This window comes from Alphaproteobacteria bacterium (genome assembly GCA_037146715.1).
Classification (GTDB): domain Bacteria; phylum Pseudomonadota; class Alphaproteobacteria; order UBA7879; family UBA5542; genus JBAWWO01.
In genome coordinates this window covers 1-53,412 of record JBAWWO010000007.1, presented here as the reverse complement: position 1 = coordinate 53,412, position 53,412 = coordinate 1, and the positions used below count along the sequence as shown (strand labels likewise).

Here is a 53,412-nt window from a genome sequence, read left to right as displayed (position 1 = left end):
TCCACCGCTTGTGCGGGCCCCCGTCAATTCCTTTGAGTTTCACTCTTGCGAGCATACTTCCCAGGCGGGATACTTAACGCGTTAGCTACAGCACTGCTTCAAACAGCACTTAGTATCCATCGTTTACGGCTGGGACTACAAGGGTATCTAATCCTTTTCGCTCCCCCAGCTATCGTCTCTCAGTGTCAGTCATGGCCCAGTAGAGCGCCTTCGCCACTGGTGTTCTTCCTTATCTCTGTGCATTTCACCGCTCCACAAGGAATTCCCTCTACCCCTACCATACTCTAGCTTTTAAGTTCTCGACTGCCGGTCCAAAGTTGAGCTCTGGGATTTGACAGTCGACTTTAAAAACCACCTACAGACGCTTTACGCCCAATCATTCCGGACAATGCTTGCACCCTCTGTATTACCGCGGCTGCTGGCACAGAGTTAGCCGGTGCTTATTCCTCAAGTACCGTCATTTTTTCTTCCTTGAGAAAAGAAGTTTACGATCCACGGACCTTCTTCCTTCACGCGGTATTGCTCCGTCAGGCTTTCGCCCATTGCGGAAAATTCCTCACTGCTGCCTCCCGTAGGAGTCTGGGCCGTGTCTCAGTCCCAGTGTGGCTGACCATCCTCTCAGACCAGCTATAGATCATAGCCTTGGTAGGCTTTTACCCTACCAACTAGCTAATCTAACGCGGGCTCATCTATTGGCGATAAATCTTTCCCCCGAAGGGCTTATGCGGTATTAGCTTTCGTTTCCAAAAGTTATTCCCCACCAATAGGCAGATTCCCACGCGTTACTCACCCGTGCGCCACTCAGTCATGATAGCAAGCTACCATGCTTCGTTCGACTTGCATGTGTTAGGCGTGCCGCCAGCGTTCGTTCTGAGCCAGGATCAAACTCTCAAGTTTTATCCTGATCAAAGAAACAATTAAATTGTTCTTATAAATCGCTTACTGACGATTGCGTAATTTTTTGAATTGACTTGGTTAAGTAATTCTATTTATACACAATGTCTTGAAAATTTTATTCCAAGTCCACTGTCTATTTTTTTCCTTAATTATATACTGTTTCAAAGAACGGGCCCGCCAGTCAAACCGACGAGCCGATACTGTATATATGCAATTTAAATGGTCCCGTCAAGGGGTTATTCAAAGTATTTTCAAAAAAAGATGAAATAGTTTTGATTTTAAGAAGAACCCTATAGGTATTTCAGGAAAGATTCATAGGTTTTCTGAAAGGATTCAGGCTGCTTTTCGTAAGGACCCGTATGACAAACGCCATAAATGAACTTGCTAAAACAGGTCTGCGGCTCAGCAAACATCTGATCATACAAGATAGCTCCCTCACAAGCCTGGGGTATCTTGTTTTGGAAAATTTGGGACTCAACCCAAAGTCGAAGAGCAGAGAAATTATAAGGTCTTTTTTTAAGTTCTTTGGAAATAACATGCTCTGCGGACGCCCAATCCTGTTTTTTTAGATCATAAGCTGCCACATTTAGACACGCTTCATAAGAGAGCGGATTGTATTTACATACCCATGCACTTTTGGCCCTGTCATTCACATAGACCCTTTCAACAATCATGGTCCAGGTCTGAAAGCTAATCAGCAACACAAGCACCCCCACCAAAAGGGTTTTTAGGGCTACAGGAATAGCGAAACTCTTTGTGTTATAGTAATCAGAGAAGAAATATCCAAACAGCATGGCGCCCAGGGAAAAGGTGAAGGGCAATTCCATGGGAAACTGAAACAACATTTCGATAAGAATCACAAAAGCCAGCAAAAGAAAGAACAAGCTGTCTGTCGTGACCAACAGAAGTTTTCGGCGCACCTTCCAAAGCAACGAGCCCAGCAAAATAACCGCCACTACCACCACATGAAGCCCATCTTCAATCAAAAACCTTAAGTATTCACAATGGGGAGATTTTGCAATAGCCCCCTCACCTAGCATTTTAGTCTTAAAGGAAATTTCATACGGGATTGAGCCAAATTCAAAGCCCCCAACCCCCACACCGAAAAGATTTTTCCATAGCATCAAAAGAGCAGCCTTTAGAAGATCCCAGCGGAAAGATAGCGGTTTCTGAAAGGCCTCTAAAAGAAAAGGGTTTTGAATCGTTTCACCTATCGCACCCATATTGCCTAAAAGAGGAAGAAAAATTCGGCCACACAAAAAACCACCGATCAGAATAGCAGATAAATGAGCCCTGGAAAGCCAAAGGGGCTTTAGAAATAAATATCCCACACAAAGTGCTATGGAAATCATCATAGACTTGCACTGCAGATCTAAAATATAAGCCACAGAAAGGACGGATAAAAGACTTAGTAAAACCCGTGGCACCCTTTCTTTCATTTTTGCAAACCCATAAAGCTGTAACAAAATACTAAATCCCATAAATTGGCTTGTCATGTTTGGATTTCCAAAAACAGAGGAGAATTTTCCCATGGAAGGTCCTAACATTGTATCTGATATCAAGCTTGAAAGGTCCAACAGATCCACTTTGAAAACCCTAAAAATATAGGCTGTAACTGTTATCAAAACAGTTGTTGAAAACACGGGGAGAAAAAGAAAGTTGAAACTTTTAATATGGGAAAAAACCTGAAGGAAAAAACCGGCTAAGATGGCATAGCAAAAACGGTCTAAGGTAAAGTAAGAAACAAAGGGTAGATCATGCAGAAAATAATTTAAAAATAGAAATCCCCCTAAAATCAGAAAAACTTTTTTCTGAAAAGAATCAACTTTGAGATAAAGGGGATTTTTAAAAAAGCTTAAAAGGGCAAAAAAGCTAGCCACATAAAGAACATTCCATTGATCTTTCATGGGGTCAATTCTTAGAAAGAATGTCCCCCATATGGGCAAAGCAAAAAACAAAAAGAAAATAACAAAAAAGGAACCCCCGTCTAACAAGGGTTCCTTATAAGTTGATTTAGAGTACATACGGGTTGAGATCTAAAAATTAGTTTATAAATCATCTCCCTCTTCTTTAGTAAGGCGACGGGAATAACTAGCTTTAGCAGCAAGCTTAGCTTGTCGAGCAGCAGCGATAACCTCCCCCGAACGGATAGCAAAACTTTGTGTGCCCTTATCTATTCTAGCTTGCCGATCCACGAGCGCTTCCAATCCAGCTTCATCCAGAGCTCCTCCGTCAAAAATCAAGGACTGGCGGTCTCTGCCTGGATAGCTAGCATAAACAACCGTTTTGCCAGAAGTAGGTTGATCAACTCTGACAGCAGTATCGGCATATCCAACAAGCCTACCGGGATAGCTATGTAATCTACTTGCATAACTATGGTGCGAAAGTTCAATAACACCAACAATTCCATTCATCAGGCTGGCAAGTCGACGAGGGTAAGAAGCTGGAACTACAGGACAGTCGAGGCGTTCACCATCATACAAACAGGCAACTCCTTTACTAGCACATTTAGAAGATAGCGCCAATAAAGCAGAAACTTTGGGCTTCTCAAGATCAACCGCTATAGCCATTTTGGGATGAGTTTCTATCATTTTAGACAGATCTCCTACAGAAACAGCAACATTTTGACAATCCAAATTCCTCAAACTTCTCATTCCCATAATAAATTGAGGAAGCTTGACCTGTACTATTTCAGGTGACTTATACCCATACGCACCAGTCCACCTGAAATCGTGATTACTTATTACCAGATCCACAACAGCGCCAAATTTCCTCTTAAGGTCATCTGAAAGACCACCTTCGCCCTCACTTCTTTCCATAAGAGCATTCATGTGTGTCAAGATTTCTGACAACTGATCCCTATGAAAAGCAATGAGAGAAATTCTAGAAAAATTAGAGCCGTCCCGCGGAAGGTTCCGAAGAATAACTGTTTTTAACTCAGCTAGTTTTCTTTGCCCGATGCCGTCTGAATCATCCTGCTCAAAAATTCGAGAAAAATCCACCGGAAGATGTATCATAGGCTCTACTGGACTCGGCGCCCTAGAAGCCGCAAAAGCCTGCTGCCCTAAAAGAAACGCCAAAACAAAATATGTGAATACTAGAAATACTTTTTTCATTTTTTACCATCCTGTTATTTTTCAATCATTTTTATCATATCACCCCCCCCCCACCTGAAAACAAGTTTTTTATGGGACTTATTTTTCGCTAACCGTACAACTCTTACACGCCCCAGGAATCTTAACCGTATTATCATATTTGATCACAGTTTGGGTGGGGTAGGTTCGGGGATAGGTTGAATCCTCAGGCGCCCTTAGCCCTCCCTTTTTGCCACAAGCGGCCAGCAACACAACGCACAATAAAAAGCATATCTTCATAAACGTTACCTTAATAAATTTTCCAGTAAAACACTAGCCCAAATGATCAGGGCTATCCATTTGTTCTGCTGAAAGGCCCTAAGACATTGTTTGGGGGCTTTCAAATTCAGTCGCACGACCAAAATCAGACTTAATATAAGGGCCGCACTAATGCCCATTCCGTAAATCCAGGAAAAACCCTGTAAATATTGAATGGTGTAAAGTCCCCCGAAAAAAACACTATAAAACCCGGCAATGGCCCCTTTTCCGCGGCCACCAAAATACAAAGCTGTAGAACCAACCCCAACCTTTTGGTCGTCTTCAATATCCTGATAAGCATAAATGGTGTCATAGGCCAAGGTCCAAAAGAAACAAGATCCATATAGAACCAGGGGCACAAGTCCCAGCGCTCCCCTAATAGAGGCCCAGCCCATCAGGGCACCCCAGGTAAAAGTAAGTCCTAAAACCGCCTGGGGCCAAAAGGTCACATATTTCATCAGGGGGTACACCCCCACCAGAATCAAAGAAAACAAGCCCAACCAAATCGTAAATGGGTTAAATTGGAACAGAATCCCTGCCCCACCAAGGGCTAAGACCACCGCAAAAACAAAGGCCTGTTGACTAGAAACCGCCCCATTAGCCAAAGGTCGCCCACAAGTACGCACCACCCGCCTATCAAGGTCCCTATCCAAAAAGTCATTCCAGATACATCCAACGCCGCGCATCAGAATCGTTCCTAACAAAAAAAGCAGAATCTTGCCCCCATGAAACTCACAGTCCGCCAAAGATACACTCCACACACAGGGCGCAAATAAAAGCCACATCCCCGCCGGCCGATCCAATCTCATCAGCTGGGCATAGGGCACCCAAACCCCTGGCAAATGGGTGATCCATGATTTTTTAGGCATATCTGTTGTCATTGACGGGTAATTCTCTATAATGGGCCCATGAGTAGTTTTATTCCCCGATTATATGTAAAAACACCCCTGAAGCAAGGGGAGATCCTATTTTTATCTGACACCCAAACCCATTATTTGGTGAATGTGTTGCGCTCAGCCCCTGAAGAAACCGTTAAGGTTTTCAATGGTAAGGATGGAGAGTGGTCCGCCACGCTGAAACAAGAATCTAAAAAGAAGTTTTTTCTGGTCTGTCAGGAAATGGTCAAACCCCAAACCAAAAACCTTGATATCTGGTTAGCCTTTTGCCCCCTTAAGAAAAACCCCCTGAATATTTTGATTGAAAAGGGGACCGAGCTAGGCACCACCAAATTTATTCCCGTGAAAACCGACTATACAGATTTTAAAAGTTATAGCCTGGGCAAAATCCATCTGCACGCCATTGAGGCCGCCGAACAATCGGAACAGCTTCAGGTGCCAGAGTTCGCGCCCTTTGTCAGCTTGAAAGACCTGTTGCATAAGTGGCCCCAAGAACGGGTTTTGTATGCTTGTTTAGAACGATCAGATGAATCCCCTACTCTTTTGAAGGCTCTTGATACCACGAAAAAGTCAGCTATTTTAATAGGGCCTGAGGGAGGCTTTAGTGACGCAGAAAAAACCCTGCTTAGGAACCATCCCCAAACAAAAATTGTGACCTTAGGGGCGTCTATTCTGCGGGCCGAGACAGCTGCCATTGTAAGCCTGGGCTGCTTTGTACAGAAGTCATTAGACTAAATGACCTCCCTTAAAAAAACCATTGAGCAGAAAATTGTAGATTCTTTGGATCCCATTTTTCTTGAAATCATAGACCAATCTGATTTGCATAAAGGCCATCTGGAAAACACGGGGCACACAGAAACTCATTTTAAGGTTACTATTGTGTCTAAAGCCTTCGACGGGCTTACTCATCTAGAACGCCATCGCCTAATCCACAATCTGTTGAAAGAAGAAATTCCCCGCATCCATGCGTTGAGTTTGTGTTTGAGGGAAGCGGAGAAGTAGATTGTTTCCTACTTTTAGCGCATGTAAATTCATGCCATATAAACCTGAGAAGAGTGCGCTTGATTTTTTAATAAAAGACATTATATTATCTAATAATAGTTATTTTTGTATATAAGGGATATTATAATGTCTTTATTTATGGGAACGCCTGATGAAGTGGGTAACCAAATTAGATGCCGGGCGCAAGCCAAAAGATTAATTCTTAATCTTACTCAGAAAAGTCTATCCGATCGATCTGGAGTAAGCTTTGGCGTGATCAAAAGATTTGAACGAACAGGAAAAATTTCCTTTGAATCTCTCTTAAAACTCGCTGTCGTCCTAAATTCTTTGGAAAAGTTCAAGGAATTGTTTGGAGAGCCGTCACCAACAGAAGAGGTTTCTCTAGATAGACTCTTAAAAGATAAATCTCGGAAACGGGGGCGCCAATGACAGGTCTCAACATATCTGTGCTCCATGTTTATTTTATGCGTGGAACAGAGAAAATCCTCATGGGAAGACTGGCCCTAAAAGACCGGAAAATATTTTTTGAATATTCTTCTGAATTTCTAAAAACAGGGCTGGAGCTTTCTCCTTTCAAACTTCCATTAAAATCAGGTGTGATTGTCTGTGAAGATCATCTTTTTGATGGATTATTTGGCGTTTTTAACGATAGCTTGCCCGATGGATGGGGGAGGCTTCTTCTAGATCGCAAATTAATGAAAATGAGCCTTAATCCTGGAGATCTCTCCCCATTGGATCGCCTCCAATATGTGGGATCCCATGGCATGGGGGCCTTGGTGTATGAACCAGAGATCGCGGGCATAGGTTTTGCCTCTCATGAAGATTTAGATGAAATCTCTCATGAAGTTCTTCAATTTCAAGAAAACCAAGGAGACCAATTTGTAGAAGATCTTCTAGATATGAATGGCTCCTCTGCTGGGGCTCGTCCTAAGATCTTAAAAACTTTAGAGGGGGAAAATTGGATCATAAAATTTCGCTCTTCTCTTGATCCTCTCGATATGGGGCCTATTGAATATGCCTATCACTTAATGGCCCATGAAGCAGGCCTGGAGGTGCCTTTCGCACAAATATTTCCTTCTAAAAAAGGTCCTGGTTATTTTGGTGTAAAAAGATTCGATCGCACTCAACAGCAATCTCGCCATATGCACACCATGAGTGGACTGCTCCATTCGGACCATCGTATTCCTAATTTAGATTATGAAACAATTCTACGCGCAACCCTTTGGCTTACAAAAGATGTCAGAGAATACGAAAAGCAATTTAGAGTCGCTATTTTTAACGCTTTAAGTCATAACCGAGATGATCACGCTAAAAATTTTTCTTTTTTAATGGACGAAAAGGGGGTGTGGAAGGTCTCTCCCTCTTATGATCTCACTTTTTCTTCAGGTCCAAGTGGTGAGCACTGTACGACCATTATGGGGGAAGGTAAAAATCCCTCCCTTTCTCATTTCCTTAAACTTGCTGAAATCGGGGGGCTTAAGAAGAAAAATGCACTACAGATCATTGATGAAGTGAATCATGCTGTCTCTCAATGGAAAATCCACGCACAAAACGCAGGTGTGCAGCCTGCTTCATTAAAAAGAATTCAAAATTCTCTGAACCAAACTTTGAAAATATAGTTAAAACCCGTCCCTAAGATGGATGGATCCCGCAGTTTCGCGATGCAGTGTACCAAAAGATGGATTTTTACAGGATGGAGAGCTTCTGCCAGACGTTGGTTCTATACCTCCAATAGAACAAACCGAAATTCACCAAGGCATAGATCACACTAACGGCCCAGAACAAATAAGGGTCTGTTTGGTGATGAATGCAAACCCAATAGGTGGGAATGATGGCCGCAAAAATCATGGTGACGAGGTTCGTTTTCATCATGAATTTGGTGTCCCCTGATGCTGTTAAAATACCCCCTAACAGCCAAGTCATGCCGTCAAAAATGAAATAGACCCAGACGGCATAGAAAGAAAGCCGCACATCTTGTAACACCAAATTATACAAAGCCGTATCTTTTGTGACGAAAATTTTCAACAACAGGTGAGGATAAAATAATAAAGGAATCGCGACCAAAATTAAAATGTAGCCGAAAATTTTTAAGCCTGACTTCCAGGCCCGCCCAATCAGATGAAAGTCTTTTCGTCCGATCAAGTTAGAAACAACCGCCACCATAGCTTTTTGAAGCCCCTCAGTCAAAAAACTGAATAGAACAAAAAAATTCTGACACACCGATAAAACTGTCGCGTAGGTGGCGCTTATCAGCGATCCCTTCATAATTAGGAAACTCCAGCCAGAAAACTCAATTGTGTGGCTGGCTGCATGGGGCAACCCAATTTTCAAACAATCCCACAAAAGAATTTTGTTGATTTTGAAATGACCTGTTCCAAGGGTATCGCGATATTCTTTGCGCAGAAAAATACTAAACAAAATAATCACTGTTGAAAGTTGCGCAAGCACAGACCCACAAGCTGCCCCCACTGGACCCCAGGGCTCAATAAATCCAGGCACTCCCAAAACTAGGCAATAGGTTAAGACTCCGTTGATAATGTTAGAGCCAACTGAAGTCAGGGTCAGAATTTTGACTTGTCCTCGCCCCGCATAAAAGCCAGACAAAGCGCCAATCAAGGGCATCAAAAAGGCAAATGGCATCATCAGGCGAAAATAGGGCGCCCCATCCTCAACAAACTGGTCTGGAATATAATGCCAACCCAAAAGACCCATGGGAATATAAATAATCCCCAGCCCCAAGGCCACCCAAATCATTTGCCAAACAGGTTTTCCAATATCACTGTGGCGGTTAGATCCATTAAATTGCCCCACAAAGACCTCAGAAATACTGGTCAGCGCAATTGGGGCAAATTGAAACACGGCAATGAATGATGTAAGGGATGTCATAGCATTCATAGCTTTGATGGAATATTGGGCCACAATCAAACGGGATATAAAGAACATGACAGTCCCTGACATAATCGTCAGCATCAGGGGCAAGGCAAGACTGATGAGCTCTTTAGTGCTAGCAGGACGATAGGAGGTAAATTTTGACTGTGTTTTCATGAAAAATTCATTTTACACAAGGGTAAATGGGTTTTGCTCTTTGGTCAACAATGTTTTTTGAAATCAAACTTTCTATTGCAGATTTTTCTCAATTTTCCTATGCTAGCGCTTAGAGGAAATACATGAAAAATCGTTTTAGAAATCTACTGTTTTTGCTATGCCTATTGATAGGGGTATCAAAGCCACTTTTGGCTAGTAATAATTCAGCCAATCCTTGCCCTCAACTAACGACCTCTCAGCTGTGTCAATCTTTTCATGAAGAAACTGATTTTCAAATCGACCCAAAGGCCAAAAACATTGTCAAAGCCTTTTGTCAAAACAATTCGAATAAAATTCTTAGGGGAACATTCATCAATACCATAATTGAATGCACCTACGAACCCTCCCCTGAATGGCTGAATGATCTAAGGTCAGACTTGCGAAAAGACTTTGCAAAAATTTCTATTGGAACCAAAACTCAAAGTGTACAAGTTCAAACTTGCCCTGTTTTAAATTTTGAGGCTTTTAAACTTTTACTTATTGGAAAATCTTATTTTTCCGAACCTCACGTAGAATGGAAAATGAAAAATAAAACCTTTTTATCTCAACGTTTAGTAAAAGGTCTTCCGAAAAAAGAGAGCTCTCCGCTAAATACTCAGCATTCAAAATATACTTTGTGCTCTTATAATTTAGATGGCCCCCGCATTTCTGTGCGCATCAGAAAATAAAATCGACAAAAATTCCATATTTCGATATATGATAGATTAAATATTTAAGGAGATTAACATGCGTTCTGTTTGGGAAATTAAAGATGGTCCTGATGTCCCAAGGCGTAAAAGCCTTTCAAAACCAGCTCTTGTCCTTAGTTTGGGAATTCTGATTTTGGCAGGGCTCAGCTTTTTATGGTATCACATGAATGCCACAATAGATGAAGTGGATGAAGCCAATATTCCGGTCATCACTAATGACCAAATGCCTATCAAGGTCAAGCCAGAAAACCCAGGAGGATACATTGCACCTCATGGAGATAAATCTATTTATAATCTGATCTCTCAGAAAAATGCACCTGCAAAAAAAACCGTGTTGGTTCAAAACGAAGATGAAGAACTTTTGCCTCAAGTTATAAAAGTTGAACCTGCTGCGGAAGAAGCCATTCAGCCCATGCCTAGTGGTTTGTTTAAGATTCAACTGGCGTCCCTTTCTTCTCGAGAGTCTGCCCAAAAAGAATGGGTTAAACTTCAGAAAAAAAGTGGAGATCTTTTGAAAAATTTGGTAACAGACATCGGGGAAGCGACAGTGAATAATGCCACTGTCTTTCGCATTTATGGTGGGTCTTTTGCCACCAAGCAAGAGGCTGATAGCCTATGTGAGCAGTTAAAAACCAAAGGGCTTTCTTGTTTTTCAAAGAAAGTTTGAAAGAGTTCTTCCTTGCAACAAAATTTGAAAAAAAATATTCCCAATTTACTTTCTCTGTTCCGTTTGATTGTAACCTTTTGGTTGATTCTAAAAATCGTTCAAGGAAATTTTCAGGGGCTTCTTGTGTTATTTGTGGTGGGATGTGCTAGTGATTTTTTGGATGGATATCTGGCCAGAACTTTCAAGTGGGAAACATCTTTAGGGAAAATTCTGGACCCATTAGCCGACAAGATTTTTATGGGGGGTATGTTTGTTGCCCTTACCTTTATAAGCCCCATCTTTCCCCTATGGATGACAGGTCTTGTCATTGGTCGAGATCTGCTGATTATGTCTGGTGTTTTTGTTCTGTGGAAAATGAAACGACTTAAGAAAATAAATCCCTCTTTTGTCAGCAAATTGAATACAAATTTCCAAATGCTTTTGGTTTTTGTGGGGCTGATTTCACTCGAATACAATCTAAGCTCTATCTATGTAAAATTTTTACTGTTTCCCATTGCCTTTACAACCATTCTTTCTTTCATAGATTATGGAAAAATAGGAACAAAGATTTTATTCCATAATGAGCGCCTTTAAGGTTCTTGATTTTTTTTCTACATCACCCATAATGCAGTCTATGAAGCTATTCAGATCTCTCATTTTTTGTTTGTTTCTAGGCCTTGTCACTTTTTGTCAAGCAGCTCAACTTTTAGAGCCTAATCAATCCCCTTCTCCAGCATTGATAGAACTTTTAGAACAAACAAATATAGCGCATCCGAAAACCCTTAAAGAAATTGTAACGGCTATTCAAGACAAGAAGACGGGATGGATAAGAACAGGAGAACGTTGGGATCAACAAAGATCTTACTCTAGCCCAGATCAAATAGCCAAAACTCTTAAGACGCTAAGATTGCAAGATGAGGTGCCTTCTCACAAGAACGCATATAGCCATTTTCTGGTGTTTGGCACAAATTATTTTTCCATCAAAAATCGCCTAGATTATATGATTAGATTGTGGAACGAAGGGGTTCGAGGACACACCATTGTTTTCTTGGGAAGCACAAGGCCTTTAAATGCAGAAGAGTCTGAGGCTATAGGAATCCTTCTTTTTGAGAAAAATCTTCCAATAACAGAACTAGGTGCTATGAAATATGCTTTTGATAGAGCAAAAAAGCCTGCATCGTTAGAAATGATGCCACAAATCTGGGTTAATACTCCCCCACCGCCGGGCAAATCGCGTGCCAATACAGATGACTCTATTAATGCTTGGTTGGAAGACAGAGAAGATGTGTGTGAAAAAATAGGAATTCCTGCCCCTGTCAATCAAGATAGTTCTATCTTGGCCATTTCCAATGCCCCTTACATAGAACGTCAAGGGTTACTTCTAAAAACTATCTTGCGTCCACGTGACATTAAATCTGAAACAGTTGGAGAGAGAGACACAGACGTTATTACAAAAGATAATATTTCTCTCTATTTAGACGAAATAGCCCGCATACTTTATCAACTCCAGATATACTATGCGATAACCAATCCCATAAACACAACTAATTTATCACGCACTGCGTGATAAATTCAGCTCTCAAGACCCTCTGGTTTTCCATCTTGAAGCTTCTCTTGATCTTAGTTTCGTAGCTATAGTAAAATTTGTCCGAATTGTCTTGAGAATTTTCATGGATTTCCTTATGATGAAACGTCTTTTAAATAAGCTTTAAAGTAAGGAATACAATCATGGCTTCAAGCGTTAACAAAGTAATTATCGTAGGAAATTTAGGCAAAGACCCAGAAATCAGGCATATGGCCGATGGGGGGAAATTAGCAACTTTTTCTTTGGCCACCTCAGAAACATGGAAAGATAAAGCTTCTGGCGAACGTAAAGAAAAAACAGAATGGCATCGGGTAGTTGTATTTAATGACAGACTAGCGGATGTTGTTGAAAAATATGTCAAAAAAGGATCTAAACTTTACATAGAAGGGCAACTTCAAACCCGTAAGTGGAATGATGCAACTTCAGGAGCTGAACGCTATACTACAGAGGTTGTTTTGTCTAAATTTAAAGGGGAACTCACCATGTTAGATAGCAAAGGATCTGGCGAACCTATATCATTTGATAGAGATTCTGGTTCCATGTCTGAGTCATCCGCTCCCATAAATTTGGAAGTCCTTGATGACGATATCCCTTTTTAAGTCTTAAAAGTTTATATAGATAAAATTTATGTCAGACAAATTGCACACCGCTGTTACCGTTGTAAGTCTTGAACAAGAGATGAGGACCTCTTACCTCAATTACGCTATGAGCGTGATTGTAAGTCGTGCCTTGCCCGACGTTCGCGATGGCTTAAAACCTGTTCATCGACGCATTTTGTACTCTATGAAAGAAGGGGGGTTAGACTATAACAAGCCCTTCCGAAAATCTGCCCGTATTATCGGGGACGTTATGGGTAAATACCATCCCCACGGAGACCAGGCTATTTATTATGCCATGGTCCGTATGGCTCAATCCTTTTCCATGCGGGTTCCTTTGGTCGATGGTCATGGAAACTATGGATCCATGGATGGGGATTCCCCCGCTGCTATGCGTTATACGGAAGCCAGGTTGTCTCATCCATCCCATTACTTAATTGAAGATTTAGATAAAGATGCTGTTGATTTTCGCCCCAACTATGACGAAACAACGGTTGAACCTTGTGTATTGCCTGCCCGTTTCCCTAACCTACTTGTCAATGGTGCTGGGGGAATTGCTGTTGGTATGGCCACTAACATACCCCCTCATAATTTGGGAGAAGTTATCGATGGATGTTTCGCTTATTTAGACAACCCAGAAATTACCGTTGAAGAATTAATGGAACATATTCCTGGACCCGACTTCCCAACAGGGGCTGAAATCATTGGTCGTCATGGGATTTTTGAGGCCTATAGAACAGGTCATGCTTCCGTCACTATGCGGGCAAAAGCACACATAGAAGAATACCAAAAAGACCGGGAAGCTATCATTTTCACAGAAGTGCCTTACCAAACTAACAAAGCAAAAGTAATGGAACGCATTGCTGAGCTTGTGAATGGTAAGTTGATTGAAGGCATTTCTGATATCCGCGATGAGTCTGACAGAGATGGCGTCCGGATGGTGGTTGAGCTGAAAAAAGACGTGGATTCTAACGTCATTTTGAATCAGCTCTATAAATTAACACCCTTGCAAGATACCTTTGGTATCAACATGTTGGCCCTGGACGCAGCGGGCATGCCCTTAATGATGAATCTGCGTCAAATCATTGAAGCTTTTGTTATTTTCCGGGAAGAAGTTATTACCCGTCGGACCAAATTTGAATTACGTAAAGCGCGGGATCGGGCTCATATTTTGATTGGGCTTGCTCTGTCTGTTGCTAATATCGAAGAAGTTATCGCTTTGATCCGTAAGGCGGCCGATCCTGTTCTAGCGAAAGAAGAGTTGATGGCTCGTTCTTGGCCAGTTAAGGATATGGGACCCTTTATTCAGCTGGTTGAATCTGCGGATGAGGTAGATTTTAACTCTGGCAGTATTCGTCTTTCTGAACGGCAAGCCAGAGCGATTTTGGACTTAAGACTTCACCGCCTAACTGGCCTTGAACGGGAAAAAATTGCTGCGGATTTACAAGAAGTAACAGAAGAAATTAAGCGGTACATTCATATTTTGTCTTACCGTTCTGAAGTGCTTAGAATTCTTCGGGAAGAGCTTTTAGAAATAAAAGAAAAATTCGCAACCCCTCGCAAAACGCAACTTGTTGAGGGAGATATTACCGCCGATATGGAAGACCTGATTCAAGTAGAAGACATGGTCATTACAGTTAGCCATGCGGGCTATATCAAGCGCGTTCCCCTTTCCACTTACCGTGCACAAAAGCGCGGTGGTCGTGGTCGCAGCGGTATGCAAACCCGGGAAGAAGACTTTGTGGATCAACTGTTTGTGGCCACAACGCACACACCCATTCTATTCTTTTCATCCTTTGGAAAGGCCTATGTTCTAAAAGTTTACAAACTTCCTTTGGGCACAGCAACTTCAAAAGGAAAAGCCCTTATTAATATGCTGCCCATTGAAAAAGATGAGAAGATTTCAACCATTTTGGCCCTGTCTGATGACAAAGAAACTTGGGATAAATTGAATATTATTTTCGTAACTTCCCTTGGAAATGTACGTAAAAACTTACTTTCCGATTTCTTGAATATTCGTGCCAATGGAAAAATTGCCATGAAATTAGAAGAAGGTGAACATCTTGTGGCCGTTGCAACCTGTGACGATAACCAGGATGTTTTGTTAGCTACCCGTCATGGTCGCTGTATTCGGTTCCACTCAACGGACTTGCGTGTGTTTGCCAGCCGTAATTCAACAGGTGTTCGGGGTATTCGGTTAGCCCCCAAAGACTTCATTGTGTCCATGTCTATTTTGAAACATGGATCCTTTACCATTGAAGAACGGGATGCCTATCTGCGTCAATCTCGCTTGTTGCGTGGTATGGTGGATGAAGCTGCTGAGCCGGTGGAAGTTGTTAACACGAACCTGACCTTGTCAGAGGATCGCTTCAAAGAAATGGCTGATCAAGAAGAATTCATTTTAACTGTTACAGAAAAAGGGTACGGTAAACGTACCTCGGCCTATGAATACCGCATTACAAATCGCGGTGGTCAAGGGGTTGCCAATATGGAGCTTACCGATAAAACAGGTCTTGTAGTGGCTTCTTTCCCTGTGACCAATGACAACCACTTGATGCTTGTGACAAACGAAGGTCAATTGATTCGATCCCGTGTTATGGAAATTCGTATTGCAAGTCGTCGGACCCAGGGGGTTCGCTTATTCCGTTTGAATGACTCAGAAAAAGTGGTATCTGCAGAACGCATTTTTGAAGATGATGAAATGGATTTTGAAGAAGGTTCTCTTGAGGGTTCTGCAGAGATTTCTGCTCAAGAATGATTCCTCATGAGAGAGTGGTTTGTTGTCTATACCCATCCTCAAAAAGAATTAACTTCCTGTCAGCATTTGCAAGAACAGGGGTTTCTGGTTTATTTGCCTCGCTTCAAAAAAACCCGGCGACATGCTCGTAAAGTAGAAGAAGTTTTAAGCCCCCTTTTCCCCCGTTATTTATTTGTGAATCTTGATATCACAAAGGATCTGTGGCGTTCTATTAATGGAACCCGCGGGGTTTCCTATATTATATCTCAAGATAGCAAACCGATTCCCATTCCCGAATCTGTGATCACAGAGCTTCAGGCTGCGGAAACTCAAGAAGGTCTTGTTCCCCTGGAGCAGCTTTCTCTTTTCCAAAAAGGAGATTCTGTTTCTATACAAGAGGGTGTTTTCAAAGGACATACGGCTGTGTTTGAAAAAATGTCTGATAAAGACCGCGTAGAACTTTTGCTAAATTTTTTGGGACGTGATACAAAAATAACCGTATCCCGCCATTTTGTTGATAAGGATTAAAGAGGACAAATAATGACAACGGAAAAACGCTTTGCTTTCGGGCAGAATTGGAAAAATTTTCTAGAAACTCTCTCAGAGGAGCGCATCCAAGAGGCAGAAAAAAGTTTAAAAAAATCTCTAAATAAGACAGACCTAAAAGGTCTTAGTTTTTTGGATGTTGGCTGTGGAAGTGGCCTTTTCAGTCTAGCCGCGCATCGCTTAGGAGCCAAGGTCATTTCCTTTGACTACGATCAAAAATCTGTAGATTGTGCCGAATTTCTGAAGGATAAATTTAAAATCACTAAAGATTGGGAAATTTTTCAAGGATCCGTTCTGGATGATAAACTTATCAAAAGCCTAGGTACCCATGATATTGTTTATTCTTGGGGTGTTTTGCATCACACGGGACATATGTACAAAGCCTTTGAAAATGTGGTCGGCTTTGTCAAAAAAGAGGGAACTCTGTTTATCTCTATCTATAATGACCAGGGATTAGAATCAAAAATTTGGACCAAATTGAAAAAGACTTACGCCCATTCTGGCAAAATTATCAAAGGGATTATTATTGGGTACACGGCTGTCAGGTGTTGGACGTTGAGTTTGATTTTGGATTTTATAAGACATGGGAACCCTTTCAGATCTTTTCAAAACTATAAAAAAAGTCGAGGAATGTCAGCCTATTACGACATTATCGATTGGGCGGGCGGATACCCCTTTGAGGTAGCAAAACCCGAAGAAGTTTTTGACTTTTTCCATGAGAGAAAATTTAACCTAACCTTCTTAAAAACTTGCCAAGGAGGTTTGGGATGCAATGAATTTGTGTTTATTAAAAATTCATGAAAATAACCTTTGTCATCAATCAGCTTAGTGCCGGGGGGGCAGAACGGGTTTTGTGTGCTTTGGCTAATCAATTATCATCATTTCACGATGTCCAAATTATCACATTTTCCTGCCCAACGGATGCCCCTTTTTATCCTTTAGCGGCAACTATCCAACTTACTCAACTGGGAGCACACAAGTCATCCGCTAGATTTATTTTAAAACGCCTCTGGAGACTTTTTATCAAACTTTTTCTACTAAGAACCCAACTCAAACAAATAAAATCCGGCCCAATCATTTCTTTTATAACAGAAACGAATATCGCGGTTTTGCTCCTAAACAAAGGACTTAACCATCCCGTCATTGTATCCGAGCGCATTGACCCAGCTCATCACAAGCTCCCTTGGATTGTTGAATGGATGCGGTTTAAGAGTTACAAATGGGCCCATAAAATTGTGGTGCAAACAGGGGCAGTGGCTAGTTATTTTCCAGCATCATTTCAACCGTTGATAGAAATTATCCCTAACTCTATTAAGAAGTTTTCAGGGTTCTATAAGGTGCAAGAAAAGGTGCGTCACATTGTTTCTGTGGGTCGTTTAGTTCTTCAAAAAGACCAGGCTAGCTTGATTAAAGCTTTTTCAACTGTTGTTAAAAATAATCCAGATTTAATCCTCACCATTTATGGGGAAGGGGATCAAAGAAATGATCTTGAAAACCTGATCAGAAATCTGAATTTAACAGATAAAGTTTTCTTACCCGGGGTTACAAAAAATATTCAAGAACAGTTGGTTAAAGCAGATCTATTCGTTTTCCCATCCCGTTATGAGGGGTTTCCGAATGCCCTATGTGAAGCTATGGCCGTGGGATTGCCCGTTATTGCCTCCGCCTGTTCAGGCAATGTGGATGTGGTGCAAGATGGGGTAAACGGGCTTCTATTTCCTATTGAAGACGTGACAGTTTTGACTGAAAAAATGCTGACTTTAATTAAAGATACTAAACTGCGTTCAGCCCTATCAAAGCAGGCTAAAAAGATTTCAACTGATTTTAGTGAAGATCGTATTTTGAAATTATGGGAAAAAGTGATAAATTCCTAGGGATTATTTTTTATTAAAAGAAAGAGAGTAAAAATGACAAACACACATGAACATAAAACAAATGGAACCGGTCGGTCTATTGATCGCCCCTTGGTCAATGACACCCTTTATATTAAAGATCTTTCTTTTGAGAATCCTGGCATTTTTTCTGTCTTGGGAAATCCCGGTAAAAAGCCCGATATTCAGATTAATTTGCAGGTAGGCGTGAATCCTTTGGATAAAAATGTGTACGAGGTGGCTCTTTCTATTGATATTCAATCAAAACTGGAAGATAAACTTTCTTTCCTAATTGAACTTGTTTATGGGGGCGTTTTTACAATTACAAAAGAATTGCCTGAGGATGAAGTTAAAAAACTTCTGCTTATTGATGCCCCAGAACTTATATTCCCCTTTGCCCGCAATCTTGTTTCTAATTTGACTCAAGGGGGAGGTATGCAAGCTTTGCTACTGAACTGTGTAGATTTCCATACCTTGTACACTCAGCAGCAGGAAAAAGCCAAAGAGTCTGTAAGTAGTCAGGCTGTGAATTAATTCAAGTCTGGAAGAATACATTCTAAGATTGATGTTTATGCTTTCTTGTCGGTGATCTTTTATAAACAAATAGGTCGCTGGCAAGGGGAATATTTTCTTCCGTTCTAAGTAAGGACACCTTAATCGTTTGATCAAAGGCATCTTGGGTTGTCCACCCTTTTAGAGTACCTTCTTTATTGAATTCAAACATAATTTGACCACCGGCCTCGTTGGCTACAAATAAGAAGCTATTGCCATCTTTGATCCAACTTTTCAAAATTTTGACATCTTTTGAAAGAGATATATTTTTCTTTGTTAAAAGATCTGGTAACAAAGCTTTTGCAGGAAAAAAGGTCACCTGTTGGGTTTTATAATCCTCATAAATCAAAGATTTTTCGTCACTGACAATCAAGCAAGGAGCGGGCGCATCATACTCAAACCTTATGTTAAAGGGGCGCACCAAATAAAAAGTACCACTTAAAATCTGGTCAGATGAATCCTTTTGAATAAACCGGGCCTTTAAAGTTTCAATATGATTGAGCTTTTTTTCTATGCATTTCAGAGTATGTGCTGGCAAAAATTCTTGAGAGAAACTATCCCAAAAAACCATACAGCCGAATAGAATTATACCTTTCTTGAAAAGAAAGAAAAAGAAGCGTCCCATTAAGACTCACCAAAGGAAATCCCTAATCCCCGAGCTGTTTTAACCAAAGTTCCCTTTAAATCAACCGTGTGATAGGAATTCACAGCCTCCAAAATATCAACATCCGTCAGTTCACGTCCTTGCCAGGCAACCATGCGGCCAAACTTGCCCTGGGCCACCAAATCAACAGCATACACCCCAAACGCTGAGGCTAAAATACGATCCCTAGCAACGGGTTCACCGCCCCTTTGCACATGGCCCAAAACGGTCACACGGGTTTCAATATCCATATGCTTATCAATTTCTTTCATCAAGAAATGCCCAATGCCTCCATAGCGACTAGATCCATTTTTATAGTGGACCATATGGGGCTCTCCATCCTTCGGGTAAGCGGCTTCAGATACGGCGATAAGGGCAAAGTTACGTCCTGTTTTCATAATAGTTTTGATTTTATCAACGACTGCGGCAATACTGAAGGGAACCTCAGGAATTAATATAATATCAGCCCCCCCTGCTATGCCCGCAGATAATGTAATGTGGCCCGCATCGCGACCCATCAATTCTAAAATCATCACACGGTCATGGCTAGCCGCTGTGGGTTGCAACCGGTCCAGAGCTTCCATCGCTACATTAACCGCCGTTTCAAATCCCAGGGCTTCTGTCATGGAAATATCATTATCAATTGTCTTTGGGATACAAACAATGTTCATCTTTCCCCGGCGGGCAACCTCATTCATAATCTTCAAACTGCCATCACCGCCCGTTACAATCAAGGCATCCAACCCCAAAGCATGGTAGTTTTTTGCCATTTCCTGGGAACGATCCACAATCTGGCCATTTGCCATATGAAAGGCCAAGGGATTGCCCTTTGTAGTCGTCCCCAAAATAGTGCCTCCCATCCGCAGCAAAACGTGGCTAAAGCCATGAAAATCAACATCTAGTTCTTCATATTGGATGGGAGAGCTCATCAAACCGCTACCACCCCGATGAATGCCAACTACATCCCAGTTGTATTTGAGTTTAGCACATTGAACAATAGCCCGAATAGTGGCGTTCAACCCCGCACAATCCCCGCCACTTGTAATAATTCCGATTTTCTTTTTCATAGAACTCTTCAACGATTTCATCTTAGCCCCATCATGTTCTGCCTTGAATTTTTTGTCCAGAATTTTTTGATTAGACTTCCATTAAATGTTAAAGTATTTTTAGATTATGGAACAATATCTCAATTTAATGCAACACGTTCTGGATAAGGGCGTCAAAAAAGAAGACCGAACAGGAACGGGCACTTTAAGCGTATTCGGTCATCAGATGCGGTTTGATCTGACCAAAGGATTTCCCTTAGTCACCACCAAAAAAGCGCACTTGAAGTCCATCATTCATGAACTATTGTGGTTTCTGCGAGGAGAAACAAACGTTCGTAGTTTGAATGAAGCAGGTGTTACCATTTGGGATGAGTGGGCCGATGAACAGGGAAATCTGGGCCCCGTCTATGGAAAACAGTGGAGGTCATGGCCTAATGGAAAAGGCGAGAATTTAGACCAAATTTCCGACCTTATTCACATGATTAAAACCAACCCAGATTCCAGACGACTTCTAGTGTGCAGTTGGAATGTGGCAGAAATTCCATCCATGGCTCTGCCTCCATGCCATTGCTTGTTTCAATTCTATGTGGCTAATGGAAAATTATCATGTCAACTGTATCAACGCAGTGCTGATATTTTCTTGGGGGTGCCTTTCAACATAGCATCCTACGCTTTGTTGACCCAGATGATTGCCCAAGTAACCGGCTTACAAATGGGTGATTTTGTCCATACTTTGGGGGATGCTCACCTTTACACAAATCATTTGGATCAGGCCCGGGAACAGCTTTCCAGAACACCCTATGCCCTGCCTAAAATGGAAATGAACCCAGATGTTAAGTCTATTTTTGATTTTAAATATGAAGATTTTAATTTGATTGATTATCAATCCCATCCGTGGATTGCGGCCCCTATTGCCGTATGAAACCTTGCATTTCTCTTATTGCTGCCACAAGTGAAAATGGGGTCATAGGCCATAAAAATTCTCTGCCCTGGCATCTGCCAGAAGAACTGAAATATTTCAAAAAAATGACGGCGGGCAAGCCCGTGATTATGGGGCGAAAGACTTTTGATTCTATGGGGAAAAGGCCCCTACCCAATCGGGTTAACATTATTATAAGTCGAGACCCACAACCAACCCTCGGATGCCATGTTGTTTCAAGCATAGAAGAAGCCTTGCATGCAGCAGGTAACTGCGAAGAAATAATGGTTATCGGGGGCGCCCAAATCTATGAATCTTTTTTGCCTTTAGCTTCCAAAATTTATTTAACTGTGGTGCATCAGGAATGTGAGGGAGACACCTGTTTTCCCGAAGTAAGTTGGAAAGAGTGGTCGTTAGTTTCTGCAGAAAATCACGGCGCTTTTACAACAAAAGTATTTGAGAGAAGATAGACAATTCGTCTTAAATAGGCTAATAAAACGAACATGAAAAAATTTAAAAAGATATTATTAGTAATAGGCCTGTTTTTTCTTGTTCAAAGCGCTGGCTGCTTAGCCTCAACTGGTCAAAAAATTGAAGCACCTGAATTAAAAGATCTCACAATTCTTGTATCTTCGACTGATGATTACGCAGAGCTTTGGGAGCCTTTTTGTAAATTGTTATTTACCTATTGGCCATCCTTAAAAACCTATAACAGCCAAATTCCAATTGTCTTAATAACCGATGAGCGCTCTTTTTCTTTTCCAGGGATTATAAATTTTAAAGGGGGAAAGAATCAGGGATGGTCGAAAAATATGAAGGCCGCTTTATCCAAGGTCACAACCAAATATGTTTTGTACTTGCAAGAATCTTATTTCTTGTCTGGTCCAGTGGATGAAAAATTCTTGTCCTATCTATTCGATAAAATGAAAGAAAATAAAATTCCCTACATTGAATTAAGCAAAGGGACCCCCTATGAAAATGCCACCTCTTTTCCTGCAATAGACAGTGCTTACCAAAAAGACAAGCAAGATGCTCATCTCATATCGACCCTACCAGCTTTGTGGGAAAAAGATGAGCTGGATTGGCTTTTAAAAGATCACTGCATCTGGGGGTGTGAATTTTACCCGAAAGATTTTGCCTATTTAGGTAGTGTGCGCGCTATGGGAAGCATGCAACCATTTTTGTTTTTGCAACAGAACTACCCCATCACCTTTGTAAAAGCCTGCCACCTGGGGTTTTGGGATCACCCTGTTTTAGAATTTTTGAAAACAAAGGGCATATCTGTTGCCAACTTAAAACTCCCCATAGACAAAGACTATGTCTTCACTTTATGGCTAAAAAACAACCTACCAGGAGTGTTCAGACGTTGGGTTAAAGTATTAAGATGTTTTGATCCTAAATTTAAAAACAGGGATATCAGCAGGCTTGAAAAGTATAAACCCCAAAGGGGTTCAAAATGAAAAGAATAATATATTTAATAGCTGTTTTATTTCTAGGTTTTTCGAGCCTTTCAAAGGCTGAAACAATAGATGGGGTTATAGATGCCCGTCTGAAAGATGTAACCATTATCATTTCATCCTGTGATAAATATGCGGAACTTTGGGAACCTTTTGCTAAACTTATTTTTAAATATTGGCCCTCTTTAAAAACCTATAACAAAAATGTGCCGATTATTTTGATCACTAACAAGAAACCATTTTCTTTTAAAGGCATACAGAATTTTCAAACAGGAGAAGATAAAAGCTGGTCAGATAATATGTTGCAGGTTTTATCTCACGTAAAAACAAAGTATGTTTTGTATTTGCAAGAGGATTATTTTTTATCACAGCCTGTGAATGATGAGTTTCTATGTTACTTGATCAAAAAAATGGAACAAAATCATATTCCCTATATACAATTGAACCAGGATACTGCTTCTTACGCAGATACCCAAAAACCCTTTTTCTCAGTTAAAAATTCAATTATTAAAAGTCAATATTTAGGCTACAGAACAGCCCTTCAGGCCGCCTTTTGGAAAAAAGATGTGTTTGAATGGCTTATTAAAAAGAACGAGTCTCCATGGGAATTTGAAAGCTATGGAGGCATGCGCAGTGCGGGAATGCGATCTCCTTTTTTAGCCATTGTAAAAGACTACCCCATCACCTTTGTAAATGCCATTAACTTAGGATTCTGGCAAGAGGGCTCTTTAGAGTTTTTACGTCAAGAGGGAATTGATATAAAAACTGTTCTGCCTGTAGCAAAAGATTATCCTTTTACTTTATGGCTAAAAAACAACTACCCAAAAATTTTCCCCTATTGGAAAACTTTTTTAAAATTCATAGGATACTCACTTCCATGAAATATTTAGTTAAATTCTCACTTATTGGTTTGGCTTTAGCCCTTTTTATCTCTGCTGTTGTTTTTATGAGGGCATTTTTTCTAACTGACCTTTCAAAAACTCCTTTGGAAAAGGAACTTAAAGAAGCAGTCTATTTGGTTTCCTATGCAGATGGACCCGATGTTTTTCATAAAAATCAAAAAATGCTTGTGTATTCTGGCATACAAAAGGGTATCAGCTATTTTTTTAATTATAATAAAAAGCTCATTGATCCAAAATTTCTGGAAAACCATAAGGATATTTTTTCCAAAAAAGCAGGGGCCGGCCTTTGGTTGTGGAAACCTTGGCTTATTATGGACGCTTTAAAGAAAACACCAGAGAATTCCTATGTTTTTTATATTGATTCCGGCTTTGTTATAAAGAGAAATTTGAATCCAATTTTAGACTCACTGAAAACCCATGACATGGTTTTGGTTTATTATCCAAACAAAAAAGAGTTCGGGACTCTTGGGCAAAGCGCGAAACGACAGGCTCTTATCAAAACAAATTGCGATACAAAAGAATGTTTCGATGCTCCGTTAGTATGGGCCGGAATGATTTTTATGAAAAACACCCCAAGAACGCGCAATTTTGTGAATAAATGGTTGACCTATTGTGAAGACCCCCAGTTGCTTTCTGACAGTCCTGGCCCCTATAGAGAACATGCAGGTAAAAGAATTTTTCATCATTATGATCAATCATTGCTCAGCATTACCTACCACCAAAATCCTGAAGGTATTGCTTTGATATCTAATATGGATGTGGCTTATAATAACATTTTAAGATGGCACCACCGTCACCCCAGTAACCAAGATGAAAGCCTGTTTTTTGATTATAATAAGATCTCTGCTTTAGAGCGTTATTTTATTAATCTACCTATGTTTCGTAAAATTGCTGGATGGCTTTATAGTTTGTAAAAGGCTACACAAAAGTCTGTCTTTTTTTAAGCAATCTAACTTCAAAGTTAATTTTTTTGTATTTGCTAAAAAGCCTGTTATAGGGGGCTGCCGCTAACTGCAACTTCTTTTTATCAAAAAATTGATAAATATTCTTACGTTTTTTATAAATATCTAAAAATAAATCGTAAAAAGCCGGACCATAAATTGGAAGAATAAAATCGTGATCCACGTATTCCTCTTCTGAAAAAAATTCTTCTATAGCTTCCATCCAAATAATTTCCAATTTTTTATTTGCGAAATCAGAATCTATAAATTTCAACACCGTTTCACCAAAACGTCCCAAATCTTCAGAAAATATGTGCCGGATGTTATCTAATTCTTTCTTTAAATAAGTTATTCTTTTCAGACCAACAAAGGGCTTCAGATAATAATCTACATCAAATTCAATATACTTTCCTGACATAAAAGAAGAATAAGCATCGTCATTGGGCTCAGCAGATGATGAGAGAACCTCGATCTAAAATAGTAATAAAAAGCCTATCAAATATATATTGAACATGTTTTTTATTATTTTTTACTTATCTTTAGTTTATCTTTAGTTTTTGATTTAGGGAAGAGTTTTGATAGAAGGGGCACTTAACTCCCAAAAGCGCCGTTGAAATGGGCCTTCAACCACACTGGGATAATCTTCTTTAACGGGGCAGGACGAAAATCAATTTCATTTATTTGGTTCAGGGGAATCCATAAAAGTTGAAGATGCGATTCAATTTGAGGAAGGGAAAGGTCCAACTTTAAAGCGTCGGATTCTGCTTCAAACAAAAAGGAATACTTATGATTATGGCACCGGGCAAAATTCCCTGGTTCAAAGATATACTCAAGACAGCCCAGAAATCTTTTAACGTTGCACTCAGCGCCTGTTTCTTCCCTCAACTCGCGCAGCAGGGCTGAGACTGCTGATTCACCGTTTTCAATATGGCCGCCGGGAAAGAAGTAAAAGTTAATGGGAAGATCAAGGGTTTTGCAAACTAACACATGATCTTGATCCAAAATCAGCGCCCGAACTAGAACGTGCGTTTCAGCCGTTTTGTTCAAACCCAGATCCGAACTTTCCGCGCTTGCGGGGCCCAATTAGGAACCCTTAGTAAGACCTTGGAAACGATTCTTAAACTTGCTGAGCTGACCCCCAGTGTCCATAAGACGGTGAACACCTGTCCATGCTGGATGGGTCTTTGGGTCCACGTGCAAACGAAGGGTATCCCCCTTTTTGCCCCAAGTGGAACGTGTTTCAAATTCTGTGCCATCTGTCATAACAACATTGATGGTGTGATAATCTGGATGTATGCCTTTTCTCATTTTCAATTCCTTTGTGTGCAGATTTTTAACGCATCTAGATGTAAAATGCAATAAAAATAATTTGAATCTCGCAAATCCTCCCTCCAGTGAATCCCTTAGGCTTCGACTCGAGCCCCATTCCTTGATTTTTGGATCCTCGGGTCAAGCCCAAAGAAGGCAATAGGCTAGATAATCTTCACCCGATGCTTTTTAGACAGAATCGTATAAATAGCTGGGATAACAAACAAGGTAAAGACTGTTCCAATTAGCATGCCGCCGAAAATAACCCACCCGATTTGACGACGGCTTTGAGCGCCAGCTCCCACAGAAAACACTAGAGGAATAGCCCCCAACACCATAGCTGATGTGGTCATCAAAATAGGCCGCAAGCGCAGCATGGTTGCCTGAATAACGGCTTCAGTCCTTGTCATTTTTTCGTCATTTTCACGAATTTGGTTCGCGAATTCCACAATCAAAATCCCATGTTTCGTGATCAGCCCGATCAGGGTAATCAGCCCAATTTGGGTATAAATATTCACAGAACCCCCCACTAGTTTTAAGGTAATCAAAGCCCCAGACAAAGACAAGGGAACGGTGAACATAATGATCAATGGGTCAGAAAAGCTTTCAAACTGCGCCGCCATCACCAAAAAGATAAAGGTCAAGGCAAGCCCAAAAATCAAGTAAATGGTGTAACGCGTCTGCAAGAATTGTCGTGTTTCCCCAGAAAAGTCAGATCGAATTCCTGTGGGCAAGGCATGCTCTGATAAATATTCGATCGTTTCAACGGCCTTACCAAGGCTAATACCTGATGCTAAAGGCCCTCCCAATTCCACAGAAACCAACTGGTTATAATGGCTGATTACGTTGGGCAGTCTGTTCTTTCTTAGGGTAATAATATCCGCTAAGGCCACCATGGTTTCCTTGTCCTTAATGCGACCCCGAACATACATGTTGTTCAAATCATTCAAGGATCGCTTGTTCTGTTCAGAAACGGAAGCAATCACATCAAATTGCTCACTGTCTTTGCGGAAATCAGTCACCTTACGGCTACGAATGAACATATCAAGGGTTTCCCCAATCGTCGAAATTTCAATACCTAAAGATCCAGCTTTATCCCGATCAATATCAACAACGTACTCTTCTGAATCCCCTGAGTCACTGGTGTTCAGATAGGTAGCAATCCCGGCATGACGGATGGCTTGCCCTAACAAAGCTGCCGCATAGTTAACCTCATTAAAACTTTGGGTTGTTTGCAGAACGTATTCGAATCCATCATCTGATTTACCGCCCCCGAATACTGTACTTCCTGGGGATGACCGAGGTGTAATCCCCGTGACCCGTTGCAGTTTAGATTCAAGCTCTTTCACAATTTCCATGCTAGACCGTTTCCGCTCAGACCAATCTGAAAGAACCGTATAGGCGTATGGATCTGTTGACTTGATAAAAGAAAGCTGATTTTTAACCTCTGGCATGCTGCGCAAAATTTGATCGACCTGATCCATATAGCGGGCAATGTATGAAATGGTGGCCCCTTGTGGAACGTAGGCCTTTGTCATAATGTATCCTTGGTCTTCTTGGGGGGCCAATTCGCTGGGCAATATTTTAAAGCCAATAAAGGCACCAACCCCTGAAAACAAAAGAGCAGCCCCTAAAATAGCTCCTTTTCCAACCATAGATTTTCTAAGAATTTTTTCATAAAAAACTTCAAATTTTTTATAGAAAATTTCAAAATGAACAGCTCGCAAAAACCGATCGAATTTTATCTTGAAAGATGTCCAAAATCCCATATTTTTTGTAATAAGAATCTCTTTGGGTTCATCCCGATCATGACCCCTCAAAATATGGGCACACATCATAGGCGACAGGGTCAAGGCCACAAACCCAGAAATCATCACAGACCCAGCCAGGGTCAAAGCGAATTCAGTGAACAGCTTTCCAATCATTCCCGTTGATAGGGAAATGGGGGCATACACTGCTGCCAAAGTCAATGTCATGGCAATAATCGCAAAGGAAATCTCTTTACTTCCCTTCAGCGCAGCCTCACGGGGTTTCATCCCCATTTCAATATACCGGTGAATGTTTTCCATCATAACGATGGCGTCATCCACCACCAACCCAATCGCCAAAACCACAGCCAACAAAGTTAACGTATTGATACTGAACCCAAAAATATAAAGCAGTGTAAAGGTGGCAATAATCGAAACAGGAATGGTAATAAGGGGAATAAACGACGCCCTAAATGACCACAAAAACAACAAAATAACCAGCAAAACACAAATCGTAGCTTCAAAGAATGTATGATACACCTCGTCAATAGATTGCTTGATGTATACGGATGTATCTTGCGCAATTTCAATATGCATCCCCTTAGGTAAATTTTTACGAATAGTGGGCAACATTTTTCGCAGTTCCGCAGAAATTTCAAGAGGATTCCCCACTGATTTTTTCATGACACCAATATCAACCGCAGGGCGGCCATTATACATAACCATGCTATCAATCCGTGCCGGTGAGAATTCAACCTTGGCAATATCTTTTAGTTTAACAAGATATCCCTTTTCATTTTTAACAATAACGTTCTTATAAGCATCCTCATCTTTTAAGGTTGCCGCTGTTGTCAGCACAAATTCACGATCGTCCCCAATCACACGGCCGGCTGGCATATGAACGTTTTGTTGCTTTAAAGATGAGTAAACTTCCTGGGTTGTAATACGGTAAGCTGCCATCCGAACAGCATCCAGCCACACATGCATGACCCGACCGTTTGATCCCAAAACTTCGACAGAAGCCACCCCTGCAATAGACTCAATTTCATTTTCCAAATAATGATGGGCATAGTCATAAAGTTCCGCCACATCAACATCGGCCCCTGCATCGCTATAAAGAGCCAAATCAATGATACCCGCCGCGTCCGCTTGGGACTTCCGAATCATGGGATCCCGAACCCCTTCTGGCAATTTCATCCGAACCCGGGCAATACGATCGCGCACGTCGCTGGCAGCAGCGTCAATATCACGATTGGGCTTGAAAAATAGGTTGATCTTACTTGATTCAGACTCACTGGTAGATTTAATATATTCAACCCCTTCCACCGCAGCCAAAGCTGATTCCAGTGGTTTTGTAATACGGGATTCAATAACCTGAGGCCCCGCCCCTTCGTATTGAGAAATCACGCTGATGACAGGACGGTCAACTTGCGGGTACTGACGCACCTGTAAATGAGTATAGCTAACCATTCCAACGATAACCAAAACAAGGGTCATCACAATGGATAAAACGGGCCTTTTAATACAAATTTCAGGTAAGGTCATTTACATTAAATTCTTTAAAGTATTGCTTGGCAGAATAATAACAGGATTTTCTTTATCCCTAAACCGCATTTGACCAGCCGTCACAACAACTTGCCCTGGTTTTAAGCCAGACAGAATTTCTACCTTTTCACCATTACGGTTACCAACTTTCACAACCACATTTTTAGCCATACCATTTTCAATCACATACACAGATTCTCGGTTACCGCGATTTTCTATAGCAGATTCTGGAACCATGATGATGTTTTCGTGCGACGTATCCATCATTTTGACCTTGGCAAAAAGACCCGGCTTAAACAAGTCATCAGAATTGTCCAAAGCCGCCCGTATGCGAATGCTATGGCCAATGGGTTCAACATTCGGATCAATCGCTTCAATTGTGGCTTCGAACTGATTATCCAAAAATCCTTCCACAACCAACTCAACTTTTTTGCCCAAAGCAATGCGGTCAATCATGTTTTCGCCAACCCGGAAATCAACCTTGATAGGATCTAATTCATCTAAAGTCACCAAATCTTCGCCGGGACGAACATAGGACCCAATGCTAATATCTTTAAATCCAACAATCCCATCGAAAGGCGCGCGGATAATAGTTTTTTGCCGTTGGTTGTAAGCTTTGTCAAAATCTGCTTCTGCCATTTTTAGTTGGGCAAAATTTTCTTCTTTTTCTTTTAAAGTTCCTGCCTGATGCTCATAAAGTTTTTCAGCCCGTTCGTATTTGCCTTTGTAAAGCAAAACTTTCGCCACCGATTCCTTTTCAATAGCCTTGTAAATCGCATCATCCATTTCAATCAGAACATCTCCCTTGCTGACTTTGTCACCTGTTTGAAATTTAATGGATTTTATTTTTCCTTCAACCTCTGGACGAACTAGAATAGATTGATTTGCGCGCAGAGTTCCCATAATCGTCACAAAAGTTTCAAAGGTACCTTCTTCCACCGGCGCTGCCTCAACATAGGTTGGATTTTGGGGAATATTTTTGTCTATGGCTGGGGCTTTAAAATAGGTAAAATACGCCCAAATGCCGCCTGCAGCAATGGCAACTAACAAAAAGCCCTGGAAATAGATAATGGACCACAAACTAGTAGGTGAAATCTTAGGAGATTTTGTCGATTCCAAAACCTTTGGTGCTTTGGAATATTTTGATAACTGCAAGGGACTTATAAAAGAAAGTTTACCTACTGAAACGTTGGGAAAAAGAGCAGATGTTTTATGAAAAATGTCCACAACTCGGGCAAAAAAATTCGTAAAAAACCCCTTGAATGCAACCCAAATATTGGGGGTGCTCTTTAGTTTTTCCTTCTTGGAAAAAAATTGTTTAATATTTTTAATCATCCCGGTCATTTATTTTCCTCTTCAAAAAATCCTCAATACCCCCTATTATAAATACTATTACAAAGTTGTACAGAAATATCTAAAAAGTACTATTTAGATTAGTTAAAGCCACCCAAGATCTTTGATCTTTTCGAAGGCTTTTTCTGGGCTAAGATTGGCTAAATCATTTTCGTGTTCTGTTCGAATTTCATCTGTGTCGACAGTCCGAACCCCCTCAACTTGAGTGTAGTTATGAATAAGATCTTGACCAATCCCTAACAAGACCAGTGCTTTTGTACCCACAAGCGGCGCCCCATGGGTCACCCCTGTTTCATTGCCAACTACAAAATCTAATTGGTGAATCAACCCAAACACTGTCAATAAATCTTCAAACACAGATTGAACATTGATACCCCGTTCCGACAGGGAAATATGTAAAGCATGAGCATCTTTTTTGTCCTGAGGATCTGCAATGATAAAAATGGTTCCTTTTTTCTTTTTATATAGCTTATCAGCCAATTCCAAAAAATGTTCCTTTGGCCATTTTTTGTGACTTTTACTTGATCCGATAACCAAACCAATCCAAGGTTTTGGTAAATCCCCAAATTTTTTCTGAGCATTTTTTAAATAAGATTCTGGAATGGAAAGGGGCGTTTTTTCGCCCAAAAATGGAATGTTTTTTTTCTGTAAAAGAAGGTTGGCGCGTTCAATGGGATGCTTCTTTTGTTCAGGAATCGTCAAACTTTTGCGAGACGTCAAAAAATATTTCTGCATACCATGGCCAGGGCCATAAATCTTTTTAATGCCCCCAAGCCAGCAACTAAGTCCATACCGAATACTTCGACTACATAAAATCCAGGCTTTTTCAAATTTATAGGACTCTAAAAGTTTTGCTAAGCGAACAGCCCCCAAAAATCCATCATGTTTTCCGGGATGCGTTTCAACCCAAATAACTTTTTCAATATAAGGATCGTTTTGAGCAAAAATATCTGCTTTTGAACTAGGATGCGCAAGCAGAATAACCTTTTTTTCAACAGTTCTTTGGGCAATACTGTGAATATGGGGTAAATAAAACATGAAGTTTCCAATCCCCTGTTGAGGTTGAATAACAATCGTTTTGCTTCTTATTTTTTGTATAGCCATGGGTCGAGTCTCAACATAGCATTAGTTTGCATTTGTTACAAGATGGACAAATAAGTTCTGAAAAACATACTTAGGGATCTATGTGTTGCCAAGCAGCCGTTTTGCGATGACGTGCGCAAGCATCACAGACTAGCTTTGACACCAAAATTATCCCCAGAGTTGAGGTTAGGCATAAGCTCTATTAGTTTGACGTAGAGCCTCTCCTAACACCATCGCCGCTGAAACTGCTACATTTAGGGACCTCATGCCTGGCATCATGGGAATACGAACTTGATGGGTAGTTTGGGCTAAAACACTATCTGGTAACCCGTTTCCTTCCTGTCCTAACAACAAAATATCATCCTTCTGAAACGTAAAATCTGTATAAACCACAGATCCCTTTGTATCTAAGGCAATGATGCGACGACTTTTGTATTGCTCAAGAAAAGCCTCCCACGATTCTACAAGGGTCAGATCTACGTGATCCATATAATCCATGCCAGATCGACGTAATTTTTTGTCACTGATCACAAATCCACAGGGTTCAATCACCCTAATACCAACCCCCATGCAGGCCCCAAGCCGCAATAAAGTCCCCAGATTTTGCGGGATTTCGGGTTGGTAAAGGCACAGGTCCATTAAATCTTTACCTTAATCCAGTATTGATAGGCTGTGATCGCTGATAAGGCCGCTGAAACCCACAAGAGAGCCATACCAATTTCCAGGACCCATTCAGGCGCCTGAACCAGCAAAAAGGAAAGACTGAGCATTTGAACGGCTGTTTTCCATTTGGCCAAACCACTCACAGAAATTTGAGTTTTTTGCTCGAATAGGTGTTCTCGTAAGCCCGAAACAAAAAGTTCACGGCCCAATACAATAATCGCTGGAATTAAAGAAAGCCCAGTTAGCGTCCCCGTTCCCGCCAACATAATCAAAGTTGTTGAGATCAGCAGTTTATCAGCCACAGGGTCTAAAAATTTACCTAAGTTAGAAATTTGATTTTTTTTGCGAGCCACAACCCCATCGAAATAGTCTGTCAGGCACGCAATCCAATACAGGGAAATACCCAACCAACTTGCCCAAGGCGAGTGAATGTAAAACGTTACCACAAAGGGAATAACGATTAAAATGCGAGAAAAGGTTAAAATATTGGCCAGATTCATTAATATATGAAATATCATACCTATTTAAAAAAAACAAATTTAATTCTTTTTTCAAAAAAATGGCAACAAAAAAGCCCCCAAAACTGGGGGCTTTCTGAATATAATTTTTGTAAAAATTTACATTGTCTTGTCGTGAGTAATGCTTTGGAATTTCTTGCTTAGTCCAAAAACTGACAGAATCCAAAGAATAACCACACCCAAAACAACGGGGGCAAGAATCGGCACCAATTGGTACAAAGCGCTTCCACCAAATGCTGTCAAAAGACCCATTTGAATGTAGGCACCACCTGATTTACCACCACGACCACCAATCACGTCAACGGCCGCTTTACCTTTTACCTTAAGTTCAGGATCCAAGGGGATGTAAGCCATTTCTTTTGTTGGGTCGAACAAAGAGTACTTAACAGCCTTACCAAAGGCATTAACACCCAAGCCCAAAAACACAACGAACACGACGATTTCTCGGCCAATTGCACCTTGAGCAATTGCTTCCACAATCTTCATGCCCTGTGGCACAAGAGTATTGTTATAAGCAATAGCAGCAAAGAAAATACCGATTCCTAACAACAATGCTACAGGGGTAATCAAGGCTGCTGTTTTCCAAGTGAAGCGACGCAAAATATTGCTTCCCACCAACATAAACAAGCAAGCAATCAGACCCGTTACAAGGGAAAGTCCGCCCATAACCGTGTTGTAGTCATTTTCATTTGGATAAGCAATCTTAATTTGTCCCTTCCAAACACCTTCGAACAGATTGATGGAAACACCATAAGCAAGAACCAACGCCGCAATCAATCCTAAATAAGGTGATTCTATAATGTGGCGGAAGCTTTCCATAAGCCCTGGTTTTGATTTTTTACCCTTCTTTTCGCCCATAGCTTCTGGGTCATAAAAGCGCTTATCTGTTAGAACAACTTTGTTCATCCAATAGAACACAGCCAATAAAATAGCACCAGCTACAACTACAAGAGCCATCAGATATTTCAAAGTCAAACCCCAAGCTTCAGCCTTTTCAAGACCGATATTTTGAGTAATTGTTGAGAAATAAATAATAGCGGGTCCTGAGAAAATCAGACCGAAATTTCCCATGAAACCAAACATACCATAGAAACGTTTTGCTTCTTTTACAGGAGTAATCGCGTTCGCGAACTGCCAGAAAAGCAAAGACAAAACAGCACTTCCCCACAGTTCCGACAAAATGTAGAACAGAGTATAAGTCCAGTTTCCAACCAAAGGAACAATCCATGTCAAGTTTGGATATTCCGCTTGGTAGGCTTGAATAGTTTCAAGACTCATGTGGAACATTTCCCGATTTGGGTAAATGAAGAAAGCAAAGCTGATAAAGAACACCAAGAAAGGAATGGCTGTTACATAGAACAAACCGATCCGTCCAAAAATATTGGCGGCTTTTGCATACATGATCATGAATAAAACAGCCGAGAATGTTACCCCAATTCCCTTAGCAAAGGAAAGGCTTTCTGCCCCAGCACCGGGCGCATTTACAAGGATAGCATCTTTTGTATCACGCAGCACCGTGTAGATGAACAAGATACAGAACATCATGATGCCCATAGGCAAGAATTTTTTTAGTTCGTGGTTATGGATAGGCCAGACGAGAGAACGCCATCCTTTAAATTCAGATTTATGATTGTCTTTTGACATTTTTTTTACCTTCAATACTTAAATTGTTTCACAATAAACATCTAATCCCAGAACCATCTGTGATTACTTTTACCTTGCACGAATTTACGCTCTTGTCAATAAATTTTAGTTTCCACTAGGGATTATTTCATTGCTAGACCTTGTTTTTTCAGTAAATTATTTTTTAAAATTTGACTTTCGGTCAGGGGGCTTTTATAAGCAGACGAAATTATTTAGAAAAAATAACGTGTTATGAGGTCCTATGAAAATTATTTTGTTTTTTTTCCTTTTGTCTGCGTGCCTTGATGTTTTTGGCGCCTCTTTTGACCGTCCTGAAGAAGAATTTATGACACCCCCTCAAAAAGAAAGACTGGATTCAGAAATAAGCGTGGCAACACCCAGATTATCAGGAAAATTTTTCCAGAATTCTGATGAAGAATCAGTTCGATTATTAGCCGAGAACCTATGCAGTGGGCGGCTGAACAATACTCATCCTGCTATTATAAGTGATATAGACAGTATAACCCCTAACGAAAGAGAGTCTCGAGTTGACCTGGTCATCAAAGCTTTTGATAAGGCGAAAGACCAAGGAGATACTCAAGGTCTCGAAGTTGTTCTCATGTCCCAATTTTTAGCCATGTCAGAAGAGTGTTTACAGGAATTTTGTAGGACAGGAAGTTGGGAAAGAGAGCCTCAAGAAATAGAAAGCGAATAAATTCCTTTTACCTTTTTTCATATCCCTTATATACTGGGCATATGAAAAAAGCTTCCCTTACGTCTCATAAAACGGCTGTTTCGGCTTTTAGCCAGATTGAAAAGCTGTATAAAAAAAGCCTAAAACAAATTCAAGACGAGTTTTTACAGGTTTTAAATAACAAACCCCTTAACAAAAAAGTTTTAGAAAACGCCACCTATCCCTGCGTTCAAATAACGGTGACAGCTGATCAGCTGATTAGCCCTATGTCCCCCGTATCGTATGGAATTGTGTATGACCCCGGTACCTACAGCATTACTGTCACCCGGCCAGATCTGTTTAAAAGTTATTATCTGGAACAGCTGGAAAGTTTAATTGAAAATCATGGCATTACCATTCAGGTAGGAAAAAGCCATACGCCCATCCCCATGTTATATGCAGTAGAAGACGAACAGCTTTTAAAAATATCTGAAGCTCAAAGAAAAGTTATCGAAAAAGCCTTTCCACCTTTAGATTTGCGGCAAATTAATGACAATATTGCCAACAGCATGCATGAAGTTGAACGGGGTGAAAATATGCCGCTCGCCTTGTTTACGGCCCCCCGCGTGGATTACTCTTTGGATCGGTTATATCATTACACGGGAACAGACCCGAAGCATTTTCAAAGATTCATTCTGTTAACAAACTATCAACGATATGTAGATGCATTTATTGAATATGCTCAGGACAAGTTAAAAGACGGTTCAGAATATACAAGCCTGGTAGGACCAGGTGGGTGTGAAGTCGGCAGAAACGAACCCTTTCCAAAGCACTGTGATACCAATCAATTTCAAATGCCCGCTTATCATCTAAAGGGTCCCAGACAAAATGGGATTACCTTCATTAATATTGGCGTAGGCCCCAGTAATGCAAAAACGATAACAGATCATTTGGCTGTTTTACGCCCCCACTGTTGGATTATGGTGGGACACTGCGCCGGACTAAGACATAACCAAATGTTAGGAGATTACGTACTAGCTCATGCTTATGTTCGAGATGATCGCGTCTTAGACCAAGATGTGCCTAGCTGGGTTCCAATTCCATCCATCACCGAAATCCAACAAGCTATGACCGATTCTATCAAAGAAGTCACAGGCTTGTCGGGGGATGAACTGAAAGTGCGCTCTAGAACAGGAACGGTTGCTTCCACCTGTGATAGAAATTGGGAACTAAATACAAAAGATTTCTATGTTCATTTGCGTCAAAGCCGAGCCATTGCCGTTGACATGGAATCAGCCACCATCGCCACCAATGGGTTCCGTTTCCGGGTACCCTATGGCACGCTTTTGTGTGTTTCTGACAAACCCGTTCATGGGGAAATTAAGATGCGGGGCATGGCCAATGTATTTTACCAAAAGCGCGTTCAACAACATTTGCGCATTGGCCTTCATACGATTGAATTACTAAAAGATCGAGGTGTTGATCAGCTTCATAGCCGTAAATTGCGCGGATTTTTTGAGGTTCCCTTTGGATAAACCCCGCTTTCTTCCCTCGGCCGAGGAACTTTCAAATTTTCTAAAAAGCAAAAAAGGACTGGTTTCCAAACGGGAACTTTTTCAAACTTTTCAAATCAAAGGAACCAGTCAAAAGATGGCCTTTAAGCGGTTGTTGGCGTCTTTAGGCACCAAAAAGAAGAAAGATCGTCCCTTTAAAAAATCTTTCACCCCCCGGGAAATACCCTCTTTTTTGATTGGTCAGGTTCATAAGATGAGCCGCGGTATCAGGTTTGTGCCGGCGGATAGAAAAGTTAAAGGAACTTTTTTCATTCAAGACATGAAAGAATTTTCGAAAGATCAAATTGGCACCCTTTTCAAAGCCAAGATTTTGCCAGGAAAGTCTGATACGGTTAAGCTATTAGAGCCCTTAGGGGCAGACCCCAAGGACATCAGTGGATTGGTGTTGGCCATGCTCGAAATTCCCAAGGAATTTCCCGCCGCTGTTTTGGATGAAGCCAACACGGTGTCTGTGGTTCCTCCCCTGGGAAAACGAGAAGACATACGGCACCTTAATCTTGTCACTATAGATGGCCGTGATTCCCGTGATTTCGACGATGCTGTGTGGGCCGAACCTGATAAAGATCCAAAGAATCCAAACGGCTGGCACCTGATTGTCGCCATTGCGGATGTGGCCCATTATGTGAGCCCTGGAACAGCTTTGGATAGGGAAGCTTATCACCGGGGAACCTCTGTCTATTTTCCTGATAAGGTTATACCTATGTTGCCAGAAACTCTTTCGAATGGGGTGTGTTCCTTAAACCCAGATGTCGATCGTGCCTGTGTGGGGGTTCATTTGTGGATTGCCCATGATGGCAGTAAGCTGCGTCATCAATTTTTCAGGGGACTTATGCGATCAGCCGCCCGTCTGACCTATGAAGATGTTCAAAAAGTCCACGATACACCGTTGATGAAACACCCCCAAAAAGCCCTGATTCAGAATTTATTCCGGGCCTATAATGCCTTGGCAAAAGCCAGCACCGAACGGGGGACCTTAAAGATTGAAAGTGACGAGCCCTATATCATTTTTGATGACAAGGGTGTGATTAAAGAAATGATGCCGAAACCTCGCCTGATCAGCCATCAACTGATTGAAGAATTCATGGTTTTGGCCAACGTGGCCGCGGCAGAACACCTTAAAAAACATAATCTTCCCTGTTTGTATCGAGTTCACGACACACCAGACCCGGAAAAAACAGAAAACTTGAAATTTTCTTTACGGCATTTGGGGGTAAAAACATCTGGTCCCATTCTGACGCCCTACGATTTCACAAAACTTTTTTATGCGGTTCAGCATACCCCTGTGGCCCCCATTGTGAATGATCTAATTTTAAGGTGCCAAAAGCAGGCCGTTTATGGGCCCCATAACATTGGCCATTTTGGATTAAACTTGAAAGAATATTGCCATTTTACATCACCCATACGCCGGTATCCAGACATTCTGGTGCATCGAGGGCTCTTGACAGCCCTGGGCTTGGACGATGATCTGCCCGATAAAAGCGTGGAAGCTTTTGAAGAATTGGGAAGGTCCTGTTCGGCCTCAGAGCGTCGGGCCGTATCGGCTGAGCGCGACGCCATGGACCGTTATATGGCCTCTTACTTTGCCCCAAAAATAGGCGAGGTTTTTACAGGATATATTTCAACCATCACTCATGCCGGTTTGTTCGTGAAAGTTAATAATGTGGGGGCAACGGGCTTTATACCCATGGGGTCCATGCGGGACGATTTCTATATTTTCAAGGAAAACCCTGCCCGACTAGAAGGCCGCCGTCGCCGCAAAACCTTTAACCTTGGCGACACCATCAAAGCAAAATTGATTGAGGCTGATCTGGTCCGCGGCCGGTTGTTGTTTGGGTTCTAGGTGATCGCCTAAAGGATTTTCAGAAAAATCTCAGCTATTTACATAGCAAGAGGAACATTTTTTATTCCAGCCTTTTCCCGTCCTTGAGAGAAAACGATAGGCTGACTAAGCATGACAGGCCATTGTCCTGTATCACGAATATTTGTTTAGATAAACTCTACCTTTTGAATTTCGTAGGTTTTTTCTCCACGAGGAGTTTTAACCTCAATCGTATCCCCTTTTTTGCGGCCAATTAAAGCCCGCGCCAAGGGAGATGTAATGGACAAAAGAGATAACTTAACATCGGCCTCCTCAGCCCCCACAATTTGGTAAGTGATCACTTCATCAGCATCATGGTCTAATAAAGAAACTGTTGCCCCAAACTTGACGGAATCCCCCGACAATTTCTGCACATCAATAACTTCGGCCCGGCTGATTTTATCTTCCAGTTCATTAATACGGCCTTCATTAAAAGATTGCCGTTCACGGGCTGCATGATATTCTGCATTTTCAGACAAGTCACCGTGAGCTCGCGCTTCTTCAATAGCCTGTATAATGGCCTGCCGTTCAACGGATTTAATGTGCTTAAGCTCCTCTTGCATTTTCTTGAGGCCACCTAGCGTTAAAGGGATTTTTTCCATGACTTTTCCTTTAGGTAATTCAAACGATTCTGATAGGGTATACTGAAACCTGTCCTAAAAAGCAAGAAAAAAGAGTTTTTCCCTGCTTGTGAATCAAACACTAAAATTTCTGGGTTTTCTAAAAACTTTGTCTTTATACAAGGACAAAATATCTTCTACATTCTGCTGAGGTTGTGTCTCTGATGATAGCGCAAACCCTGCTTGTCTGCCGCCTTTTAGCTCTAAGTAAACAGCACTTAATAAATGACAATCAATTAGGGCACCATGCAGCGTGCGATCTTTATTATCAATCTGAAACCGTCGACAAAGGGCATCCAAGCTAGCCGGGGACCCAGGGAATTTTTTCCGCGCCATAGGAAGTGTATCAACCACAGGGTTTTCCAATCTCTTCCCAAGCTCAGCATTCAAAAATTTCATATCAAAGTCTGCGTTATGAATAACTAGGGGGGAATTAGAAATAAACTCTAAGAATTCTTGGGAAATTTCCGAAAACAAAGGATGGTCTTTTAGAAACCTATAGTCTAAACCATGAACAGCGTAAGCTTCTTTAGAAACTTCTCTCTCAGGGTTCAAATACTTATGGTAGACCCGCCCTGTTGGTAGATGATTTATAAGCTCAACACAGGCAATTTCAACCATTCTATCCCCATGAGCAGGGGAAAGACCTGTGGTTTCCGTATCTAGAATAATTTCTCTCATTTTTACTTTCTCCACAAACTTATCAACAGCCTATTTCTATTCAGAAAACGTTGTGTTGATTTTGGCCATAAAGGAATCCAGCTCATCCATACCTTTTAGATGAAAGGAAACGGTTATGTTGTTTTCTCCCTTGATTTGAACTGTTGTTTTGCATTGCATAATTTCTTCAATAAACCCTTGAACTTTTAAAACCTCATCGTCCGTATATAACAGGGCCGTCATTAGGTTTTCTTTTTGTTTTTTACTGGAAGAGGGGGACTTTTTTTCAATCTTTTCATTACCAAGAATTTTTAGTTTCTTAACAAGGTTTTCTGTTTGTCGAACATTAAGATTCTTTTGAATAATCAAATCGATAATCTCTTCAATATTCTCCATGCCAATCAAAACCTTAGCATGACCCATAGAAATTTTGCCATCCTTAACATGAGTTTTTGCTTTGTCAGAAAGCTGATTAAGGCGCAAAAGATTTGCCACATGGGCGCGGCTTTTTCCAACAATTTCTGAAACTTTTTCTTGAGTATATCCTGTTTTTTCTATGATCCGTTGATAGGCATGTGCTTCCTCAATAGGGTTTAGGTTTTCCCTTTGAATGTTTTCAACCAGCGCAATTGTTAGAGCCTCTTCGTCCGTTAGAATTTTTTCTATAACTGGGATTTTTTCAAGGCCTACACGCTGAGCTGCTCTCCACCGTCTTTCTCCCGCAATGATTTCATAATCATTGTCAGATTTTCTACGAACAAGGATCGGCTGCAGAATACCATTATTTCTAATAGATGCCGCTAACAGATCAAGCTCATCATTATCAAAAATTTCTCGGGGCTGAAAAGAACTTGGAGAAAGTTGTGTGGAAAAAACTTCTTTGGTTCCCCCCTCATTTCTATTAATTGAAGAGGAAATTTCTTCCCCCAATAAAGCTGAAAGCCCTTGACCCAATCCTCTTTTTTTCATACTTGCCTCATTTATCTTGTTTTAATATTTCTAAAGCCAGCCCCATATAAGCTTTTGCTCCAGAACTTCTATGGTCATAAATCATAGCAGGAACCCCATGGGAAGGAGCCTCAGAAACCCTTACATTCCTTGGAATAACTGTTTGGTAAACCTTTTCCTTCATGTGGTGACGAACATCCTTTTCCACGGAAGCACTTAAAGAGTTTCTGGAATCAAACATGGTCAAGACAATCCCCTTTAGAGAAAGCCTGGGATTGATCTTTTTTGATACAACCTCTATGGTCTGCAGCAATTGGGACAACCCCTCTAAAGCATAATACTCACATTGCAAAGGAATAATAACCTCATCAGACGCGGCTAAAGAATTCAAAGTAAGTAACCCCATAGCAGGGGGACAATCAATCACGATATAATCATAAGAAAGGGAAGAAACCTTTTTAGATAAACATTTTTCCCTCTCAGAAACCGAAACCAGTTCTATTTCTGCCCCCGCCAAATCTTTGGAAGCCGGAACAACAGAAAGATTTGGGACCATGGTGGGTCGAACGCACGAATTAAAAGTCGAATTGCCTATCAAAAACTCATAGGATCCTGGAAATCTGTTGGTTTTTTGAACACCCAACCCTGTGCTTGCATTTCCCTGGGGATCCAAATCTATCAGTAAAACTTTTTTATCAGCAACCGCCAAGGCCGTTGAAAGATTAATGGCCGTTGTTGTCTTGCCAACCCCCCCTTTTTGATTCGCTATAGAAATAATTTTTGTCATAAACTATTCATAAAGCCTTCCAGAGATTTATTCAAGTTTTTTTCTAAGTTTCTTTATTCTCAATATCTTAGATTCATCGCTTGTTATACTTGAAAAAACCTCACATTCAAAAGAAAATGTTTTTTTCGCTTCATCGATTTCGGCCTGATAAGATCTCCCTTTCAGCAAAACAAGTTCACCACACATTTCTTGACACCATTCTAGGATTTTAGACAAGGGGGCCAAAGCTCTCGAAATTCCTACATCAAATCGAAGGTTCTTTATCTGCTCTACTCTTTTGCACACAACCTTAAAATCTTGATTTGTTTCACGTGAAACTATTTTTAAAAAATTTGTCTTTTTTTCACTAGAATCGACAAGAGTTATATTAGGTGTTCCCAAAAAAGAAAGGGGTACCCCAGGAAATCCAGCCCCAGCCCCCAGATCGATTATAGATTTTTTAGATAAAAGGAAGGGATAAATCTGAACAGAATCTAAAACATGGCGATGCCAAACAAATTCCTTTTCCTTTTTTCCAATAAGATTGTATTTCTCATTTTCAGAAAACAAAAGATTTAAATAGACATCAAACTTCAAAAGTGTTTCACGTGAAACATCTTTCTGGATTATTTCTGATATCTTTTTTAAAACGTCTTCGGGAGGATTCATTTCTATGAGTTCATGGAAGAGAAGAAATCCTTATTCGTTTTGGTTTCCTTGAGCTTCTCATTAAGGAATTCCATAGATTCAATGGTGCCCATAGGATTCAAAACTCTTCTTAAAACCCACATTTTAGAAAGGGTTGCCTTGTCAACAAGCAGTTCTTCCTTGCGCGTTCCAGACTTTGTGATGTCGATCGCGGGAAAAATTCTTTTATCTGCAATTCTTCTGTCTAGAACAATTTCTGAGTTTCCTGTTCCTTTGAATTCTTCAAAGATGACTTCATCCATTCTGGAGCCTGTATCAATCAAGGCTGTAGCCAAGATGGTTAAGGAGCCCCCTTCTTCAACATTACGCGCTGCCCCAAAAAATCTTTTTGGACGTTGCAGGGCCTGAGCGTCAACCCCTCCTGTCAAAACCTTCCCTGAGGATGGAATAACAGTGTTATATGCCCGCGCTAGTCGTGTGATTGAGTCCAATAGAATGACAACATCTCTTTTTTGTTCAACAAGTCTCTTGGCCTTTTCAATAACCATTTCTGCAACTTGGATGTGACGAATAGCAGGTTCATCAAAGGTTGAGCTTACAACTTCGCCGTTAACCGAGCGCGCCATATCTGTCACTTCTTCTGGGCGCTCATCAATAAGAAGAACGATCAGGTAAATTTCCGGGTGATTTTTTTCAATGGCATGTGCCAGGTTTTGCAACATTACAGTTTTTCCTGTGCGGGGGGGGGCCACAATCAAGCCTCTCTGCCCTTTTCCGAGGGGTGTCACTAAGTCTATGATGCGAGTAGTTGAATCTTTTCCGGTTTTGTTTGTTTTTTCCGAATCGAATTCCATTTTCAGGGCTTCGTCTGGATAAAGCGGTGTCAAATTATCGAAATTGATGCGATGCTTTATTTTTTCGGGTTCATCAAAATTTATTTTGTTTACTTTCACAAGGGCAAAATACCGCTCCCCTTCTTTGGGGGCCCTTATTTGTCCTTCAACAATGTCTCCGGTGCGAAAACTAAAGCGCCGTACTTGGCTTGGGGAAATATAAATATCGTCAGGCCCGGGTAAATAGTTAGATTGGGGAGACCTTAGAAAGGCAAAGCCATCTGATAGAGTCTCAACCACACCGCCGCCAAAAATGGCTACATCATTTTCGGCTGATTTTTTTAGAATTGAAAAAATAAGGTCTTGTTTTTTCAGGGTACTGGCGTTTTCTATGTTCAGGGTTTCAGCCAAAGTAAGAAGGTCATGGGCTGACGTGGCTTTCAGGTCTTGCAAATTCATAAGTAATCACTTTCTTTTGGGGGATAATTAAAGAAACCAAAACTGATTTCATGTTTAGAGATAACACAATCTTTCTAAGAGGAAAAGCATATTTTTCATAAAATTGATTTTTTTTGAAGGATTGCTTAAAACATTTGTTATAACTTAGCTTATAAATAATTAATATAAGATAGTAGTAGTAGTATACCCTGTGAATCTTGTTGAGTTCTTTTATCCACAAGAACCCCACATAGTAGTTAGAGGTTTTATGTTCAGGGTGGCGCCAAAATCCTAGACTTTTTAATTGCTCCACAAATTTCACTTATGTCTATAGGTTTCTTGTGTGGAATAGTGTTTAGTGGTTTGTGGTGGGGAAGAAAAAGAATAACCTTAAGCCTTTTTGTTTAATTCAGAGTTGTGCACAAATTATACATAGGTTTTTAGAGGGACATGGCCTTTAGAAGAAGGTCTATATTATATTCCATCATTTTTATATAACTACTCGCGGGACCCTCTGGGCCAGATAAGGCGTCTGAATATAAAGTTCCTCCAATTTTGGCCCCAGCTTCCTTTCCAATTTGTTCAATTAGTTTTGGGTCTGAAATATTTTCTATAAAAATGGTTTTAACTTTCAAGGCTTTGATCTGTTTAATTAAGAAAATCACCTGGTGAACGCGGGCTTCAGATTCTGTGCTAATGCCTTGGGGGGCCATAAATTGAACCCCATAGGCGTTTCCAAAGTATCCAAAGGCATCGTGGGCTGTAATAATTTTCCTTCTTTCAGGGGGAATTTTGTCAATTTTTTCCCTAATTTTTTTATCTAGGTCTGTAAGTTTTTTATAAAAAATTTGAAAGCGGCGCTCATAATATTTTTCAGAAGATGGATCGATTTCAATTAATTTATCTCGAATGTTGGTAATATATATTTTTGTATTAGCAACGCTGTGCCATGCGTGGGGGTCTTGGACAACGGTCCCTTCAAAAACGAGCCTAGGGTAAATGTGGTCTGTCGCAACGACTAATTTCCCGTCACTTTCAGCAGCTGACATTAAGCGTTCTAACCAGCCCTCAAACCCTAGACCATTTATGAAAATGATTTGAGCATTGGAAATTTTTATAATGTCTGAGGGGCGAGGTTCATAAATATGGGGGTCCGAGTCTGGGCCCACAATACAATCAACATGAACTCGATCTCCTCCAATTTCTTTAACTAGATCAGCTAGAATGCTAAAGGTAGAAACAATCCGCAGGGGTTCTTTTGAAAAAGCAACACCGGAAACAAGAAACAGGAAACATAGAAAAAATAACTTCTTCATACTTAAAATCTAGACTTCGTATGTCGCAAAATACTTCCATGACGCCCAAAGCACAAGGAAAAAATGTAAATAAGACCAGCCACTAACACAATAGAGGGGCCAGACGGCCAGTCTGTGTAATAGGAAAGATAAAGCCCTACCAGCCCAGAAACTGCAGCAAGCAGGCTAGAAATTAAGAAAAGACTCCAAACCTGTTGAGCCCAAAAACGGGAACTTATAGCAGGAAGCATCATAATTCCCAAAGATAACAAGGTTCCCAATGCTTGAAAGCCAGAAACCAAATTCAAGACGACCAAACCTAAGAAAAGAAGATGATAGAAAGCGCCGCTTCCCCCAACGGATTGGAAAAAACTAGGATCAAAACATTCCATGACGAGGGGCCTATAGATAATCGCTAAAGCCAGCAGAGTTACTGTTGAAATAACCCCCATTAACACCAGGGTAGTAGAGTCTACAGCCAGCGCAGATCCAAACAAAATATGAATAAGATCAACGGTGTTATGACGAGTGGAGATAATGAGAACACCCAAAGCCAAGGCTATTAAGAAAAATCCGGCAAAACTAGCATCTTCTTTTAAAAAGGTAAACCGAGAAACAAGTCCTGCGAGCACAGCTACACACAGGCCGGCCACAATCCCTCCAACGCCCAGGGCAGGCAAGGAAAGCCCCATTACAATATACCCAATGGCAGCTCCTGGCAGAATGGCGTGGGATAGGGCGTCTCCCATAAGACTCATACGCCTTAAGACAAGAAAAACACCTACAGGGCCAGACCCCAGGGCCAAGCAGAAGCAGCTCACAAGAGCCTTCTTCATAAAACTGTAATTTAGGGGCTCTAAAAGGGCGTCGATCATGCTAAACCATTAAGTTTGTAAAGGATTGTTTGATGTGAGCATCTGTCAAAATCTTTTTTGTGGGGCCCCATCCCACACAACAGCGCCCAATTAAAAGGGTTTGTGGGAAAAATTCTCTTACCAAATCCAGGTTATGCAAGGCGATGATGATCGTTTTGTTTTTTTGGTGCCATTCTTTGATAAGATCCATCAAATGCATATAAGTTTGGTGATCAATGGAATTAAAGGGCTCGTCCAGAATGATTAAGGAAGAATCCTGCAAAATAATACGGGCGAAAAGCATTCTTTGAAATTGCCCCCCCGATAAATTTCCAATCAATTTTTGCTCAAAACCTTGCAAACCGACCTTATTGAGGGCATCCATAATTTTGGTATGATCTTCAGCTTTGTAACTTTTAAAAGCCCCTCTTCTGCGCCAAAGGCCCATACCAACCACATCATAAACGGTCAGGGGAAAGGAAGAATCCAAGTCTGTTTGTTGGGGAAGATAAGCCCGGTCACAAACATGTAAACAGTGGTGAATGACAGACCCTTTCGACGGCTTTACAAGTTTCTGAAGGGCTTTCAGAAAAGTGCTTTTTCCTCCCCCATTGGGGCCAACAATTGCTGTTAAGGACCCAGGTTCAAAAGATCCAGAAATATTTTCTATGGCTAAAGTGTTGCCATAGGAAACCGTTAAATTTTTAACGGTAATTTTATTTTGATGAATATCTGTGATCAAAGAGCCCACCAAATGCATAGCCACAGAAAGAAAATGAGCAAAGAAACCCAAGAAAAGCGCTTTAAAGAGCTATAAAAAAGAGGAAAAACCTTTATTTTACAAACTCCTTAGACAAAGATTCTAAAATATGGTCCAATTTTTTCTTAACATCTTCCGTTAATTCTTTTTTGGTTTCAATTTCCTTTAAAATGTCGTTATGTTTTTCACCCATTAAACTAAGAAGTTTTTCTTCAAAGTCTTTAACCAAGTTTGTTGGAATTTTGTCTAAAAATCCATTAACGCCCGCATAAAGGGCTATGACCTCTTGAGACAAAGAAAAAGGTTTATATTGAGGTTGTTTAAGTAAAGCTGATAACCTATCCCCTCGATCAAGTAACTGGCGAGTTGAGGGGTCTAAATCTGAAGAAAATTGGGCAAAGGCAGCCATTTCGCGATACTGGGCTAGTTCTAACTTCATACGGCCAGAAACCTGTTTCATAGCCTTTGTTTGGGCGGCTGATCCAACACGGCTCACGGAAAGACCCACGTTAATAGCAGGACGGAATCCTTGATAAAACAGATCTGTTTCCAAAAATATTTGCCCGTCCGTTATAGAAATCACATTTGTGGGAATATAGGCGGAAACATCTCCAGCCTGTGTTTCAATAATAGGAAGAGCAGTCAAAGACCCACCCCCTTTTTCATCACTTAACTTAGCGGCGCGCTCTAATAATCTTGAATGAAGAAAGAAAATATCTCCCGGATAAGCTTCACGTCCAGGGGGTCTTCTTAATAGCAAAGACATTTGCCTATAGGCAACGGCTTGCTTTGATAGATCATCATATACTATTAAGGCATGCATGCCATTATCGCGGAAATATTCCCCCATAGCGCATCCCGCATAGGGAGCCAAGAATTGGAGAGGAGCAGGGTCAGAGGCAGTGGCTGCCACAACAATTGTATAGTCTAGGGCGCCCTCATCTTTTAAGATCTTCACTAATTGGGCCACTGTCGATCTTTTTTGACCAATCGCCACATAAATACAAAAGAGTTTTTCCTTATCTGATTTATTGGCATTAAAACTTTTTTGATTCAGGATCGTATCTAAAGCGATGGCAGACTTCCCTGTTTGGCGGTCTCCAATAATCAGTTCCCGTTGTCCACGCCCAATTGGCACCAAACTATCGATAGATTTTATGCCAGTTGCCATGGGTTCATGGACAGACTTTCGGTCAATAATACCGGGGGCAGGGGTTTCAATGGGGTTATACTTCACGTCTTTTAATGGGCCTTTTCCGTCAATGGGCTCTCCAAGAGCATCTACCACACGGCCCAAAAGAGCAAACCCTACAGGAACTTTAATCGTTTCTCCCGTTAATTTGACCCTCATTCCTTCGCTAATGGCTTGGGCCCCACCAAAGACAACGGCACCTACGACGTCTTCTTCCAGATTCAGAGCCATGCCTTTAACTTTGTTTTCAAAAATCAATAATTCACCGGCTTGAACAGAATCCAAACCATAAATGGTAGCAATCCCATCCCCCACCGAAATGACCGTTCCTACTTTTTCTAAAGAGGTTTTATCATCAAAGTGTTTGATTTTTTCTTTTAAAATTTGACAAACTTTTACTGCATCAAAAGATGACATCTAAATTCCCATTTTTATCTTTAAAGAACTTATCTTGCCTTTTAAAGAATTGTCCCAATATAGGTTATCAGACCGCACAATAAATCCACCATGCAAATCTTTACAAGACTCAAAGATAATCTCAGTTTCATATCCTTTAAAATAGCTTTTTAAAAACTTTGTCAACATATGTTTCGTATCTTCATCTAAAGGATCTACTTTAACGTAAATTGTTTTTATCTTAGAAAAATTTTTAAACAGGGTTTCAAAACTGTTAACGAATTGAGAAAAGTAAGAAACAAGGTTCTTTTCCACCAATAAATCCAGAAATTCCCCTATCTGTTTAATTTTCAAAGCATCTCGAAGAATGATCTTTTTTTCATCTTTGGATAAAAGGGGGTTGCGAAGATAGTCTCCAAGGGCAGGGACCTTTTGAAGAATTTCCGCGCACTTTTTAAGTTCTTGATGAATCTTTTGCAAAACAGGGGCTTCCGCTTTATAAGACTCGAACAGAGCTAAAGCACAAGCATGGCCAATTTTTTGTTTTGCATCATAAAACATTAATGTCCCTTATTTCCCTTGGGGTCAATCCAGCCAATGTTGCCATCTTTTCGCAAATAAACCATGTTGAGTTCTCCATGGGATTTATTCCTGAAAAGAAGGGCATGATTACCGCTTAAATCTAATCTCATAACAGCTTCGCTGACAGAAATGGTGGGAACATAAGCTGTTGTTTCAGCGATTACAGAGGGTTGCTTGTGATCTTCATGGGTTTCATCAGATCCCTCTAAATTTCGATAGGAACTGTGCAAAATATATTGCATCCCTTTTTCTTCCTTAGAAAGGTCATGATTTGTGTGGTGGGCCTTTAGGCGCTCTTTATAACGACGTAGGTTGTTTTCAATTTTGTGAATGGCCCGATCAACGGATGTATAGCTATCTTCATTGTTTTCGTCTGCAAAAACAACGATACCCTGTCCAACATGGATTTCAATGGCCGTATGTATAAGATCGTGGTTTTTTTCAACGGTCACATGGTATGTGATCGCATGATCAAAGGACTTTGATAGAACGCGTTTTAAAGCTTCTTCAATATGGGCTCTAAGAGACTCTCCTAGATCAAAATTTTTACCGACTATATGTGTTTTCATGGTTTCTCCTGTTATGTTTAATCTAAACTAAATGTGCTTCCCAAATAAACGCGCTTCACGTCTGCATGATTAATAATAGACTTTGGCGTGCCTTCTGTCAAAATAACCCCATCATTCAAGATATAGGCCCTATCCACAAGACCCAAAGTTTCACGAACATTATGATCTGTAATTAAAATCCCAATTCCCCGTTCTTTTAAGTGAGTAATCAGATGACGAATGTCATGAACGGCTATGGGGTCAATACCAGCCAGGGGTTCATCAAACAAAATAAATTTGGGGCTTGTAGCCAAAGCACGGGCAATTTCTACGCGGCGGCGCTCTCCTCCAGAAAGGGCAAGGGCCGAACTTCTTCTGATGTGAGTGATAGAAAACTCAGCAAGCAGGGATTCCAACTTCTTATCCTGTTGGGCTTTTGTCATGTCTAAACTTTCAAGAACTACCCGAATGTTGTCTTCAACGCTAAGCCCCCGAAAAATAGAGGCTTCTTGAGGCAAATAACCAATGCCAAGACGAGCCCTTTGATACATAGCCAAGGGGGTAATATTTTTACCATTTAGAAGTATTTTTCCATGGTCTGGGCTAATTAAACCACAAATCATATAGAAGCAAGTGGTCTTTCCTGCCCCATTGGGGCCCAGCAGACCAACAATTTCCCCTTGTTTTACATGAATGGACACACCCCTTAAAACAGGCCGTTTTCCATAGGCCTTAGAGATATCCTCTGCTGACAAAACAAGTTCTTTTTCCTGAGTGTGTTGATCTTTCATGATTCTATTATATGAGACTTTATGCTTTCTACCATAAAAATCAGAGAAAATAAAATAAGTTCTGATGATTATAATCGCTGAAGGCTTGGTAAAAATTCAGAAAAATAAGATTCTGGGGTAATGATGTGTCCTTTAAGGTTCAATTCTTCTTCAGCTTCCCGCAGGGCTAAGGTCTCTCTTGCGAGTGTTTCTGGGTCGCTTATATCCCAACTAACTTGATACAGATGCCATTTTCCCATTAAATCACACGTGAAGAAATCTACTTCGCGTCTATTTTTTTTTGTTAAATAGTAATAAATTTCATCTCCTCTTCTTCTTAAATCTAAGTAAACAAGATTTTCAAAGTGGTGACCAAAATTAGACATTAAAGTAACAGAATAGGCTTTGGATAGTCCTGTGTCGACCGCATAAATCTTTCTAGGATTTGATTGCACTTTTCTTAAAGATTCTGCATAAAGTGGCACTGTAAACGCTAAATAACTGTCATTAATATATTCAAAATATTCATGCAGAGTACCTTTGCTGACACTAATTCCCTGACTTTTAAGATCTTCAAAAAGCTTGTTTACGGATACAAGACACCCTATGTTTTTAAGAATAATTTTAATCAATTGCCGAATCAAATGAAGATTCGTGATATTGTAGCGTTCAACAATATCCCTAAAAATAACGGTTGATACATAGTCCTGCAAAATTTTGGTGCGATCTTCTTGGTGTTCTAAGGAAATAACTTCTGGCAACCCACCTTGTTCAAGATAGGTTGTAAGATTTTTTTTAGACTGGTCCAAAGCTTTTTTTCCTAAAATCCCAGAAGGAAAAGAAAGATTTTTCTTTTCTAAAAACTCTTTGTAGTTGAAAGGCCAAACTTCAACGGCAAAAGATCGTCCTCGCAGAGAACTGGCTATTTCTTTACTAAGAAGTTTTGCCGAAGATCCCGTTAAATAAATTTTAACTTTCTTTGTGTCAAAATAACGGCGAACAACCTGATGCCAATTATCTACGTTTTGGATTTCATCTAAGAAAAGATAACATAAGGCATCATGGTTTTCTGGGTAAAAAGAGTAAAAATCATCTAGTAATCCAGCCAGTTGTTGTTGGGATAGCCCAGATAATCTGTCATCTTCAAAATTTATGTAAAGAATTCGTGTTAAAGGAATTTCCTTTAGTAAGGTTTTGATAGTTTGAAGCAAAAGATGTGTTTTGCCAGTGCGGCGCATTCCAATTGCAACCATAATTTTATTAGGAATATTTGGAAAAGTTCGTTCCCGGATAATGCCCTCTGGAAAATCTTTTATTTTATCGTGAAATTCTTCAAGCAAAACAGAAAATAAAGAATTATTATTCATAAGGTGTCCTTCTACAGAGGTACAGATTATAATAAATCTGTCCTTCTGTAAAGTTCTTATTCATATAAATAGGGGGAAAATAAAATAATCCATTCACAGAAATCAAAAATTATGTATGATGGGGATAAAAGGAAGGTAATGTTTAAAAGAATTTTCTATATTTTGCTGGGGGTACTTGTATGGGGGAATGCCTCTTGTGCAAAAAGGAATCTGGTTATTTCAGATATACAGCTCGGCTATGAAGAAAACAGAACACGGATTGCCCTTACTTTATCACAGCCTATCAATTTATATGTTCGTGTTGAGGCCAATTCAGGGGATATCCTGATTGAAGCCCCTGAAGACACGGTTTGGGATATTCCTTTTTATGTAAATGAAGCCCAGGGCAACTTTCAAAGCTATACCTTGAACAGTATTACAGAAAGCCCCAGGCTGTTAAGACTGTCCTTTAGTCCAGGAACTTCCGTTGCTGGGTACAGTTTGGAACCAACTCCAGTGGGTCAGTATCAGTTTCTGATAGATATTGTTACGGAAGAACCTGCTCCAGAGCCTGAGCCTGAGCCAGAAATGCCAATGCCCGAGCCAGCCCCTGTTCAAATTATGGCTCCAGCCCCTACGATCGTTGTAAATCCCATGGTTGAAATTCCCACGCCACCTGCTAATAAAATTACAGCCGTTAAAGTGGTTGAACAGAAAGATGAAACAACGTGGGTATCTATAACGTCTACGGCCCGGGAATATTTTAATTTCGATAGTCTGCCCCATGAGAAAAAAATCCTAATCTATGTGCCTAAAACAAATTGGGTAGATGTTGATACACACCTTAAGTCTTCTCCTTTGGTTCGCACGTACAGAGTTCAAGATACGGACCCCAATTTTTCTGTAGTTTCTATTGAAACTTATCGGGAAAACGCTGTTATTGACGAATTTATGTCCCCCAATTCTGATGGATCTAATGATTTTGTTTTAGTCATTGCAGATCGGCTTGCAACTGATGAAGAAAAAGGCAGATTAAAGCAAAAGAAGCAGGCAGAAACCTTGAACACTCTTCATCAAGAGAAGATTGCTTTGCAAGCTAAACTGCAATCGAATTTGATAGAAGCAGTTCAGGCCAAGAATTCTGAAAATCCTGAATTTTCTGCAGGGGCCACTTCCATGCCGGTTAATGAAAATGGCGAACAGTCAAGTATTTCTGCCAGTTCTTTAGGTGAAGTTGGTGAAACGGCGGCGCCCAATACCTCTGTTCTGGGTGGGGCAGGGCCCCTTTTTGATGCAGATACTGTTTCTGGAGTTGATGGAGACGCCCCAGTGGATTCACCAACGGACACTCCCGCACAAGAACCTGAGTGGGTTCTTCAGGCTAAACAGGAAGCACAATCAATTCAAGGGTAACAATGACTGTTTCCATAAATTCTATTTGTGTTTACTGTAGTTCTTCCGCCCATATAGATCTCAAATATAAAGAGCCTGTCCATCAATTTGGTCAGCTTTTAGCCAAGCACAATATTAAAATTGTTTTCGGCGGGGGACGTGTGGGGCTTATGGGGGTTGTGTCTGACGCTTGTATGGAGGCAGGTGGCGAAGTTTTAGGAATCACGACAGAGTATTTGGATCAGTATGAAATTGGCAGCAAAAACATCACAAAACTTATTGTTGTGGATTCCATGGAAAAACGACAAGAAAAAATGTTTGATGCCTGTGATGCGCTTGTTGTTTTGCCAGGGGGGTTCGGTACCTTGGCTGAGTTTTTTGATGTTTTGACGCGTAAGCAAATTGGTCTACATGCAAAACCCATTGTTATTGCCAACTTTTATGGATTTTGGGATCCTTTAAAGGATTTGATCCATCATATTGTTAAAACTGCTTTTGCCAGTGACACAGATGAAACCCTTTGTATGTTTGTGGATTGCATGGAAGACATTTTGCCAACTCTTAAAAAAATGCCTCTGATCAAGGTTGATCCAACAGAAAAGTGGTTTTAACTATAACGATAAATAAATAGACTTTTCACTTTTTTACTTCTCATCTATTGACATTTGGTATAATTACATGATATATATTTGTCTTGTCTAGACGGAATAAAAATATCGATAAAGAATTACTTGTTTCTTAGAAAACTTCTCCTAATTAATTCAGGAGGAAAAATTAAGGAGTACGAGTGAATTAAAGGTCGAGAGCTTCGACATGTACATTGCGTACATTAGAAGCTTGAGATCCTGCGAATTCACGACGTAATCGTTAATCTTTTACCCTGAAAAGGGGGTTATAAGAATCATTAGTGTTGCTCCGTAGAAGATGAGTAAGAAGTCTTAACGTCTGTAAAGACCTACGTGGTGCCGATGGATAGGGAAACACCATCGTTAAAGAAGATGATAATGGAATTGGCAG

Annotated in this window: 54 protein-coding genes and 1 rRNA gene; 24 read left to right on the top strand and 31 right to left on the bottom strand. The window is 40.7% G+C overall.

Annotation, left to right across the window (positions count from 1 at the left end; translation table 11 throughout):
* The 5 genes from WCG05_03550 to ubiA all read right to left on the bottom strand — a co-directional run.
* Positions 1-897, bottom strand: a 16S ribosomal RNA gene (locus tag WCG05_03550); the annotation flags it as partial.
* Between the two features lie 290 nt (positions 898-1,187).
* Positions 1,188-2,921 (bottom strand): hypothetical protein, encoded by a 1,734-nt coding sequence (locus WCG05_03545; protein MEI8321068.1) that lies wholly within the window; start codon positions 2,919-2,921, stop codon positions 1,188-1,190.
* Positions 2,922-2,945: 24 nt separating this feature from the next.
* The gene (locus WCG05_03540) at positions 2,946-4,013 is read right to left on the bottom strand and encodes a hypothetical protein (GenBank protein ID MEI8321067.1); all 1,068 of its coding nucleotides are present in this window, start codon (positions 4,011-4,013) and stop codon (positions 2,946-2,948) included.
* A gap of 78 nt (positions 4,014-4,091) precedes the next feature.
* Positions 4,092-4,271: a hypothetical protein gene (locus WCG05_03535; protein MEI8321066.1), complete on the bottom strand. Its 180-nt coding sequence runs from the start codon at positions 4,269-4,271 to the stop codon at positions 4,092-4,094.
* Positions 4,272-4,276: 5 nt separating this feature from the next.
* Positions 4,277-5,170 carry a 4-hydroxybenzoate octaprenyltransferase gene (gene ubiA / locus WCG05_03530; GenBank protein ID MEI8321065.1) on the bottom strand — a complete coding sequence of 298 codons (894 nt, stop codon included), beginning with the start codon at positions 5,168-5,170 and terminating at the stop codon, positions 4,277-4,279.
* A 27-nt stretch (positions 5,171-5,197) separates the two neighbouring features.
* On the opposite strand from ubiA, the gene WCG05_03525 reads away from it, so the two are divergent.
* The 4 genes from WCG05_03525 to WCG05_03510 all read left to right on the top strand — a co-directional run bounded on the left by WCG05_03525 (position 5,198) and on the right by WCG05_03510 (position 7,806).
* Positions 5,198-5,920, top strand: a complete 723-nt coding sequence (locus tag WCG05_03525; protein ID MEI8321064.1) for a 16S rRNA (uracil(1498)-N(3))-methyltransferase — start codon at positions 5,198-5,200, stop codon at positions 5,918-5,920.
* On the top strand, positions 5,921-6,187 hold the full coding sequence (locus WCG05_03520; protein MEI8321063.1) for a BolA family protein: 267 nt from the start codon (positions 5,921-5,923) through the stop codon (positions 6,185-6,187).
* Positions 6,188-6,313: 126 nt separating this feature from the next.
* The gene (locus tag WCG05_03515) at positions 6,314-6,616 is read left to right on the top strand and encodes a helix-turn-helix transcriptional regulator (protein MEI8321062.1); all 303 of its coding nucleotides are present in this window, start codon (positions 6,314-6,316) and stop codon (positions 6,614-6,616) included.
* On the top strand, positions 6,613-7,806 hold the full coding sequence (locus tag WCG05_03510; GenBank protein ID MEI8321061.1) for a type II toxin-antitoxin system HipA family toxin: 1,194 nt from the start codon (positions 6,613-6,615) through the stop codon (positions 7,804-7,806). Before WCG05_03515 ends, WCG05_03510 begins: the two co-directional genes overlap by 4 nt.
* A 67-nt stretch (positions 7,807-7,873) precedes the next feature.
* On the opposite strand, the gene WCG05_03505 is transcribed toward WCG05_03510, so the two are convergent.
* On the bottom strand, positions 7,874-9,232 hold the full coding sequence (locus WCG05_03505; protein ID MEI8321060.1) for an MATE family efflux transporter: 1,359 nt from the start codon (positions 9,230-9,232) through the stop codon (positions 7,874-7,876).
* Between the two features lie 122 nt (positions 9,233-9,354).
* On the opposite strand from WCG05_03505, the gene WCG05_03500 reads away from it, so the two are divergent.
* From WCG05_03500 to secB, 10 genes are all read left to right on the top strand, one after another.
* Positions 9,355-9,939 carry a hypothetical protein gene (locus tag WCG05_03500; protein ID MEI8321059.1) on the top strand — a complete coding sequence of 195 codons (585 nt, stop codon included), beginning with the start codon at positions 9,355-9,357 and terminating at the stop codon, positions 9,937-9,939.
* Positions 9,940-9,997: 58 nt separating this feature from the next.
* Positions 9,998-10,627 carry an SPOR domain-containing protein gene (locus tag WCG05_03495; GenBank protein MEI8321058.1) on the top strand — a complete coding sequence of 210 codons (630 nt, stop codon included), beginning with the start codon at positions 9,998-10,000 and terminating at the stop codon, positions 10,625-10,627.
* Positions 10,628-10,639: 12 nt separating this feature from the next.
* Positions 10,640-11,200 (top strand): CDP-alcohol phosphatidyltransferase family protein, encoded by a 561-nt coding sequence (locus WCG05_03490; protein ID MEI8321057.1) that lies wholly within the window; start codon positions 10,640-10,642, stop codon positions 11,198-11,200.
* Between the two features lie 40 nt (positions 11,201-11,240).
* Positions 11,241-12,173 (top strand): hypothetical protein, encoded by a 933-nt coding sequence (locus tag WCG05_03485; protein ID MEI8321056.1) that lies wholly within the window; start codon positions 11,241-11,243, stop codon positions 12,171-12,173.
* Positions 12,174-12,334: 161 nt separating this feature from the next.
* The gene (ssb, locus tag WCG05_03480; protein ID MEI8321055.1) at positions 12,335-12,790 is read left to right on the top strand and encodes a single-stranded DNA-binding protein; all 456 of its coding nucleotides are present in this window, start codon (positions 12,335-12,337) and stop codon (positions 12,788-12,790) included.
* A gap of 28 nt (positions 12,791-12,818) precedes the next feature.
* Positions 12,819-15,545 (top strand): DNA gyrase subunit A, encoded by a 2,727-nt coding sequence (gene gyrA, locus WCG05_03475; GenBank protein MEI8321054.1) that lies wholly within the window; start codon positions 12,819-12,821, stop codon positions 15,543-15,545.
* A 6-nt stretch (positions 15,546-15,551) separates the two neighbouring features.
* Positions 15,552-16,052 (top strand): transcriptional activator RfaH, encoded by a 501-nt coding sequence (locus WCG05_03470; GenBank protein MEI8321053.1) that lies wholly within the window; start codon positions 15,552-15,554, stop codon positions 16,050-16,052.
* Positions 16,053-16,064: 12 nt separating this feature from the next.
* Positions 16,065-16,871: a class I SAM-dependent methyltransferase gene (locus tag WCG05_03465; GenBank protein MEI8321052.1), complete on the top strand. Its 807-nt coding sequence runs from the start codon at positions 16,065-16,067 to the stop codon at positions 16,869-16,871.
* Entirely contained in the window at positions 16,868-17,944 is a 1,077-nt protein-coding gene (locus WCG05_03460) for a glycosyltransferase family 4 protein (GenBank protein ID MEI8321051.1), read from the top strand. Before WCG05_03465 ends, WCG05_03460 begins: the two co-directional genes overlap by 4 nt.
* Positions 17,945-17,977: 33 nt before the next feature.
* Positions 17,978-18,475, top strand: coding sequence for a protein-export chaperone SecB (secB, locus tag WCG05_03455; protein ID MEI8321050.1), 498 nt, complete (start codon positions 17,978-17,980; stop codon positions 18,473-18,475).
* 22 nt (positions 18,476-18,497) lie between these two features.
* Here the strand turns inward: secB and WCG05_03450 are convergent, their stop codons facing one another.
* Positions 18,498-19,064, bottom strand: a complete 567-nt coding sequence (locus tag WCG05_03450; GenBank protein MEI8321049.1) for an outer-membrane lipoprotein carrier protein LolA — start codon at positions 19,062-19,064, stop codon at positions 18,498-18,500.
* Positions 19,065-19,117: 53 nt separating this feature from the next.
* Positions 19,118-20,203 carry an ATP-dependent 6-phosphofructokinase gene (locus WCG05_03445; GenBank protein MEI8321048.1) on the bottom strand — a complete coding sequence of 362 codons (1,086 nt, stop codon included), beginning with the start codon at positions 20,201-20,203 and terminating at the stop codon, positions 19,118-19,120.
* A 106-nt stretch (positions 20,204-20,309) separates the two neighbouring features.
* Between WCG05_03445 and WCG05_03440 the strand changes: the two genes are divergently transcribed.
* The 5 genes from WCG05_03440 to WCG05_03420 are packed head-to-tail and all read left to right on the top strand — an operon-like array spanning position 20,310 to position 24,374.
* Positions 20,310-21,104 carry a thymidylate synthase gene (locus WCG05_03440; GenBank protein ID MEI8321047.1) on the top strand — a complete coding sequence of 265 codons (795 nt, stop codon included), beginning with the start codon at positions 20,310-20,312 and terminating at the stop codon, positions 21,102-21,104.
* A complete protein-coding gene (locus WCG05_03435; protein MEI8321046.1) occupies positions 21,101-21,571 on the top strand; it encodes a dihydrofolate reductase in 471 nt (156 codons plus the stop codon). The genes WCG05_03440 and WCG05_03435 overlap by 4 nt, the downstream gene beginning before the upstream one ends.
* A gap of 33 nt (positions 21,572-21,604) precedes the next feature.
* Complete coding sequence (locus WCG05_03430) at positions 21,605-22,561, top strand: hypothetical protein (protein ID MEI8321045.1); 957 nt, start codon at positions 21,605-21,607, stop codon at positions 22,559-22,561.
* Complete coding sequence (locus WCG05_03425; protein MEI8321044.1) at positions 22,558-23,439, top strand: hypothetical protein; 882 nt, start codon at positions 22,558-22,560, stop codon at positions 23,437-23,439. The genes WCG05_03430 and WCG05_03425 overlap by 4 nt, the downstream gene beginning before the upstream one ends.
* Positions 23,436-24,374: a hypothetical protein gene (locus WCG05_03420; GenBank protein ID MEI8321043.1), complete on the top strand. Its 939-nt coding sequence runs from the start codon at positions 23,436-23,438 to the stop codon at positions 24,372-24,374. Before WCG05_03425 ends, WCG05_03420 begins: the two co-directional genes overlap by 4 nt.
* Positions 24,375-24,378: 4 nt before the next feature.
* On the opposite strand, the gene WCG05_03415 is transcribed toward WCG05_03420, so the two are convergent.
* The 9 genes from WCG05_03415 to WCG05_03375 all read right to left on the bottom strand — a co-directional run bounded on the left by WCG05_03415 (position 24,379) and on the right by WCG05_03375 (position 34,263).
* Positions 24,379-24,819 carry a hypothetical protein gene (locus WCG05_03415; protein ID MEI8321042.1) on the bottom strand — a complete coding sequence of 147 codons (441 nt, stop codon included), beginning with the start codon at positions 24,817-24,819 and terminating at the stop codon, positions 24,379-24,381.
* Positions 24,820-24,992: 173 nt separating this feature from the next.
* Complete coding sequence (locus WCG05_03410) at positions 24,993-25,484, bottom strand: NUDIX domain-containing protein (protein ID MEI8321041.1); 492 nt, start codon at positions 25,482-25,484, stop codon at positions 24,993-24,995.
* Positions 25,485-25,709, bottom strand: a complete 225-nt coding sequence (rpmE, locus tag WCG05_03405) for a 50S ribosomal protein L31 (protein MEI8321040.1) — start codon at positions 25,707-25,709, stop codon at positions 25,485-25,487.
* Positions 25,710-25,873: 164 nt separating this feature from the next.
* Complete coding sequence (locus WCG05_03400; protein MEI8321039.1) at positions 25,874-29,002, bottom strand: efflux RND transporter permease subunit; 3,129 nt, start codon at positions 29,000-29,002, stop codon at positions 25,874-25,876.
* Positions 29,003-30,346, bottom strand: coding sequence for an efflux RND transporter periplasmic adaptor subunit (locus WCG05_03395; GenBank protein MEI8321038.1), 1,344 nt, complete (start codon positions 30,344-30,346; stop codon positions 29,003-29,005).
* Positions 30,347-30,439: 93 nt separating this feature from the next.
* On the bottom strand, positions 30,440-31,459 hold the full coding sequence (locus tag WCG05_03390; GenBank protein ID MEI8321037.1) for a glycosyltransferase family 9 protein: 1,020 nt from the start codon (positions 31,457-31,459) through the stop codon (positions 30,440-30,442).
* A gap of 165 nt (positions 31,460-31,624) precedes the next feature.
* Positions 31,625-32,077: a tRNA (cytidine(34)-2'-O)-methyltransferase gene (locus tag WCG05_03385; GenBank protein ID MEI8321036.1), complete on the bottom strand. Its 453-nt coding sequence runs from the start codon at positions 32,075-32,077 to the stop codon at positions 31,625-31,627.
* Positions 32,077-32,619, bottom strand: coding sequence for a CDP-diacylglycerol--glycerol-3-phosphate 3-phosphatidyltransferase (pgsA, locus tag WCG05_03380; protein ID MEI8321035.1), 543 nt, complete (start codon positions 32,617-32,619; stop codon positions 32,077-32,079). Before pgsA ends, WCG05_03385 begins: the two co-directional genes overlap by 1 nt.
* A 99-nt stretch (positions 32,620-32,718) precedes the next feature.
* Positions 32,719-34,263 (bottom strand): Npt1/Npt2 family nucleotide transporter, encoded by a 1,545-nt coding sequence (locus tag WCG05_03375; GenBank protein MEI8321034.1) that lies wholly within the window; start codon positions 34,261-34,263, stop codon positions 32,719-32,721.
* A gap of 241 nt (positions 34,264-34,504) precedes the next feature.
* Between WCG05_03375 and WCG05_03370 the strand changes: the two genes are divergently transcribed.
* Genes WCG05_03370 through WCG05_03360 form a run of 3 tightly spaced genes read left to right on the top strand, consistent with a single transcriptional unit; the run spans position 34,505 to position 38,329 of the window.
* Positions 34,505-34,957: a hypothetical protein gene (locus tag WCG05_03370; protein MEI8321033.1), complete on the top strand. Its 453-nt coding sequence runs from the start codon at positions 34,505-34,507 to the stop codon at positions 34,955-34,957.
* A gap of 41 nt (positions 34,958-34,998) precedes the next feature.
* Positions 34,999-36,450: an AMP nucleosidase gene (locus WCG05_03365; GenBank protein ID MEI8321032.1), complete on the top strand. Its 1,452-nt coding sequence runs from the start codon at positions 34,999-35,001 to the stop codon at positions 36,448-36,450.
* Positions 36,443-38,329 (top strand): VacB/RNase II family 3'-5' exoribonuclease, encoded by a 1,887-nt coding sequence (locus tag WCG05_03360; GenBank protein MEI8321031.1) that lies wholly within the window; start codon positions 36,443-36,445, stop codon positions 38,327-38,329. The genes WCG05_03365 and WCG05_03360 overlap by 8 nt, the downstream gene beginning before the upstream one ends.
* Before the next feature lie 146 nt (positions 38,330-38,475).
* On the opposite strand, the gene greA is transcribed toward WCG05_03360, so the two are convergent.
* The 14 genes from greA to WCG05_03290 form a co-directional block, all read right to left on the bottom strand.
* A complete protein-coding gene (greA, locus tag WCG05_03355) occupies positions 38,476-38,949 on the bottom strand; it encodes a transcription elongation factor GreA (protein ID MEI8321030.1) in 474 nt (157 codons plus the stop codon).
* 93 nt (positions 38,950-39,042) lie between these two features.
* Positions 39,043-39,648, bottom strand: a complete 606-nt coding sequence (dnaQ, locus tag WCG05_03350) for a DNA polymerase III subunit epsilon (GenBank protein MEI8321029.1) — start codon at positions 39,646-39,648, stop codon at positions 39,043-39,045.
* Between the two features lie 36 nt (positions 39,649-39,684).
* The gene (locus WCG05_03345; GenBank protein MEI8321028.1) at positions 39,685-40,596 is read right to left on the bottom strand and encodes a ParB/RepB/Spo0J family partition protein; all 912 of its coding nucleotides are present in this window, start codon (positions 40,594-40,596) and stop codon (positions 39,685-39,687) included.
* A gap of 7 nt (positions 40,597-40,603) precedes the next feature.
* Positions 40,604-41,362 carry an AAA family ATPase gene (locus WCG05_03340; protein MEI8321027.1) on the bottom strand — a complete coding sequence of 253 codons (759 nt, stop codon included), beginning with the start codon at positions 41,360-41,362 and terminating at the stop codon, positions 40,604-40,606.
* 27 nt (positions 41,363-41,389) lie between these two features.
* The gene (gene rsmG, locus WCG05_03335; protein ID MEI8321026.1) at positions 41,390-42,010 is read right to left on the bottom strand and encodes a 16S rRNA (guanine(527)-N(7))-methyltransferase RsmG; all 621 of its coding nucleotides are present in this window, start codon (positions 42,008-42,010) and stop codon (positions 41,390-41,392) included.
* A 2-nt stretch (positions 42,011-42,012) separates the two neighbouring features.
* Positions 42,013-43,281 (bottom strand): transcription termination factor Rho, encoded by a 1,269-nt coding sequence (rho, locus tag WCG05_03330; GenBank protein MEI8321025.1) that lies wholly within the window; start codon positions 43,279-43,281, stop codon positions 42,013-42,015.
* Positions 43,282-43,700: 419 nt separating this feature from the next.
* The gene (locus WCG05_03325; protein ID MEI8321024.1) at positions 43,701-44,576 is read right to left on the bottom strand and encodes a metal ABC transporter substrate-binding protein; all 876 of its coding nucleotides are present in this window, start codon (positions 44,574-44,576) and stop codon (positions 43,701-43,703) included.
* Positions 44,577-44,578: 2 nt separating this feature from the next.
* Positions 44,579-45,430, bottom strand: coding sequence for a metal ABC transporter permease (locus tag WCG05_03320; GenBank protein MEI8321023.1), 852 nt, complete (start codon positions 45,428-45,430; stop codon positions 44,579-44,581).
* Position 45,431: 1 nt separating this feature from the next.
* Positions 45,432-46,169 carry an ABC transporter ATP-binding protein gene (locus WCG05_03315; GenBank protein ID MEI8321022.1) on the bottom strand — a complete coding sequence of 246 codons (738 nt, stop codon included), beginning with the start codon at positions 46,167-46,169 and terminating at the stop codon, positions 45,432-45,434.
* 73 nt (positions 46,170-46,242) lie between these two features.
* Positions 46,243-47,778 (bottom strand): F0F1 ATP synthase subunit alpha, encoded by a 1,536-nt coding sequence (gene atpA, locus WCG05_03310; protein ID MEI8321021.1) that lies wholly within the window; start codon positions 47,776-47,778, stop codon positions 46,243-46,245.
* Positions 47,779-48,318 (bottom strand): ATP synthase F1 subunit delta, encoded by a 540-nt coding sequence (gene atpH, locus WCG05_03305; GenBank protein ID MEI8321020.1) that lies wholly within the window; start codon positions 48,316-48,318, stop codon positions 47,779-47,781.
* Positions 48,318-48,908, bottom strand: a complete 591-nt coding sequence (gene raiA / locus WCG05_03300; protein MEI8321019.1) for a ribosome-associated translation inhibitor RaiA — start codon at positions 48,906-48,908, stop codon at positions 48,318-48,320. Before raiA ends, atpH begins: the two co-directional genes overlap by 1 nt.
* Positions 48,909-48,925: 17 nt before the next feature.
* On the bottom strand, positions 48,926-49,678 hold the full coding sequence (gene lptB / locus WCG05_03295) for an LPS export ABC transporter ATP-binding protein (protein MEI8321018.1): 753 nt from the start codon (positions 49,676-49,678) through the stop codon (positions 48,926-48,928).
* A 68-nt stretch (positions 49,679-49,746) separates the two neighbouring features.
* A complete protein-coding gene (locus WCG05_03290) occupies positions 49,747-51,024 on the bottom strand; it encodes an ATP-binding protein (protein MEI8321017.1) in 1,278 nt (425 codons plus the stop codon).
* A 138-nt stretch (positions 51,025-51,162) separates the two neighbouring features.
* On the opposite strand from WCG05_03290, the gene WCG05_03285 reads away from it, so the two are divergent.
* The gene (locus WCG05_03285; protein ID MEI8321016.1) at positions 51,163-52,416 is read left to right on the top strand and encodes a hypothetical protein; all 1,254 of its coding nucleotides are present in this window, start codon (positions 51,163-51,165) and stop codon (positions 52,414-52,416) included.
* A gap of 2 nt (positions 52,417-52,418) precedes the next feature.
* Positions 52,419-53,006, top strand: a complete 588-nt coding sequence (locus WCG05_03280; protein ID MEI8321015.1) for a TIGR00730 family Rossman fold protein — start codon at positions 52,419-52,421, stop codon at positions 53,004-53,006.
* Positions 53,007-53,412: the final 406 nt, after the last annotated feature.

What these genes read in the sequence shown, in the direction of transcription:
- WCG05_03430 (MEI8321045.1), top strand. Translation starts at nt 21,605, where the DNA reads ATGAAAAAATTTAAAAAGATATTATTAGTAATAGGCCTGTTTTTTCTT.
- lptB (MEI8321018.1), bottom strand. Translation starts at nt 49,678, where the DNA reads ATGAAAGATCAACACACTCAGGAAAAAGAACTTGTTTTGTCAGCAGAG.
- rsmG (MEI8321026.1), bottom strand. Translation starts at nt 42,010, where the DNA reads ATGAATCCTCCCGAAGACGTTTTAAAAAAGATATCAGAAATAATCCAG.
- WCG05_03370 (MEI8321033.1), top strand. Translation starts at nt 34,505, where the DNA reads ATGAAAATTATTTTGTTTTTTTTCCTTTTGTCTGCGTGCCTTGATGTT.
- rpmE (MEI8321040.1), bottom strand. Translation starts at nt 25,709, where the DNA reads ATGAGAAAAGGCATACATCCAGATTATCACACCATCAATGTTGTTATG.
- WCG05_03345 (MEI8321028.1), bottom strand. Translation starts at nt 40,596, where the DNA reads ATGAAAAAAAGAGGATTGGGTCAAGGGCTTTCAGCTTTATTGGGGGAA.
- pgsA (MEI8321035.1), bottom strand. Translation starts at nt 32,619, where the DNA reads ATGATATTTCATATATTAATGAATCTGGCCAATATTTTAACCTTTTCT.
- WCG05_03340 (MEI8321027.1), bottom strand. Translation starts at nt 41,362, where the DNA reads ATGACAAAAATTATTTCTATAGCGAATCAAAAAGGGGGGGTTGGCAAG.
- WCG05_03460 (MEI8321051.1), top strand. Translation starts at nt 16,868, where the DNA reads ATGAAAATAACCTTTGTCATCAATCAGCTTAGTGCCGGGGGGGCAGAA.
- WCG05_03390 (MEI8321037.1), bottom strand. Translation starts at nt 31,459, where the DNA reads ATGGCTATACAAAAAATAAGAAGCAAAACGATTGTTATTCAACCTCAA.
- WCG05_03545 (MEI8321068.1), bottom strand. Translation starts at nt 2,921, where the DNA reads ATGTACTCTAAATCAACTTATAAGGAACCCTTGTTAGACGGGGGTTCC.
- WCG05_03470 (MEI8321053.1), top strand. Translation starts at nt 15,552, where the DNA reads ATGAGAGAGTGGTTTGTTGTCTATACCCATCCTCAAAAAGAATTAACT.
- WCG05_03395 (MEI8321038.1), bottom strand. Translation starts at nt 30,346, where the DNA reads ATGACCGGGATGATTAAAAATATTAAACAATTTTTTTCCAAGAAGGAA.
- WCG05_03435 (MEI8321046.1), top strand. Translation starts at nt 21,101, where the DNA reads ATGAAACCTTGCATTTCTCTTATTGCTGCCACAAGTGAAAATGGGGTC.
- WCG05_03525 (MEI8321064.1), top strand. Translation starts at nt 5,198, where the DNA reads ATGAGTAGTTTTATTCCCCGATTATATGTAAAAACACCCCTGAAGCAA.
- dnaQ (MEI8321029.1), bottom strand. Translation starts at nt 39,648, where the DNA reads ATGAGAGAAATTATTCTAGATACGGAAACCACAGGTCTTTCCCCTGCT.
- WCG05_03415 (MEI8321042.1), bottom strand. Translation starts at nt 24,819, where the DNA reads ATGTCAGGAAAGTATATTGAATTTGATGTAGATTATTATCTGAAGCCC.
- WCG05_03500 (MEI8321059.1), top strand. Translation starts at nt 9,355, where the DNA reads ATGAAAAATCGTTTTAGAAATCTACTGTTTTTGCTATGCCTATTGATA.
- ubiA (MEI8321065.1), bottom strand. Translation starts at nt 5,170, where the DNA reads ATGACAACAGATATGCCTAAAAAATCATGGATCACCCATTTGCCAGGG.
- WCG05_03420 (MEI8321043.1), top strand. Translation starts at nt 23,436, where the DNA reads ATGAAATATTTAGTTAAATTCTCACTTATTGGTTTGGCTTTAGCCCTT.
- WCG05_03375 (MEI8321034.1), bottom strand. Translation starts at nt 34,263, where the DNA reads ATGTCAAAAGACAATCATAAATCTGAATTTAAAGGATGGCGTTCTCTC.
- WCG05_03510 (MEI8321061.1), top strand. Translation starts at nt 6,613, where the DNA reads ATGACAGGTCTCAACATATCTGTGCTCCATGTTTATTTTATGCGTGGA.
- rho (MEI8321025.1), bottom strand. Translation starts at nt 43,281, where the DNA reads ATGAATTTGCAAGACCTGAAAGCCACGTCAGCCCATGACCTTCTTACT.
- WCG05_03495 (MEI8321058.1), top strand. Translation starts at nt 9,998, where the DNA reads ATGCGTTCTGTTTGGGAAATTAAAGATGGTCCTGATGTCCCAAGGCGT.
- WCG05_03520 (MEI8321063.1), top strand. Translation starts at nt 5,921, where the DNA reads ATGACCTCCCTTAAAAAAACCATTGAGCAGAAAATTGTAGATTCTTTG.
- WCG05_03465 (MEI8321052.1), top strand. Translation starts at nt 16,065, where the DNA reads ATGACAACGGAAAAACGCTTTGCTTTCGGGCAGAATTGGAAAAATTTT.
- greA (MEI8321030.1), bottom strand. Translation starts at nt 38,949, where the DNA reads ATGGAAAAAATCCCTTTAACGCTAGGTGGCCTCAAGAAAATGCAAGAG.
- WCG05_03540 (MEI8321067.1), bottom strand. Translation starts at nt 4,013, where the DNA reads ATGAAAAAAGTATTTCTAGTATTCACATATTTTGTTTTGGCGTTTCTT.
- raiA (MEI8321019.1), bottom strand. Translation starts at nt 48,908, where the DNA reads ATGAAAACACATATAGTCGGTAAAAATTTTGATCTAGGAGAGTCTCTT.
- WCG05_03445 (MEI8321048.1), bottom strand. Translation starts at nt 20,203, where the DNA reads ATGAAAAAGAAAATCGGAATTATTACAAGTGGCGGGGATTGTGCGGGG.
- WCG05_03385 (MEI8321036.1), bottom strand. Translation starts at nt 32,077, where the DNA reads ATGGACCTGTGCCTTTACCAACCCGAAATCCCGCAAAATCTGGGGACT.
- WCG05_03290 (MEI8321017.1), bottom strand. Translation starts at nt 51,024, where the DNA reads ATGAATAATAATTCTTTATTTTCTGTTTTGCTTGAAGAATTTCACGAT.
- WCG05_03320 (MEI8321023.1), bottom strand. Translation starts at nt 45,430, where the DNA reads ATGATCGACGCCCTTTTAGAGCCCCTAAATTACAGTTTTATGAAGAAG.
- WCG05_03425 (MEI8321044.1), top strand. Translation starts at nt 22,558, where the DNA reads ATGAAAAGAATAATATATTTAATAGCTGTTTTATTTCTAGGTTTTTCG.
- atpH (MEI8321020.1), bottom strand. Translation starts at nt 48,318, where the DNA reads ATGTTTTATGATGCAAAACAAAAAATTGGCCATGCTTGTGCTTTAGCT.
- ssb (MEI8321055.1), top strand. Translation starts at nt 12,335, where the DNA reads ATGGCTTCAAGCGTTAACAAAGTAATTATCGTAGGAAATTTAGGCAAA.
- atpA (MEI8321021.1), bottom strand. Translation starts at nt 47,778, where the DNA reads ATGTCATCTTTTGATGCAGTAAAAGTTTGTCAAATTTTAAAAGAAAAA.
- secB (MEI8321050.1), top strand. Translation starts at nt 17,978, where the DNA reads ATGACAAACACACATGAACATAAAACAAATGGAACCGGTCGGTCTATT.
- WCG05_03285 (MEI8321016.1), top strand. Translation starts at nt 51,163, where the DNA reads ATGTTTAAAAGAATTTTCTATATTTTGCTGGGGGTACTTGTATGGGGG.
- WCG05_03535 (MEI8321066.1), bottom strand. Translation starts at nt 4,271, where the DNA reads ATGAAGATATGCTTTTTATTGTGCGTTGTGTTGCTGGCCGCTTGTGGC.
- WCG05_03400 (MEI8321039.1), bottom strand. Translation starts at nt 29,002, where the DNA reads ATGACCTTACCTGAAATTTGTATTAAAAGGCCCGTTTTATCCATTGTG.
- WCG05_03325 (MEI8321024.1), bottom strand. Translation starts at nt 44,576, where the DNA reads ATGAAGAAGTTATTTTTTCTATGTTTCCTGTTTCTTGTTTCCGGTGTT.
- WCG05_03280 (MEI8321015.1), top strand. Translation starts at nt 52,419, where the DNA reads ATGACTGTTTCCATAAATTCTATTTGTGTTTACTGTAGTTCTTCCGCC.
- WCG05_03450 (MEI8321049.1), bottom strand. Translation starts at nt 19,064, where the DNA reads ATGGTTTTTTGGGATAGTTTCTCTCAAGAATTTTTGCCAGCACATACT.
- WCG05_03440 (MEI8321047.1), top strand. Translation starts at nt 20,310, where the DNA reads ATGGAACAATATCTCAATTTAATGCAACACGTTCTGGATAAGGGCGTC.
- WCG05_03365 (MEI8321032.1), top strand. Translation starts at nt 34,999, where the DNA reads ATGAAAAAAGCTTCCCTTACGTCTCATAAAACGGCTGTTTCGGCTTTT.
- WCG05_03485 (MEI8321056.1), top strand. Translation starts at nt 11,241, where the DNA reads ATGAAGCTATTCAGATCTCTCATTTTTTGTTTGTTTCTAGGCCTTGTC.
- WCG05_03315 (MEI8321022.1), bottom strand. Translation starts at nt 46,169, where the DNA reads ATGCATTTGGTGGGCTCTTTGATCACAGATATTCATCAAAATAAAATT.
- WCG05_03505 (MEI8321060.1), bottom strand. Translation starts at nt 9,232, where the DNA reads ATGAAAACACAGTCAAAATTTACCTCCTATCGTCCTGCTAGCACTAAA.
- WCG05_03515 (MEI8321062.1), top strand. Translation starts at nt 6,314, where the DNA reads ATGTCTTTATTTATGGGAACGCCTGATGAAGTGGGTAACCAAATTAGA.
- gyrA (MEI8321054.1), top strand. Translation starts at nt 12,819, where the DNA reads ATGTCAGACAAATTGCACACCGCTGTTACCGTTGTAAGTCTTGAACAA.